64 protein-coding genes, 2 tRNA genes and 3 pseudogenes are annotated in these 53,492 nt (G+C 61.2%); 41 read left to right on the forward strand and 28 right to left on the reverse strand.

Features of this window, described 5'->3' with window-relative positions; genetic code table 11:
- Both HP546_RS00515 and HP546_RS00520 read left to right on the forward strand, forming a co-directional pair.
- Positions 1-813: DNA adenine methylase (locus HP546_RS00515; protein WP_172218615.1), on the forward strand; the 813-nt coding region annotated here is incomplete at its 5' end.
- 19 nt (positions 814-832) lie between these two features.
- A pseudogene (locus HP546_RS00520) lies at positions 833-1,455 on the forward strand (DNA cytosine methyltransferase).
- 166 nt (positions 1,456-1,621) lie between these two features.
- Here the strand turns inward: HP546_RS00520 and HP546_RS31660 are convergent.
- Positions 1,622-2,593: a putative phage abortive infection protein gene (locus tag HP546_RS31660; protein ID WP_158284461.1), complete on the reverse strand. Its 972-nt coding sequence runs from the start codon at positions 2,591-2,593 to the stop codon at positions 1,622-1,624.
- Between the two features lie 322 nt (positions 2,594-2,915).
- Here HP546_RS31660 and HP546_RS00530 point away from each other — a divergent pair, with 322 nt between their 5' ends.
- From HP546_RS00530 to HP546_RS00570, 9 genes are read left to right on the forward strand one after another with little or no spacing between them, the layout of a single operon-like run.
- Positions 2,916-3,710 (forward strand): hypothetical protein, encoded by a 795-nt coding sequence (locus tag HP546_RS00530; protein ID WP_172218617.1) that lies wholly within the window; start codon positions 2,916-2,918, stop codon positions 3,708-3,710.
- Complete coding sequence (locus HP546_RS00535) at positions 3,707-3,958, forward strand: hypothetical protein (RefSeq protein ID WP_024086938.1); 252 nt, start codon at positions 3,707-3,709, stop codon at positions 3,956-3,958. Before HP546_RS00530 ends, HP546_RS00535 begins: the two co-directional genes overlap by 4 nt.
- Positions 3,955-4,347, forward strand: coding sequence for a hypothetical protein (locus tag HP546_RS00540; RefSeq protein ID WP_110159911.1), 393 nt, complete (start codon positions 3,955-3,957; stop codon positions 4,345-4,347). Before HP546_RS00535 ends, HP546_RS00540 begins: the two co-directional genes overlap by 4 nt.
- The gene (locus HP546_RS00545) at positions 4,347-4,742 is read left to right on the forward strand and encodes a phage protein NinX family protein (protein ID WP_110159910.1); all 396 of its coding nucleotides are present in this window, start codon (positions 4,347-4,349) and stop codon (positions 4,740-4,742) included. Before HP546_RS00540 ends, HP546_RS00545 begins: the two co-directional genes overlap by 1 nt.
- Positions 4,739-4,924 carry a hypothetical protein gene (locus HP546_RS00550; RefSeq protein WP_110159909.1) on the forward strand — a complete coding sequence of 62 codons (186 nt, stop codon included), beginning with the start codon at positions 4,739-4,741 and terminating at the stop codon, positions 4,922-4,924. Before HP546_RS00545 ends, HP546_RS00550 begins: the two co-directional genes overlap by 4 nt.
- A 46-nt stretch (positions 4,925-4,970) precedes the next feature.
- On the forward strand, positions 4,971-5,312 hold the full coding sequence (locus tag HP546_RS00555) for a hypothetical protein (protein WP_110159908.1): 342 nt from the start codon (positions 4,971-4,973) through the stop codon (positions 5,310-5,312).
- A 52-nt stretch (positions 5,313-5,364) separates the two neighbouring features.
- Positions 5,365-5,679 (forward strand): hypothetical protein, encoded by a 315-nt coding sequence (locus HP546_RS00560; protein ID WP_110159907.1) that lies wholly within the window; start codon positions 5,365-5,367, stop codon positions 5,677-5,679.
- 39 nt (positions 5,680-5,718) lie between these two features.
- Complete coding sequence (locus HP546_RS00565; protein ID WP_003251051.1) at positions 5,719-5,964, forward strand: DUF4224 domain-containing protein; 246 nt, start codon at positions 5,719-5,721, stop codon at positions 5,962-5,964.
- A 1-nt stretch (position 5,965) separates the two neighbouring features.
- Positions 5,966-7,018, forward strand: coding sequence for a tyrosine-type recombinase/integrase (locus HP546_RS00570; protein WP_110159906.1), 1,053 nt, complete (start codon positions 5,966-5,968; stop codon positions 7,016-7,018).
- Positions 7,019-7,115: 97 nt separating this feature from the next.
- Here HP546_RS00570 and HP546_RS00575 read toward each other — a convergent pair.
- The 10 genes from HP546_RS00575 to HP546_RS00620 form a co-directional block, all read right to left on the reverse strand.
- A tRNA-Cys gene (locus tag HP546_RS00575) sits at positions 7,116-7,189 on the reverse strand.
- A 154-nt stretch (positions 7,190-7,343) separates the two neighbouring features.
- On the reverse strand, positions 7,344-8,369 hold the full coding sequence (gene sohB / locus HP546_RS00580; protein ID WP_172218619.1) for a protease SohB: 1,026 nt from the start codon (positions 8,367-8,369) through the stop codon (positions 7,344-7,346).
- A gap of 362 nt (positions 8,370-8,731) precedes the next feature.
- Positions 8,732-9,253, reverse strand: coding sequence for a hypothetical protein (locus tag HP546_RS00585; protein ID WP_172218621.1), 522 nt, complete (start codon positions 9,251-9,253; stop codon positions 8,732-8,734).
- Positions 9,254-9,467: 214 nt separating this feature from the next.
- Positions 9,468-10,466 (reverse strand): hypothetical protein, encoded by a 999-nt coding sequence (locus HP546_RS00590; RefSeq protein ID WP_172218623.1) that lies wholly within the window; start codon positions 10,464-10,466, stop codon positions 9,468-9,470.
- A 53-nt stretch (positions 10,467-10,519) separates the two neighbouring features.
- Entirely contained in the window at positions 10,520-10,915 is a 396-nt protein-coding gene (locus HP546_RS00595; protein ID WP_172218625.1) for a hypothetical protein, read from the reverse strand.
- A gap of 284 nt (positions 10,916-11,199) precedes the next feature.
- A complete protein-coding gene (locus tag HP546_RS00600) occupies positions 11,200-11,523 on the reverse strand; it encodes a hypothetical protein (protein ID WP_172218627.1) in 324 nt (107 codons plus the stop codon).
- Positions 11,524-11,658: 135 nt separating this feature from the next.
- The gene (locus HP546_RS00605; protein ID WP_172218629.1) at positions 11,659-12,294 is read right to left on the reverse strand and encodes a hypothetical protein; all 636 of its coding nucleotides are present in this window, start codon (positions 12,292-12,294) and stop codon (positions 11,659-11,661) included.
- A gap of 52 nt (positions 12,295-12,346) precedes the next feature.
- On the reverse strand, positions 12,347-12,775 hold the full coding sequence (locus HP546_RS00610; RefSeq protein WP_172218631.1) for a BRO family protein: 429 nt from the start codon (positions 12,773-12,775) through the stop codon (positions 12,347-12,349).
- 306 nt (positions 12,776-13,081) lie between these two features.
- The gene (locus HP546_RS00615) at positions 13,082-13,372 is read right to left on the reverse strand and encodes a hypothetical protein (RefSeq protein ID WP_172218633.1); all 291 of its coding nucleotides are present in this window, start codon (positions 13,370-13,372) and stop codon (positions 13,082-13,084) included.
- A gap of 54 nt (positions 13,373-13,426) precedes the next feature.
- Positions 13,427-14,692, reverse strand: coding sequence for a tyrosine-type recombinase/integrase (locus HP546_RS00620; RefSeq protein WP_172218635.1), 1,266 nt, complete (start codon positions 14,690-14,692; stop codon positions 13,427-13,429).
- Between the two features lie 434 nt (positions 14,693-15,126).
- Between HP546_RS00620 and HP546_RS00625 the strand changes: the two genes are divergently transcribed.
- The 4 genes from HP546_RS00625 (at position 15,127) to HP546_RS00640 (ending at position 18,278) form a co-directional block, all read left to right on the forward strand.
- Positions 15,127-15,837, forward strand: coding sequence for a histidine phosphatase family protein (locus HP546_RS00625; RefSeq protein WP_172218637.1), 711 nt, complete (start codon positions 15,127-15,129; stop codon positions 15,835-15,837).
- A 56-nt stretch (positions 15,838-15,893) separates the two neighbouring features.
- Positions 15,894-16,211, forward strand: a complete 318-nt coding sequence (locus HP546_RS00630; protein WP_172218639.1) for an SCP2 sterol-binding domain-containing protein — start codon at positions 15,894-15,896, stop codon at positions 16,209-16,211.
- 195 nt (positions 16,212-16,406) lie between these two features.
- Complete coding sequence (locus tag HP546_RS00635) at positions 16,407-17,474, forward strand: phosphotransferase family protein (protein WP_172218641.1); 1,068 nt, start codon at positions 16,407-16,409, stop codon at positions 17,472-17,474.
- Between the two features lie 36 nt (positions 17,475-17,510).
- On the forward strand, positions 17,511-18,278 hold the full coding sequence (locus HP546_RS00640) for an SDR family oxidoreductase (protein WP_172218643.1): 768 nt from the start codon (positions 17,511-17,513) through the stop codon (positions 18,276-18,278).
- Here the strand turns inward: HP546_RS00640 and HP546_RS00645 are convergent, their stop codons facing one another.
- A complete protein-coding gene (locus tag HP546_RS00645; RefSeq protein WP_172218645.1) occupies positions 18,279-19,100 on the reverse strand; it encodes a bifunctional 2-polyprenyl-6-hydroxyphenol methylase/3-demethylubiquinol 3-O-methyltransferase UbiG in 822 nt (273 codons plus the stop codon).
- Between the two features lie 112 nt (positions 19,101-19,212).
- On the reverse strand, positions 19,213-19,563 hold the full coding sequence (locus HP546_RS00650) for a hypothetical protein (RefSeq protein ID WP_172218647.1): 351 nt from the start codon (positions 19,561-19,563) through the stop codon (positions 19,213-19,215).
- A 117-nt stretch (positions 19,564-19,680) separates the two neighbouring features.
- Here HP546_RS00650 and HP546_RS00655 point away from each other — a divergent pair, with 117 nt between their 5' ends.
- Positions 19,681-19,971 (forward strand): RcnB family protein, encoded by a 291-nt coding sequence (locus HP546_RS00655; protein ID WP_172218649.1) that lies wholly within the window; start codon positions 19,681-19,683, stop codon positions 19,969-19,971.
- 1 nt (position 19,972) lies between these two features.
- Here the strand turns inward: HP546_RS00655 and HP546_RS00660 are convergent, their stop codons facing one another.
- Entirely contained in the window at positions 19,973-21,133 is a 1,161-nt protein-coding gene (locus tag HP546_RS00660; protein WP_172218651.1) for a GGDEF domain-containing protein, read from the reverse strand.
- Between the two features lie 224 nt (positions 21,134-21,357).
- On the opposite strand from HP546_RS00660, the gene HP546_RS00665 reads away from it, so the two are divergent.
- The 4 genes from HP546_RS00665 to HP546_RS00680 all read left to right on the forward strand — a co-directional run bounded on the left by HP546_RS00665 (position 21,358) and on the right by HP546_RS00680 (position 25,542).
- On the forward strand, positions 21,358-21,549 hold the full coding sequence (locus HP546_RS00665) for a hypothetical protein (protein ID WP_172218726.1): 192 nt from the start codon (positions 21,358-21,360) through the stop codon (positions 21,547-21,549).
- A gap of 76 nt (positions 21,550-21,625) precedes the next feature.
- Positions 21,626-22,018 (forward strand): glycine zipper domain-containing protein, encoded by a 393-nt coding sequence (locus HP546_RS00670; protein WP_172218653.1) that lies wholly within the window; start codon positions 21,626-21,628, stop codon positions 22,016-22,018.
- A gap of 131 nt (positions 22,019-22,149) precedes the next feature.
- On the forward strand, positions 22,150-23,982 hold the full coding sequence (locus HP546_RS00675; protein ID WP_172218654.1) for an SLC13 family permease: 1,833 nt from the start codon (positions 22,150-22,152) through the stop codon (positions 23,980-23,982).
- A 135-nt stretch (positions 23,983-24,117) separates the two neighbouring features.
- Positions 24,118-25,542 carry a GGDEF domain-containing protein gene (locus tag HP546_RS00680; RefSeq protein ID WP_172218656.1) on the forward strand — a complete coding sequence of 475 codons (1,425 nt, stop codon included), beginning with the start codon at positions 24,118-24,120 and terminating at the stop codon, positions 25,540-25,542.
- Positions 25,543-25,553: 11 nt separating this feature from the next.
- Here HP546_RS00680 and HP546_RS00685 read toward each other — a convergent pair whose 3' ends face one another.
- Positions 25,554-26,315 carry a TSUP family transporter gene (locus HP546_RS00685; RefSeq protein WP_172218658.1) on the reverse strand — a complete coding sequence of 254 codons (762 nt, stop codon included), beginning with the start codon at positions 26,313-26,315 and terminating at the stop codon, positions 25,554-25,556.
- Between the two features lie 98 nt (positions 26,316-26,413).
- On the opposite strand from HP546_RS00685, the gene HP546_RS00690 reads away from it, so the two are divergent.
- The gene (locus HP546_RS00690; RefSeq protein ID WP_172218660.1) at positions 26,414-27,319 is read left to right on the forward strand and encodes a LysR family transcriptional regulator; all 906 of its coding nucleotides are present in this window, start codon (positions 26,414-26,416) and stop codon (positions 27,317-27,319) included.
- A gap of 133 nt (positions 27,320-27,452) precedes the next feature.
- Here the strand turns inward: HP546_RS00690 and HP546_RS00695 are convergent, their stop codons facing one another.
- Complete coding sequence (locus HP546_RS00695; protein ID WP_172218662.1) at positions 27,453-27,647, reverse strand: hypothetical protein; 195 nt, start codon at positions 27,645-27,647, stop codon at positions 27,453-27,455.
- Positions 27,648-28,136: 489 nt separating this feature from the next.
- Positions 28,137-28,490: an SH3 domain-containing protein gene (locus tag HP546_RS00700; protein ID WP_172218664.1), complete on the reverse strand. Its 354-nt coding sequence runs from the start codon at positions 28,488-28,490 to the stop codon at positions 28,137-28,139.
- 50 nt (positions 28,491-28,540) lie between these two features.
- Between HP546_RS00700 and HP546_RS31225 the strand changes: the two are divergent.
- Positions 28,541-28,675, forward strand: a pseudogene (locus HP546_RS31225) (alpha/beta hydrolase); the annotation flags it as partial.
- A 292-nt stretch (positions 28,676-28,967) separates the two neighbouring features.
- Positions 28,968-29,153 carry a hypothetical protein gene (locus HP546_RS00705; RefSeq protein WP_172218666.1) on the forward strand — a complete coding sequence of 62 codons (186 nt, stop codon included), beginning with the start codon at positions 28,968-28,970 and terminating at the stop codon, positions 29,151-29,153.
- Positions 29,154-29,182: 29 nt separating this feature from the next.
- Here HP546_RS00705 and HP546_RS00710 read toward each other — a convergent pair whose 3' ends face one another.
- The gene (locus tag HP546_RS00710; RefSeq protein WP_172218668.1) at positions 29,183-30,343 is read right to left on the reverse strand and encodes an MFS transporter; all 1,161 of its coding nucleotides are present in this window, start codon (positions 30,341-30,343) and stop codon (positions 29,183-29,185) included.
- A gap of 283 nt (positions 30,344-30,626) precedes the next feature.
- Here HP546_RS00710 and HP546_RS31665 point away from each other — a divergent pair.
- Together HP546_RS31665 and HP546_RS00720 are read left to right on the forward strand one after the other, a co-directional pair.
- A pseudogene (locus tag HP546_RS31665) lies at positions 30,627-31,845 on the forward strand (amidohydrolase family protein).
- Between the two features lie 121 nt (positions 31,846-31,966).
- Positions 31,967-32,350 carry an NUDIX domain-containing protein gene (locus HP546_RS00720; RefSeq protein ID WP_172218670.1) on the forward strand — a complete coding sequence of 128 codons (384 nt, stop codon included), beginning with the start codon at positions 31,967-31,969 and terminating at the stop codon, positions 32,348-32,350.
- A gap of 53 nt (positions 32,351-32,403) precedes the next feature.
- Here the strand turns inward: HP546_RS00720 and HP546_RS00725 are convergent, their stop codons facing one another.
- Positions 32,404-33,282: a LysR substrate-binding domain-containing protein gene (locus HP546_RS00725; RefSeq protein WP_172218672.1), complete on the reverse strand. Its 879-nt coding sequence runs from the start codon at positions 33,280-33,282 to the stop codon at positions 32,404-32,406.
- Positions 33,283-33,615: 333 nt separating this feature from the next.
- Here HP546_RS00725 and HP546_RS00730 point away from each other — a divergent pair, with 333 nt between their 5' ends.
- The 3 genes from HP546_RS00730 to HP546_RS00740 all read left to right on the forward strand — a co-directional run bounded on the left by HP546_RS00730 (position 33,616) and on the right by HP546_RS00740 (position 35,794).
- A complete protein-coding gene (locus tag HP546_RS00730) occupies positions 33,616-34,311 on the forward strand; it encodes a 3-oxoacid CoA-transferase subunit A (protein WP_172218674.1) in 696 nt (231 codons plus the stop codon).
- Positions 34,312-34,319: 8 nt separating this feature from the next.
- Entirely contained in the window at positions 34,320-34,961 is a 642-nt protein-coding gene (locus HP546_RS00735; RefSeq protein ID WP_172218676.1) for a 3-oxoacid CoA-transferase subunit B, read from the forward strand.
- Positions 34,962-35,155: 194 nt separating this feature from the next.
- On the forward strand, positions 35,156-35,794 hold the full coding sequence (locus tag HP546_RS00740) for a ferric reductase-like transmembrane domain-containing protein (protein ID WP_172218678.1): 639 nt from the start codon (positions 35,156-35,158) through the stop codon (positions 35,792-35,794).
- A 13-nt stretch (positions 35,795-35,807) separates the two neighbouring features.
- Here HP546_RS00740 and HP546_RS00745 read toward each other — a convergent pair whose 3' ends face one another.
- Entirely contained in the window at positions 35,808-36,179 is a 372-nt protein-coding gene (locus HP546_RS00745; RefSeq protein ID WP_172218680.1) for a MerR family transcriptional regulator, read from the reverse strand.
- A 72-nt stretch (positions 36,180-36,251) separates the two neighbouring features.
- Here HP546_RS00745 and HP546_RS00750 point away from each other — a divergent pair, with 72 nt between their 5' ends.
- A complete protein-coding gene (locus HP546_RS00750) occupies positions 36,252-37,316 on the forward strand; it encodes an SDR family oxidoreductase (protein ID WP_172218682.1) in 1,065 nt (354 codons plus the stop codon).
- A gap of 146 nt (positions 37,317-37,462) precedes the next feature.
- On the opposite strand, the gene HP546_RS00755 is transcribed toward HP546_RS00750, so the two are convergent.
- Positions 37,463-37,927 carry a hypothetical protein gene (locus HP546_RS00755; protein ID WP_172218684.1) on the reverse strand — a complete coding sequence of 155 codons (465 nt, stop codon included), beginning with the start codon at positions 37,925-37,927 and terminating at the stop codon, positions 37,463-37,465.
- Between the two features lie 321 nt (positions 37,928-38,248).
- On the opposite strand from HP546_RS00755, the gene HP546_RS31240 reads away from it, so the two are divergent.
- The 4 genes from HP546_RS31240 (at position 38,249) to HP546_RS00775 (ending at position 39,449) form a co-directional block, all read left to right on the forward strand.
- Entirely contained in the window at positions 38,249-38,542 is a 294-nt protein-coding gene (locus HP546_RS31240) for a LysE family transporter (RefSeq protein ID WP_256678407.1), read from the forward strand.
- Positions 38,470-38,850, forward strand: a complete 381-nt coding sequence (locus HP546_RS00765) for a hypothetical protein (protein WP_172218613.1) — start codon at positions 38,470-38,472, stop codon at positions 38,848-38,850. The genes HP546_RS31240 and HP546_RS00765 overlap by 73 nt, the downstream gene beginning before the upstream one ends.
- Positions 38,851-38,853: 3 nt before the next feature.
- Entirely contained in the window at positions 38,854-39,096 is a 243-nt protein-coding gene (locus tag HP546_RS00770) for a hypothetical protein (protein ID WP_172218686.1), read from the forward strand.
- 83 nt (positions 39,097-39,179) lie between these two features.
- The gene (locus tag HP546_RS00775; protein WP_172218688.1) at positions 39,180-39,449 is read left to right on the forward strand and encodes a DUF3077 domain-containing protein; all 270 of its coding nucleotides are present in this window, start codon (positions 39,180-39,182) and stop codon (positions 39,447-39,449) included.
- A gap of 77 nt (positions 39,450-39,526) precedes the next feature.
- On the opposite strand, the gene HP546_RS00780 is transcribed toward HP546_RS00775, so the two are convergent.
- A tRNA-Ser gene (locus tag HP546_RS00780) sits at positions 39,527-39,614 on the reverse strand.
- Positions 39,615-39,748: 134 nt separating this feature from the next.
- Between HP546_RS00780 and HP546_RS00785 the strand changes: the two genes are divergently transcribed.
- From HP546_RS00785 to HP546_RS00820, 8 genes are all read left to right on the forward strand, one after another.
- A complete protein-coding gene (locus HP546_RS00785; RefSeq protein ID WP_172218690.1) occupies positions 39,749-40,420 on the forward strand; it encodes a Bax inhibitor-1/YccA family protein in 672 nt (223 codons plus the stop codon).
- A gap of 332 nt (positions 40,421-40,752) precedes the next feature.
- Positions 40,753-42,132 carry a nucleobase:cation symporter-2 family protein gene (locus tag HP546_RS00790; RefSeq protein ID WP_172218692.1) on the forward strand — a complete coding sequence of 460 codons (1,380 nt, stop codon included), beginning with the start codon at positions 40,753-40,755 and terminating at the stop codon, positions 42,130-42,132.
- 175 nt (positions 42,133-42,307) lie between these two features.
- Entirely contained in the window at positions 42,308-42,700 is a 393-nt protein-coding gene (tusD, locus tag HP546_RS00795) for a sulfurtransferase complex subunit TusD (RefSeq protein WP_172218694.1), read from the forward strand.
- Position 42,701: 1 nt separating this feature from the next.
- Positions 42,702-43,061: a sulfurtransferase complex subunit TusC gene (gene tusC, locus HP546_RS00800; RefSeq protein ID WP_172218696.1), complete on the forward strand. Its 360-nt coding sequence runs from the start codon at positions 42,702-42,704 to the stop codon at positions 43,059-43,061.
- Positions 43,061-43,357, forward strand: a complete 297-nt coding sequence (gene tusB / locus HP546_RS00805) for a sulfurtransferase complex subunit TusB (RefSeq protein ID WP_172218698.1) — start codon at positions 43,061-43,063, stop codon at positions 43,355-43,357. The genes tusC and tusB overlap by 1 nt, the downstream gene beginning before the upstream one ends.
- Positions 43,354-43,689 (forward strand): TusE/DsrC/DsvC family sulfur relay protein, encoded by a 336-nt coding sequence (locus HP546_RS00810; protein ID WP_172218700.1) that lies wholly within the window; start codon positions 43,354-43,356, stop codon positions 43,687-43,689. Before tusB ends, HP546_RS00810 begins: the two co-directional genes overlap by 4 nt.
- Complete coding sequence (locus HP546_RS00815) at positions 43,686-44,687, forward strand: glycosyl transferase family protein (RefSeq protein ID WP_172218702.1); 1,002 nt, start codon at positions 43,686-43,688, stop codon at positions 44,685-44,687. The genes HP546_RS00810 and HP546_RS00815 overlap by 4 nt, the downstream gene beginning before the upstream one ends.
- 94 nt (positions 44,688-44,781) lie before the next feature.
- Complete coding sequence (locus HP546_RS00820) at positions 44,782-45,741, forward strand: glutathione S-transferase family protein (RefSeq protein WP_172218704.1); 960 nt, start codon at positions 44,782-44,784, stop codon at positions 45,739-45,741.
- A gap of 34 nt (positions 45,742-45,775) precedes the next feature.
- Here HP546_RS00820 and cysG read toward each other — a convergent pair whose 3' ends face one another.
- From cysG to HP546_RS00850, 6 genes are all read right to left on the reverse strand, one after another.
- On the reverse strand, positions 45,776-47,167 hold the full coding sequence (cysG, locus tag HP546_RS00825; protein WP_172218706.1) for a siroheme synthase CysG: 1,392 nt from the start codon (positions 47,165-47,167) through the stop codon (positions 45,776-45,778).
- Positions 47,168-48,448 carry a serine--tRNA ligase gene (gene serS / locus HP546_RS00830; RefSeq protein WP_172218716.1) on the reverse strand — a complete coding sequence of 427 codons (1,281 nt, stop codon included), beginning with the start codon at positions 48,446-48,448 and terminating at the stop codon, positions 47,168-47,170.
- Positions 48,449-48,478: 30 nt separating this feature from the next.
- On the reverse strand, positions 48,479-48,853 hold the full coding sequence (crcB, locus tag HP546_RS00835) for a fluoride efflux transporter CrcB (protein ID WP_172218718.1): 375 nt from the start codon (positions 48,851-48,853) through the stop codon (positions 48,479-48,481).
- Complete coding sequence (locus HP546_RS00840; RefSeq protein WP_172218720.1) at positions 48,850-50,175, reverse strand: replication-associated recombination protein A; 1,326 nt, start codon at positions 50,173-50,175, stop codon at positions 48,850-48,852. Before HP546_RS00840 ends, crcB begins: the two co-directional genes overlap by 4 nt.
- A 12-nt stretch (positions 50,176-50,187) precedes the next feature.
- Positions 50,188-50,811 carry an outer membrane lipoprotein chaperone LolA gene (lolA, locus tag HP546_RS00845; RefSeq protein WP_172218722.1) on the reverse strand — a complete coding sequence of 208 codons (624 nt, stop codon included), beginning with the start codon at positions 50,809-50,811 and terminating at the stop codon, positions 50,188-50,190.
- 62 nt (positions 50,812-50,873) lie between these two features.
- Positions 50,874-53,423 carry a DNA translocase FtsK gene (locus HP546_RS00850; RefSeq protein WP_372242404.1) on the reverse strand — a complete coding sequence of 850 codons (2,550 nt, stop codon included), beginning with the start codon at positions 53,421-53,423 and terminating at the stop codon, positions 50,874-50,876.
- Positions 53,424-53,492: the final 69 nt, after the last annotated feature.

Genomic DNA, 53,492 nt, shown 5'->3' on the forward strand with positions numbered 1-53,492 from the left:
GGCTCCAAGTTCCGGCTTGCGTCGTGGGTCACCCAGTATTTCCCGCGGCATACGTGCTATGTCGAGCCCTTCGGCGGTGCCGCCGGCGTTCTGATGCAGAAGCCCCGCTCCTACGCCGAGGTCTACAACGACCTGGACGGCGATGTTGTGAACCTGTTCCGCGTGCTGCAGGACCCGCAGGCACGGGCAGCGCTATTCGAGGCGGTGGTGCTGACGCCATATGCCCGGCAGGAATTCGAAAGAGCCTGGGAGCCTGCTGGAGAACCTGTCGAACGTGCTCGACGGACCATCATCAGGGCGCAGATGGGCTTCGGCTCCGCCGGTGCCACCAAGGGCATAACCGGATTCCGAATCGACACAAAGCGTGAATACGGAACAGCCCAATCGCTCTGGCTCGAGTATCCAGAATCGATCGCCACGATCGGGCAGCGCCTAATCGGCGTCCTGATCGAGAACCGGCCCGCGATCGAGGTCATGCACGCGCACGACGCCAGGACAACCCTGCACTACGTGGACCCTCCGTATGTGCACGAGACCAGATACAAGAACGCCCAGAGCGGCCGCTACTACCGGCACGAAATGGACGACGGCCAACACGCCGAGCTGCTCCGATCGTTGCTCGAGCTAGAAGGAATGGTCGCGCTGTCCGGATACCCCAGCGAGCTTTACGACGACACCTTGACCGGCTGGACCAGGCACACCACCTCAGCCCGGATATCCGCGGGGCGGGGCACAGCCTGCCGCACCGAATGCCTCTGGCTAAACCCTGCATGCCAACGATCGAGCAGCCAATTCAGCCTGTTCGGAAGTTGACCAATACAACGAGACCTTCATGACCACAGCAATCGACCTGTTCGCCGGCCTCGGCGGATGGAGCACCGGCGCGCGCGCCGCAGGCGTCCAGGTGCTCTGGGCGGCAAACCACTGGCAAGAGGCCGTTGACTGGCACAAGGCGAATCACCCAGAAACTGAGCACAAATGCCAGGATCTCCACCAGGCGCGATGGGAGCAGGTGCCAGCGCATGCAAGGCACCCCTGATGCTGCAACTGCCACAAGAACGGCATGTGCCCGCCGCCCAGTTCCTCGATTTCAACGCCGGGCGCTGGTCGCAGATCGAGAAGCCCGGCCGGGCACCGGCCACCCTCAACCGGGTCAGCAACGGCCGCCAGCGCTTCGGCGACCGCTTCATCATGCCCTATTACGGCAAAGGATCAGGTACCACCGGCCGCGACATCAACCGGCCGATCGGCACCATCACCACCCTGGACCGCTGGGCCTTGGTCGACGGTGATCGCATGCGGATGCTCAGCGCCAGCGAGGCCCTGGCCGCCATGTCGTTCCCGGCTGACACTCTGCGGCCGGAGAAACATCGGCTGCCCATGCACATGGCAGGCAATGCGGTCCCGCCTTTAGCCGGGCAACGCGTCATTGAGGCCTTGATGAAAGCCGTCTGACCCTCCGGCGCTGCCCGCCAGATCTCTCCACTATAACGCCTCGACATGACCCCGACGTGGAACTGGCCTAAGCCAAGGAAATCATACTCCAACCCGTGGAATTAAAGCGTGCGGCACGGTCCATCAAACACATAACTAGTAACAATACCAAGCAACAGATCAGTTATCACAGCCGCAACATTCGACGGGTATTCTCATGGTTCTTTTCTTTGTCGTATTTAACAATAATATCCGTATCGATTTCCTCCGAGTCCATATAGGCAATATCTTCAAATAGCGAACAAAGATGATCATTACTGCCTAGGAAGGCTTTCTTACTCAACGGTTTAAGCATCGAGAACTTTTCAACGTAATACTTGAGCCCAAGACCCTGAGGCGTCAAACAATTTAAAAAAAGAACTTGCATCTCGAGAGATGATAACTGCCCCCTCAATATATTTGCATAAAAACGCTTCCTTTCATAGTTTATCCTGGCTGCTCTGCGCCTTGCCCTAGGAGTTATACGGCCATCACCTTCATTAGAAATCCCATGAAATTTTGTATCATCGATCATTTTGCAAATCTGGTACATATTTCTGAAATAGTGACCGAGCGCACGATCTTTAAACTCCATGCATGCATTAGCTGCAGCTCTTAGCTTTTTCTCATCGAGCACGACAGTGCCACATGCGTCTTTAAAATCACTACAAATCAAGCCAAATAGACCGCGCTTATCCTTATGACCTTCTACTAACCTATCAACATCTGCGAGAAGCCTCGCGTGAACTTCAAGCATTCGAAAAAAAACTGAATCGAAATTTTGGCGCTCAAACACCTGGGTCTGTTTTGCAAGCGTCTTGTTTGCAATCTTTGTCTCCTCTCGCGCCTCTCTGAGTTCTTTACTCTGCAACCTTATGGTATAGAGAACCGCCAATATGGCCAAAAAACTTAATATAGGATTTAGCACACCGCCAAAAAAGTCACCCAGCTGCCCCCAGTACTGAATGACTTGCTGCCCTTTAAACTCTACATATGGAATATCTTCCTCGCGTAAAAAACGCTTACACAGAAGCCACGCAACAGTTCCGATAGCCCCGCCCGCCCCACAAAGAATCAGTAAGGAAAAGGATGATCTCCACATCGACTGGAGCGCTCGCACGATCATACCCCTAAGCAAATAGGGAAGCATTGAAACGTACAAACTTAGTCTATTGAAAAATCTACTCACTCCGCCACACCCCTCAATATAAGCATACTGAACTTGCCCACCCCTTGAAACTTAGAAGTCACACTGAAAAAATCGATTCCTGCAATTTTCAAAATCATTACAAACAAGGACCTCTCATTGCACAGTGGCCACTACGTTCAATTCAAGGCACAGCCATCTTAGAAGAAAATCCGATTAGAGTACATCCGCACTATTAATGCTGTAGCCCTTCTCACTCTATTCACTGCCGCGATATGGCGGCCAAGGAATCGACATGCTCGAAAGGACACCGATCAAGACGGAGGCCGAGCTGTGCACGGCCTTCATCCAGTCGATGAACAAGCAGGCCGATTGGACCTGCTACCCCGAAGCTGCGGGCTTCGACATCTTGGCCGTGCACACCAGCGGTCGACAGATCGGCGTCGAGGCGAAGATGAGCCTGAACGCCAAGGTGGCCGACCAGATCCTGCCGAAGGACTACGAGAACTTTTACGGCAGGCCTGGGCCGGACCATCGCCTGGTCATCGTCGGCAAGGCCAGCGATGCCAGTCACGGAATCAGCCGCATGTTGGGCCTGCTCGGTGTTCCGGTTGTGCTCCCCCGCTGGATGTCTCGTGGTGGCGACAAGTCCGGATGGGAATTCGATGTGCGCTGCGTGGACAACCGGGACTGGATGTCGTTCTTCGTCAACGAGGAGTACCTGCACCTGTTCGACTGGAACCCGCCCGAGCGATGCCGAGTGCCGATGGTAGTTGGTGCGCACCAGGCCGGCGTCCCCTCCCCGGTCAGCCTCACACCCTGGAAGGAAGCGGCGCTGCGGGTGATCGCCTTGATGCGTGCGCAGGGCTACATCGCGGCAAAGCAGATCCAAGAACTCGGCATCAGCCCGACCGCCTGGACGCGACCGAAGGGTATCGACCCTGGCTGGCTCGATCGCGGGTCAGTGCGTGGCACCTGGATCGAGACCGAGAACATGCCGCCGTTCGACAAACAGCACCCCGAGGCCTACGCCATCGTCGTTGCTGAGCTGGCCGCTAAAGCCGACCCACAACTGGAGCTCACCGCATGACCCGCCTCGCCCTCTGCCTCCTGCTGCTGGCCACCGGCGCCAGCGCAACCGAGAACGTCATCGACGTGCAGCACGACAGCCAGCGCGGCGTCACCTGCTACCTGCTGAATGGGGTCGGCATCAGCTGCATCCCCGACAGCCAGCTGCAGGCCGGCAACGAGCGCCAGCTCTCCCCGCACGAAACCCAACCCGAACCTACACCCGCTCTGGCGCCTGGGCGCTGGATTGATGAGAGGTATCAGCTGTGAGCAAAGCTGCCCGGAAAGATGTGTTCGATGAGATGACCAAGGAAGACCTGGTCGAGTGGATCAGGTCTCAGCACTTTTTCATGAAGCCCAAGAAGAGCGATGTGCTGTATCTGCGCTGGAAGCGGCAATCGGCAGACGTTCTGGACGAAATGGAGAAGGAGAACCGCGCGCTTGACCATCTGGACTTCAGCGAGCGGGATCGACTGGCTCGGCAGTTCAACGCGTCAAAAGATCCAAGTGAGCGGCTTCGACTGGTCGAGAAGATCGAGCCTTATGACAAGGCCCTGAGAGACCATCTGAACCGCTCCGAGGCGATCAACCGCAAGCAAAAGCGAGTGGATGCACTTTACGACCAGATCGAGGTCGAGCGGAAAAAGGAGTGCCGATGATGAGCGACCTGATCGAAGTGAGGGTATCCAACCTGGTCGGCGCTCCGCTGGACTGGGCCGTGGCAAGGGCCGAGGGTTTCGAAGCAGATCCTGTGTGCCGAACGACGGTATGGCGCACCCGAACAGACCCCGTCAGCATCAGCATCCGCGGCGCAACCGAAGGTTTCGGCTATCGCCCCTCGTCTCACTGGGACCACGGAGGCCTGCTAATCGACAAGCACAAAGGCACCGCTCAACACATACCCGGCCTTCCCGAAGACACCTGCTATGCAGGCGGCCCCGCCGGCGCTGGGGTTTGGTGCTACGGCCCCACCGCTCTGGTCGCGTTCTGCCGGGGCCTGGTCCACTACAAGCTCGGCGATACCATTCAGGTGCCGAAGGAGCTGATGCCATGAGCGTTTCTGAAGAACAGTTCCAGCGCGCTTGCGAGTTCGCAGATCAGCTGATCACGGAGAAGTCCGAATGGCTGCGCAGGGCCTTGAAGGCTGAGCGTGACCGGATCGTTTACCGAGCCCTAGCCATCGCCGGATGGTTTGGGATGCTCGCGATGGCAATCACCTGGAGCATCCAGCCATGATCCTGCCCCTGATGTATATGGCCTACCTGATCTACAGGGGGCAGCGATGAGCACACCGCCACTCATCAGCAGCCAGCGATACTTGAACCGCGATGTTATCGCCAAGAAGATAGCCAAGTTCAAGGTGTTTGTGGTTCGAACAATCGATCTGGAGATGCGCGGAAAGCTCTATCGCATCATCCTTGATGGCCATCACAACTTGGCGGCAGCCCGACTCATCGGCGCCGAGCCAACCTGGAAAGGACCTCCGCCGAAGCTCGAGCGCGTCATGAAGGGCATGACGACCGAAAGATTCGCCGCCTTCATGATCAACAACCTCACCGACAGCGACTGGTACTTCCACGACACCGGTCAGGTAGTCGAAGAGCTACTCGCACCGCAGCTGTAACCCCTCCCCCTACCACTCAAGCCCGCCGACATGCGCGGGCATGGAGAGACTCATGATCAATTTCTTGACCCGCCTGTTCAAGCGCAAGAAGAAACCGGCACAACGCGGTGCGCTCCGGCCAACCGGGTATGCCCGCGGCCACAGCCCGGCATCCGGCCGGCAAGACCCGATGCTCGACCCGCTCAACCCCATGAGCCCGATCAGCCCTATGCATCCCACACATCTGGCGGACAGCTACGAGCCGGCTCGCTCGAGCAGTTCGTGTGCCAGTCGGGACTACGGCAGCTACGGCAGCGGCAGCAGCTACTCGTCGAGCGACAGCAGCAGTTCCAGCGATAGCGGCTCCAGCTCGAGCAGCTGCGACTGACCACCAACCTGCCGCCACCGGCGGCGTGGAGACCATCCCATGGAAACCGAGATCCTTTCGGACGAAGAGCTGGTGGCGATCACCGGCTACAAACCCCGGGCGTGGCAGCGCCGCTGGCTCACTGAAAAAGGTTGGCACTTCGTCGAGAGCCGCGGCGGCAGGCCACTTGTTGGCCGCCAATACGCCCGACAGAAGCTCAGCGGCGTAGTGATCGACACCGTACCGGTCGCTGCAGCCCCACCCCCGGCGCCAGCCTGGACCCCTGATTTCTCCCGAGTAAAGTGAAATGCGACCCAGAAGTACCGAGAACCGCGATCTGCCGCCGGGCATGTACCGGCGAAAGCGCACCAGGAAGAACGGAAAAGTGTGGGTTGGGTACTACTACCGCGACCAGGCCGGCAAGGAAATCCCTCTCGGTACCGACCTGGTGCAGGCCAAGCTGAAGTGGGCCGACTTCGAAGCCAAGGCCACCCCGGCCGAGCTGACGACGATGAAGGGGATCTTCGACGAGTACCTGCTGAAGATCATCCCGGGCAAGGCCGCCAGGACCCAGAAGGACAACATCTACGAGCTCAAGCAGCTGCGCGCCGTGTTCGACTCGGCGCCGATCGACGCCATCACGCCAGCGATGATTGCCCAGTACCGCGACTCGCGGTCGGCGAAGACCAGGGCGAACAGGGAAATCGCCCTGCTCTCCCACGTATTCAATACTGCCAGGGAATGGGGGCTCACCACCCGGGACAACCCGTGCCTGGGCGTGAGGAAGAACAAGGAGAGACCGCGCGACTTCTACGCCAACGAAACGGTGTGGCAGGCGGTGTACGAGGCAGCTCCACCGGAGCTTAAGGATGCGATGGACCTGGCGTACCTGACTGGCCAGCGGCCGTCGGACGTACTGTCGATGCGAAAGGACGAGATGGAGGGGATCTACCTGCTGGTCAGCCAAGGCAAAACCGGCAAGCGACTGAGGATCGTCTTGGAGGTGGACGGGGTGAAGAACAGCTTGGGCCAGTTGCTCGAGCGAATCATGCGCAGGACCAGCGAGCACCTGTCGCCGTTCTTCATCGTCAATGAGCACGGCAAACGCATGAGCTGGCCGATGTTGCGCAACCGATGGGCAGATGCCCGAGAGGATGCCAGGGTCAAGGCTGAGGTCGAGAAGAGGCCGGACCTGGCCAATCGAATCGCCCAGTTCCAGTTCCGCGACATCCGACCGAAGGCGGCGTCGGAGATCAACGACCTGAGCGAAGCCAGCGTGCTGCTGGGGCACTCGAAAGAGGGAATCACCGAGCGCGTTTACCGCCGCGTCGGCGCCATCGCCAAGCCCTCGAAAGGTTGAAGTTTCGGAACTCCATGCCTTTAGTTTCGGAACTCTTGGCTTTTTTGACGCGCAAAGAAAAACCCCGCAGACGTTAATCTGCGGGGCTTTCGAATGGTGGAGGCCGAGGTCGGAATCGAACCGGCGTAGACGGATTTGCAATCCGGAGCATAACCACTTTGCTACTCGGCCTCAAAGGTCGGATCTAGCTGCTTGCGCTTTGCTATCTCCTTGAAACGCTGAACTTTTTTCAAAGTTTGCTGCGTTTCGATGGGCGCCATTATGTCGTCATTCTTCTAACCTTGCAACCCCCTGAACGAAAAAAAATTTCAACGGGTTCAAGGTGTTAGCGCAGCCGGCCAAGTTTGCTCCACAAGCCCACCACGGTGTTCTCCACAGTGCCGCTGGCAGCCATGCCGATTCGCTCTTGCAGGCTCTTGCGTTCGGCGTAGTGCAGGTGGAACAGGTTGGCATTGCGCGCCCGGTCGCTGAGGTATTCGTCACTGGTCTGCAGTTCGTCCACCAGCTGCCGATTGAGCGCCGCGACACCGAGCCAGACTTCACCGGTCGCCACTTCGTCGATGTGCAGTTGCGGGCGATAGCGGGCGACGAAGTCCTTGAACAGCTGATGGGTGATGTCCAGGTCTTCCTGAAACTTCTCCCGGCCCTTCTCGGTGTTTTCACCGAACACGGTCAGGGTGCGCTTGTACTCGCCGGCAGTCAGCACCTCGAAGTCGATATCGTGCTTCTTCAACAGGCGGTTGATGTTGGGCAACTGTGCCACAACGCCGATCGAACCCAGCACGGCAAACGGTGCGCTGACGATTTTTTCGCCGATGCAGGCCATCATGTAGCCCCCGCTGGCGGCCACCTTGTCGATGCACACGGTCAACGGAATACCCGCCTGGCGGATCCGCGCCAGCTGCGATGCAGCCAGGCCGTAGCTGTGCACCAGGCCACCGCCGCTTTCAAGGCGTAGCACCACCTCGTCACGCGGGGTGGCGAGGGTCAGCAGTGCAGTGATTTCGTTGCGCAGGCTTTCGGTGGCCGAAGCTTTGATGTCGCCATCGAAGTCCAGGACGAATACCCGGCCCTTTTCTTCGGCCTTGGCCTTGCCCTTCTTCTGCTGTTTTTCCGCCTTGGCCTGCTGCTTGCGCAGGGCCTTGAGCTGGGTCTTGTCGAGGAGGCCGGACTCCAGGCGCTCGCGCAGGTCCTTGTAGAATTCGTTAAGGCGGGTGACCTGCAGTTGCCCACCCGGTTTGCGCCGCCCCTTGCCGCGCAGCCCGGCGATAGCCGACAGCACCACCAGGATGGCGATCACCAGGGTGGCGGTTTTGGCGAGAAAGCTTGCGTACTCGGCAAGAAACTCCACAGTAGCCCTCGAAGCTCGGAATTGAGGCCTCATCGTACCTAAGCTTGTGACAGTTTGGTACGGTCTTGTGACATTCCGAAGCAAATCGGTTAGCTGCGCTGAGCCAGACACGGCAAGGCCTGGAGGCCACCTATCGGCCATCATCACGGGGTCCTTATCGCGCCCACGGGCACCCACGCGAGGGCCCACGGGGGAACCTGCTCGGGATGTCATGTAATGGTGGGCATTCAGATTTTTCTGTCAGATTCTCAAAGGGCCTTACGATGGCCTATGCGACCACAACCAGAACCCCAGTTGAATGGCCGAACAGACCCAGTAGAGGGCCTGTAAGTGGTCCATGGGGTTCTCCTAATGGTTGATGGTTAGATGGTCTTGAGGCCCAGCTCAGCGGCTTTATGAGGCGTCAAGTTGCCCTTCGCAACGGCAGCCCGTAGACCTTTCTGGGTGTTCTTATGGGGAGCCTTGAGGGTCTTCCAATCGCATTTGTCGTTGAAGGTCATGCGCTTGAGGATGTCTGCACTATGGTCATTGCCCAGGGAGGCCATCTTGTCGGCCACCAGTAAGGCAACCTCGGGCAGCTCAAGGATCGCCTCGAAGGCGTCATAGACCAAATCTTGGAAGTCCTCGGATACCCAACCAGCGTACTCAATGGTTGCCCGCTTAGTCGCCCAAGAGCCCGTGCCGTGGGAGAGTTGCAATTTCTGCATGTCTGCCAGCCGCTTGGCCTGCTTGGTTCGCCATGCACCTGGAGCTTTACCCTTAGGAAGCTTCAGGGTTCGCCAGATATCAGTCAGGTCCCATTGGCCCCGGTCGTTAGCCTTGAAGGCCTGCCCTTCGATGATGATGACGTGGCCGGAATGCTTGTGTTTGATGTCGATGTTCATTGTCTGTTTTCCTTATGTTTGCTCTCTGAGTTCGCTCCCACGGGCAGCCGAAAGACCCCAGACAAGGGCTCTGCCAGTGGCACAGAGAGCAAACAGAAAGACTTTCGATTAGATGGGTGCCCAGCGACGGGCGATGATGTGGATAGGTGAGGCGGTGCCCCTGCCGTGCCCTACTGGGTCGGTCTTACGGGGCTCATCAGGGGAAACCCTAAGATCAGCTCAGGGTGATGCGGGTGATCATCGGAAAGTCGACCATCTCGGATTGGAGACCGTCAGTGGTCAACTTCACCTTGACCTTGCCGTTCGCCAAGATGTCTACGGTTGCAAAATACTCAACTTCCCAGCCTTGGACACCAGCCTTACGAGTTGCTTGTACCTCCCACACGTTGCCTTCACGGTTCTCGCGGTAGCTCAGCGAGGTGAAGTATTTAGGCAGCAGGAACAGACCGTAGTCAGTGCCGCTGTATGCCTGGACAGAGGCACCAATCAGCTCCTGAAGGTCGGCCTTGCCAGCACGCTGGGCAGCACGTTCGAGCACAGCCATTAGAGACACGGGCAGAAGTACCACGAAGTCAGGCAGGGATGTGCCTACGGCCTGATTGATGTGCATCGTCAAGATGTCAATGAGGTCCTCAGCGATCTCCACAGGCTTGCCGGTTGGCTTGGTCTCTGGGAATACCTCGGTGCTTGGAGCCGTCGAGAGGATCTCAGCGACCTTCCCAGCGGCGCTCAGCTCCATGTCACGCATCATCTTGTCAGCAGTCTGCATCATAGAGGCGTGGGTGAAGCCGCCAATCATAGTGTGGTCAAGGATCGTCACTCGATGGCTGATGGCCAGGGCCGTGTCAGTCGGTTCGGTGAAAATGATCGACCCTGCCAGCGCTTCGCCCTTCTCTACCGTTTCATTGTCCCAGTTCTTGCGAGGGTCGAAGGTGACGGTTCGATCAGCCAGGGTGATGACTTGTTGGCCGGTAGCCTCAGCGCCAGCGGGACGGAACTCGCATGGGGTTCTCTCTGCGGCTTCTTCTCGCCACTCATCGCTATTCAGATAGCCGTCAGTGACCTTCACAAGGGCGCTCACATAAGCATCGGGATCGGTTGCCCCAAGGGACTCCTTACGGACATCCGACACGTTGTAATGAAGGGTCGCGCCGTCAGCGTGAATGCGGGTGTGGGAGTGGGTAGGTGCTTCGTATTGGTTAGGCTGTTTCATTTGTATGGATCTCCTGAAGTTGGTTGGAAGTGGTGGAGTGTCGAGGCTTGTTATCAGCCAGCATTGCGGCGAGAGGCAGCGCGGATAAGCGCACCATGCTCACGGATGGCAGCGGCTCGGTCTTCCCGCTCACGCTTCGCTTGGGCCAACTCACGCGGCGACCATTCACGGCACCGCTCGGCGTGGGCGTCAGCCTCAGCCTGCAAGTGCGCCGTCTCTTGGGCCTTCTGGTACTGGTCTTGGCGGTACTCACGGGCGACATCGGGAATCGCCTTAAGCGACAAGCCGGCCTCATCGAATGCCTGGACGATCTCGAATTGACGCCCCCTAACGGTCCCGCATTGGGCGACCAGCATTGGCAACATGATGTTCTCGACGTACTCACGGTTCAGGCTCTGGCCCGACACGGTGACTTCGTTCTTCAGGACTTTGGTAATGGTGATTTTCATAGTGATGAATCTCCTGGGGTGACCCATTCGCTCAGCCTTGGCGCCATAGACGCGCACGACAAGACGGCAAGGAGAGAGCCGCGTGGGCATCTTCCAAGGCTGACGAATAGGTTCTTGATTTGGGTTGGATGTTGATGACGCTGGTCTCTCGGGACATGGCAAGCCAGAGAGGGCATCGAAGGGACAACCGTGGCGACGGTCGGGAGTAGCATGGGAAACTTTTACAGTTGGTTCAGGTGTCTGTCCCAATAGTGAGGGTTTTTAACGTCACCTTGACGGCGCCCTTAAAGCCTGATCGTAATGTTGTCTTTACCAGCCATTGGGATGTTCAGAGGCGTCTTAGCGAGTGCCTGAAGGCTGACCCCAAGCGAGACCAGTTCGGCAAGCCGGGAGGCCGTCTTGAGGGAACCTCTAAAAGAAGCTTCTCGTATCACCGCCTCAATATCGAAGGTGACAGTTCCGTTCTCATAGCTTCTATAGGTAGCGTGTCGCTCGTTGAGTAGATTCTTAACGATGATCAATTGAGGACGTGAAGCGGTGGAGAAGACACGCGACAAGTTAATCAAGTCGTCTTCAGTAAGCGTATCGGTTGCTTGATAGGTAACCATCTGAGTCCTCCTTAAAGATGTCTCAAAGATGAATGAAAGTGAGGGGTGATTATTATCACTACCCCTCTCCCTCTGGGTCTGGTCGATGCTGTGACCTGAAGGTGGTCGTTGGGATGTTCTTTATACTATCCGGCGTTAAGTCGCCAAGCCCCGGAATAGAGCCTCTGCACCCACCTCAGCCACAATCTCAGCCTTGATGCCTGGGTGTCTCTCCACGTACGAAGCGATCCCATGGGCGGCATGTCGGGCAGCCTTTGCGATTCGCTGGGCAGTCCTCAAGGCATACTCATTGTTCTTGCAGGCGTCCGCTGTGATCTCGGAAAGGAACAGCGCACCGATGACCGCTCGGGCCTTGACATTAATCTTCCCTTTGGTAACGCCAGCACTGGTGTTGATGGACCCAGTAACGATGTCATCCACCCAGGGCAACGGCTCAGGCACGGCCAGCAGGTGCATGTAGGCAGAGACAGGATTGACGAAGGTGCTCTTAGGTCGTCCACGGCCTCGCTTGGGTTCATCGCTTGGGTTCTCCGGGGGTTGCCCTTGGGTCTCGCTGGCAAGGCCATTGGCGGCTTTCTGCTGGTCCTCAGAGAGGGACTCATCGGCACGACGCTCAGCGGCCCATGCTTGGTACTGGGCTTCGAGGGTTGCCGGTCGGACCATATCCTTATGGCTGATGACTTCGCCCGTGATCGGGTCAATGTGAAGGATGGTGCCGGTTTCGTGATCGACGTGGCGGTGCAGTGGTCCGGGCTGAGTAAGTAAGGTCATGTGGGGTCCTCAAAGTTGTCTGTGGCAACAGTGAGGGGTTTTACGTCACCAGCTATACAGCCCAGTAAAGGCGGGCCTTGAGTTCATCCATAACGCCCATTGCGATTGGGTTGGTGGAGGCCTCAGCGTTGTATGAGCCGGTCTTGCGGATCGTTGGGAGGACCTCTTCGGTGACCCAGCGGCGGAATGGCTCGGACTGAGGCGCCTTTCCACGTAGGAACATCTCATAGACAAACGACTCATTAATGAGAACCGTGGTTGTCCTCAGTGAGTGCCCATTGGCCTCTTTAGGCAGGTTGGGCAGGCTTCTGGATAAATCCTCCAGAAGACCCGAGAGGTAGATATGCCCTTGCATCACGCGCTTAGTGTTCCTAATTGACGCGCTTGGGTCCTTGAGTCCAGCGGCGCGAGCAACCTGAGAGCCAACAAACAGAAGCTCATGCTCAGGGTGACCCACGAGGACATCCAGCTCGATGCCCATGAAATTGCGTTAACTAAAGTTGTGCCGCACCTTGAAGGTTATCGTGCGGGGCGTCTCTTTCGGCGGGGCGTCTCTAAGCACGGAGCATTCACCAATGCAATACTTTATCTTCGCGACATCTTTCCACTCACGATACCGGCCATCATTGATTTTGAAAGTTCCTAATTTATAGGGCTTTCCGTCCTCACTAAAAAGCACTCTCCCCGGGAGCTTCAACTGATAGCTAACTACCTGAACTTTGACCCGCTTTCCTCCTTCAAGGAGAAGCTCAAGTATGCGACTTTCGGTGGTATCCATTGAGAACCTTCAATTATTAAGGCGAGTGAGCTTACGGAACAATCCCCATGATATCGCCTCCGATACCCCCACCGCACCGAGTATGTAAAACGGAACATGCGAGAAGAAATCGGTGAACATCCGGCAAGAAGGCATACGAACATCGTTACAGCCCGTGCCTTCAACAAGGGCGCCAAGCGAACAAACAACGAGAATCGCTATGGTGGCATTTGTAAGGCGCAGCATGGGCATCGGAGACGCTGACATAATCACTTCCTTGATGATGCGGAACGAGAACGATAGCAAAACGCCACGCTGCATTGATAGTGCCGCCATGCCGCTGGACACTCTAAAGAGTATGAGCCCAGAGCAGCGCTATCGAACCAACTTCAGGGCTTCCACCATGAGCCCCCTTGAGGCAGCCGCATTGCCGCCATAGAGATCGAACGCAAGCGATCCAGAGCTATGCCCCAGGATGGCCTGAGCGATGCCTACGGACACGCCAGCGGCCTTCAGGTCGGACGAAAGCGAGTGCCTCAGCGAGTGGAAAGACAGCCCCTCCCCTGTCTTGGTCCCGAGTACATCACGGATCATCTGATTGATGAGCTGATCGAAGCCGCTTTTGGACTGAGTGAACAGCCGTCCTTGGGCCTGCGAGAGCTTCTCAAGGTGATCCTCAGGGATGCCCAGCAAGGGAACGACGCGACGACTGAAAGAGTTCTTCAGGGTCTTGCCTTCCTTGTCATTGATGTCCACGACCCACTGACCATCGACCTTGTAGACGTCGCTGCCGGTGAGCTGATGAATCTCCCCAATGCGTGCCCCACTGGCGACCCCAAGGGCTATGGCTGAAGCCTTCCAATCATTCTCCAGGGTGACCACAGCCCAATCCTGAAGGGTCTTAAGGTGGTCCTGAGTAAACGCCTCACGGGCGCTCTCAGCACCTTTGGATATGGCCAGCTTCTTGGAATAGTCCCTCTCAATAAGGCCCGTGACCACAGCCCATCCAATGACAGAGGAAGCGTGGGTCATGATCTTGTTCACCGAGGATGGCTTACGCCCGTCAGCAAGGAGAGCGTCACGAAGACCCACGAAGGTGGCCCTTGAGTGCTTCGCCATATCGGCATCCTTGAGGTGCCCGACGATGGTCTTGGTGCAGCTCTCCCAGTTCTTCAGGGTGTTGGCCGACAGATCACCGCCCCGCTCTGCCTTGAAGGCACCGTAAAGGGCCTGGAAGGTAGCCTTGGTGTCATCAGTAATACAGATAGGGACGGACACAGGCTCATGCCTATCGATAGGCCAAGACTGATAGTCTTTACCTATATACCCCTTCAGGTCTCCCTCAAGCAGCCCGACCAGTTCACGGAGATCCCCTGAGTGGCGCCCCTCAGCAGCCTTCAGAACCCGCTGAGCCATCAAGATGGCCTTCGCCTGGGCCAACCCCATTGGCATCGTATGAGCGATCTCAGCGAGGTTCTCAGAGACCTCCGACAAGACCAGTCCATAGGCGTCCCCTTGAGGATTGCCTAACGCTTCCTCTGCGATGTCCCGAAGGTTGTCCCGTAGTTCCTCCCACGATGCCTCAGGGTTGTCGAGGTGGAACGCCTTGAGGGTCTGTAGGAGGTGCTTGGCAGTAGTCATGGCAGCGGGTCGATTGGTGGTCTTGAGCGAGATCGTACAGGAGTTGTGGCAGCCCTTGAGGCGGACCCGAAGGTGATACCTACCCGAGGCTCTACGGTAGACGTAGGGCACTGCGATTTGTGACACGTTGGGACGATTTGTGACGCTGGTTTCAACGGTGTGGATGGTCATTTTGGGTGGAAGCCCCGTGTTGCTTGGCTTTACCCGAGATCAAGGACAGTTGGCAAGAAACTCCACGTTGACTCCTTGAATGCATGCGCCACTACGGCGCGTAACTGTTGCAAGCATACCGTTGCGCCTGAGGTGCTGCCAGCCGGTGTAAACGCTGGCAACATCTTTCAAACAACCTTTTCAAACGCTTGTATGTTTTTTCGTTGACAGCCCGTGTGCTGCATCCTAACCTCGCAGCAACCTCCAACAGGCCGGAACCTTTCGTGGGCAACCTCTACCTGATCCGACATGGCCAAGCCTCCTTTGGTGCCGATGACTACGACGTCCTCTCGCCTGTGGGCGTGTGCCAGAGCCAGGCCCTGGGTGAGCACCTCGCACAGCTGGGGGTTCGGCTGGACCGCTGCGTGGCAGGCGACCTGCGTCGCCAGCAGGATACCGCACGCCTGGCCCTGGAGGCATTGCACGGCAGTGGCTGCCCGGTGCCGGCTGTTGTGACCGACGCGGCGTTCAATGAGTTCGATGCCGACGGCGTGATCCGGGCCTTGTTGCCCGGGCTGCTGGTAGATGAGCCCGATGCCCTGCACGTGCTGCGCAACGCTGCCCAGCACCGCAGCGAATTCCAACGCCTGTTCGCATTGATGGTGCAGCGCTGGCACGATGGTGAGCATGCCGCCGATGGCCTGGAGACGTGGCAGGCGTTCACCACCCGCGTGCAAGGTGGCCTGCACCGTGTACTCGACGCTGCCGGCAGCGGTGACAATATCGCCATCTTCACCTCGGGTGGCACCATTGCCGCCCTGCTCCACCTGGTAACCGGTATTACCCCCAGCCAGGCGTTCGCGCTGAACTGGCAGATCATCAACACGTCGCTCAGCCAGCTCAAGTTCCGCGGCCGCGACGTGGCACTGGCTTCCTTCAACAGCCAGGCCCATGTGCAGTTGTTGAAGGCGCCGGAGCTTGTCACCTACCGATAAGCCCGGCTAGTTGTGTCCCTGCGGGGACGTGTAAATCACTCTATAAGGAATGCGCCATGACCTCCGTAGCTGATGCCGTGAAAAAGATGCAAGAGAAGTTCAACCCATCCGCTGCCGCCGGCCTGGACCTGGTGTTCGGCTTCGACATCACCGACGAAGGCAAGAAATATGCACTGATCGTCAAGGACGGCACCTGCGACCTGCAGGAAGGCGAGAACCCGGATGCCAACTGCACCCTGGTAATGGACAGCGAAACCCTGAAGGGTATCGTCAGCGGCGAAACCGACGGCATGCAGGCCTTCATGGGCGGCAAGCTGCGCGTCGAAGGCGACATGATGCTGTCGATGAAGCTCAGCGAGCTGTTCCCGTCCTGAGGGCAGGGAATACCGGATGATCGAAAACCGAAGCCTGACCGGCTTCGGTTTTTTTTTGCCCGATGGTGCGGGTCTATCAAGGCAGCTGATCGGGCAGCAACACCCTCGCCTATTTGGCGCCTGGCACGCTTGTTCCAACCTTGGCAGCGCATTAGATTAGCCAATAGTCCTTGCGATCGAGAATAAGGAAACCGCATGACGCTCACCGACCAGTCCACCCAGGTACGCCCCGGCGAAGAACTCGATGCGGCCGTCATCGACCCTTACCTCAAGGCCAGCATCCCCGGTCTGGAGGGCCAGCCGAGGATCAGCCAGTTCCCCGGTGGCGCTTCCAACCTCACCTATCTGGTCAGCTACCCGGGCCGCGACTTCGTGCTGCGTCGCCCGCCGTTCGGCCAGAAGGCCAAGTCGGCCCACGACATGGGTCGCGAGTTTCGCATCCTCAACCAGCTGAACAGCGGCTTCCCGTACTGCCCAAAGGCCTACGTACATTGCACCGACAGCAGCCTGATCGGCGGTGAGTTCTATGTGATGGAGCGGGTCAAGGGCATTATCCTGCGTTCGGACATTCCGGCAGAACTCAACCTCGACGCCAACCGCACCGAAGCCCTGTGCAAAAGCTTTATCGACCGTCTGGTCGAGCTGCACCAGGTGGACTACGACGCCTGCGGCCTGGCCGACCTGGGCAAGCCTGAAGGCTACGTGCAGCGCCAGGTCGAGGGCTGGACCAGCCGCTACCAGAAGGCCCTGACGCCAGACGCCCCGAACTGGGAAAAGGTGACCGCCTGGCTGCACGACAAAATGCCCGCTGACCACCCGCGGCCCGCCATCGTGCACAACGACTACCGTTTCGACAACGTGATCCTCGACGCCGACAACCCGATGCGCATCATTGGTGTGCTGGACTGGGAAATGGCTACCCTGGGCGACCCGCTGATGGACCTTGGCAACAGCCTGGCCTACTGGATCGAGGCCGGCGACCCGGCACCGGTACAACTGATGCGCCGCCAGCCAAGCAACGCCCCCGGCATGCTCACCCGCCGCCAGTTCGTCGATTACTACGCCGAACGCGCCGGCATCCAGCTGGACAACTTCGATTACTACTATTGCTATGGCCTGTTCCGCCTGGCCGGCATCGTCCAGCAGATCTACTACCGCTACTACCACGGCCAGACCCAGGACAATCGCTTCGCCCAGTTCATCCACATGAACCGCTTGCTGGAGCAGATGAGCCTGCAGGTGATTGCCAAATCCAGCCTCTGAGCAGCGCCCACGACGACGGATAACAAGGAAAACAGCATGCCCAAGACCCACCTGTTCGACCTCGACGGCAAGATCGCCTTCGTTTCCGGCGCCAGCCGCGGCATCGGCGAGGCCATCGCCCACCTGCTGGCGCAGCAAGGTGCCCACGTGATCGTCTCCAGCCGCAAGCTGGACGGTTGCCAGCAGGTGGCCGACGCCATCATCGCGGCCGGTGGCAAGGCCACGGCAGTGGCCTGCCACATCGGTGAAATGGAGCAGATCCAGCAGGTGTTCGCCAGTATCCGCGAACAGTTCGGGCGCCTGGACATCCTGGTCAACAACGCCGCCACCAACCCGCAGTTCTGCAATGTGCTGGACACCGACCTGGGCGCGTTCCAGAAAACCGTGGACGTGAACATCCGCGGCTACTTCTTCATGTCGGTGGAGGCCGGCAAGCTGATGCGCGAACAGGGCGGTGGCAGCATCATCAACGTGGCGTCGATCAATGGCGTGTCACCAGGCCTGTTCCAGGGCATCTATTCGGTTACCAAGGCCGCAGTGATCAACATGACCAAGGTGTTTGCCAAGGAATGCGCCGCGTTCGGCATCCGCTGCAACGCCCTGCTGCCGGGGCTGACGGATACCAAGTTCGCCTCGGCACTGGTGAAGAACGACGCCATCCTCAATGCCGCGCTGCAGCAGATCCCGCTCAAGCGCGTGGCCGACCCCAAGGAAATGGCCGGCGCGGTGTTGTACCTGGCCAGCGATGCGTCCAGCTATACCACCGGCACGGCGCTCAATGTCGACGGCGGCTACCTGTCCTGATCAGGCCTTGACCGCGATCAGGGTGTAACTCAGGGGCAGGCGTGCCGGCTGGTCGCGCAGGCGCCATTCGCCATCGTCGCCCTTGACCATCTGCCCCGGCAGCGCCTCCCAGGGGATGCTCTGGTGCTCGGCCAGTGCCGTCAGCTGCAGCCCGTTGGCCAGCAAAGCCGTGATCACCTCACCGAGGCCGTGGTTCCATTCGTGCGTCTCGGTATGGGCCAGGCGTTGATCGGTTTCAACGTAGGTCTGGTCGGTGTGCCACACCGTCGGTTGCTCCTGCTCGAAATAGGCGTATTCGAGCTGCAGGCGGTCCTGGTGGTCTTCGTTGACTGCCATCAGCATCGGGTGGCCATCGCGCAGGAACAGCCGCCCGCCCCGCTTCAGCAGTGCTGCAACCGTGCGCGCCCACGGCTCGATACGGGGCAGCCAGCAAAGCGCGCCGATGCCGGTATAGACCAGGTCGAAAGTGCCTGCCGGCAGTACCTGGTCGGCGGCGTAGACGTCGGACTCTACATACTCGATGGGTGCCGCGCAGCGCTTGGCAAGTGCCCGCGCCTCGGCCAGCGACGCGGCCGAATAGTCCAGACCGCAGACTTTGGCGCCAAGGCGCGCCAGCGAGAGCGTGTCGGTGCCGATGTGGCACTGCAGGTGGACGGCATTGAGCCCGTCGATATCGCCCAGCAATGGCAGGTCGAAGCGCACGGTTTCGGAAAGGTGGCCCGGGGCCTCGACCAGTCGCTCGACTTCGTAGTCCCTGGAGGCAGCGTGCAGCGGGGCGCGTTCGTCCCAGCTGGCGCGGTTGAGTTGCAGTGAGTGTTCCATGCTGTCGTCCTTGAGGGGGAGAAGCTCATGCTAGCCTCTGCCTGCTCGCCGACGACACCACTGCCGTGCTAAAAATTGTAAGGCTGGCGCGGCGCGTTGCAGCTGCCAATTGCTACAAGCAGGTCGCCGCCGCCGCGCGACGCTGCAGCGCCACACCATCGTTTTTCTGCGCGTAGTAATCGACCCCCGTACCACCCGCCTGCGGGTAGACGTCGACGAACGCCTCGGCCCCGCGGGTATACACGGTCAAGCCACCCTGCTTGCGCGGCTCCAGGTAACCACTGGCATCGTCGCCGAACACCTTCTCTTCCTGCCAGCTGAACTGGATGCACTGGGCAACCAGCTGTGGCGCCTTGTGCGAGTCGAGGTGCGCAGTCGGCTTGCCGCCGCGTGCCGTTTCCATGGTCGAAGAAGCACAACCGACCAACATCAGCGCTGCGGCCATCGGCAGAATCGCACGCATGTTACATCCTCAGGGTTTTGAAAAAGAACGCGACTCTAGCACCAGCTGGCATCGCGAGTGAATTGTCGCGCACCTGCCGCTGTCGCAATAAAGGCATGACGTCAAAAGGAGACCGCCATGAAACTGCACTATCTGCTATTTGCCGCGCTGCCCTGCCTGCCTCTGGCTGCAACCGCCGCGCCTGCGCCCGAAGAAAGCATCACCGCGCCGGAAACCCACAACCGTGAGCTCAAGGTCGGCGACAAGGCGCCTGATCAGTACAAACGCGACGACGCGGCAATCAAGGACTGGAAAGCGAAGGGCCTGCCCGCCCCCGAGAAAGAAAGCCACTGGGTGCGCATGGGCGACCACTACGTGCTGGTGCAGACCACCAATGGTGTAGTGCTGGCGATCCAGTCGGGGTCCTGATTCAACCCGCCTCGACCAGCGCCGCCATGTGCACCGTGTTGCGCCCGGCGGCCTTGGCCTGGTACAGCGCCGCATCGGCCTGGGCCAGCAGGCTGGCAGTATTGTCCTCGGCGCCCGGCACCCCGCACCACAAGCCGACGCTGAAGCGCATCTCGATCTGGTCACCGGCAAAACAGGCGGGGCTGCGCGCAATGGCCTCGCGCAGCCCTTGCAGCGCCACCATCGCCCCATTGCGGTCGGTGCCTGGCAACAGCAGCAGGAATTCCTCCCCGCCGTAACGACCAAGGTTGTCGCCGTGGCGCAAACGCTGCTGCAGCTGGCGCACGCAATGGCACAGCACCTCATCGCCAGCCAGATGCCCATAGAGGTCGTTGATGCGTTTGAAATGGTCGATGTCGATCATCGCCACGGCCAGGCTGCTCTGTTGTTCGCGCGCCCGGTCCAGCTCCACGGCAAAGCGCTGCAGAATGGCCCGGCGATTATAGCTGCCGGTCAGCACATCACGCAGCGCAAGGTGCTGCAGGCGTGACTCGCTGCGCTCCTTGGCCATCAGCACCAGGCCGATCGAATACATCATCACCGTGGCGGTGCCAATTGCCACCGAAAAGCTCTGCTTGAGGTTGCTGGTGTCATAGCGCATTTCCACCGCCGTGCCATTGGCCACCGCGACTACGCGCATGCCCAGGCCGACCAGGCTGATCAGCGCACCAATCTCCAGCAGCAGGTGGGCCCTGCCCGGCCGTTCGGCGTGGCGCCAGGCCCAGTAGAGAATCAGCGAGCATTGCAGCATCAACACCAGCGTCGCCAGCAGCATACGCGGCTCCAGGGTATCGAGCAGCAGCATCAGCCCTACCAGCATGCAGGCCGGGATGACGAAGACAGTGCGCCAGGGCACCCGCTGCTCACGCACCCGGAACAGGCTGGCCGTGTAGAACGCCAGCGCCAGCGACAACAAACTGTTACCCAGGCCATAGCTGAGCCACAGCGGGGCCTGCGCATAGACGGTGTAGCAGACATACGCCAGGGCGTGCGCCAACAGCCCGCACCCGGTCAGCATCAGGTTGTCCCGGCGGTTACTGCGCCCGACCAGCAACAGGCAGAAGGCAAGGATGGTTGCGACCAGGGCAACGGCGGCGAACAGCGTGGGGGTGTGGGCGATCATCGTGATTCACCGTGTGGCAGGTTGCCGTCTTGGCTGCGGCTTGCCCTGAAGTCTAGGGCGCCATCAGCCGTTCGGCCATGACCGAACGGGACAGAACAGCAACCCGCAGGCTCGCCACCCATCGCCTCCAGCACATTTTTTTGCCCGCCCGGGAAACCAAATGGATCATTCCCAGTCTGAAGAAGTGCCCCGTAAACCTTTGCGGATCAAGGACCTATATCGTGATATCGCGTATTGCAAGCCTTTCGCTGGTTGCCGTTGTGCTGTTGACCGCCGGCTGCCATAGCCATCGTTATCATAACGACGACGATGGCTGGCGTGACCGCGACCGCGGCCATCGTCACCACCATCGGCATGACCGCAACGATGACGATGATGACAATCGTCAATACCGCGGTGACCGTTACTACCGCTGAAGCGTCTTTGCAACCCTGACTTGCCGCCCCCTGTTTCGCGGCACCTTAACCTGATGATTCCTTTGAGGTTCGTATCATGCGTCTGACTCTGCCTTCCATTGCCCTCGGCCTGTTGCTGTGCCAGGGCGCTTTCGCCGGTGACGGTACCGCCGCCATTGGCGGTGGCCTGGGTGGTGTGCTGGGTAACGTTGTCGGCCAACAGCTTGGCGGCAAGACCGGCGCAGCCATCGGCGCTGGCGTCGGCGGCGCAGCCGGCAGCGCGGTAGGTGCACGCAAGGGCAACCGCACCGAAGCCGCCATCGGCGGTGGCCTGGGCTCGGCCGGCGGTTCGCTGCTGGGCGGCGCGGTAGGCGGCAAGACCGGTTCGACCGTAGGTGCCGGCCTGGGCGGCGCAGCCGGTGGCGCCCTGGGCAACCACATGGGCGACAACAACGGCAGCAGCAAGAAGCACCGCCGTCACCGCCACTGATCGACATCGAGGACTGAAAGGGCCGCACAGCGGCCCTTTTTGTTGCAGCACATCAACACCCCCTTCAGCACAAGCTGGCACACTGGCTGCTACTGTCTATCGTGCCCTGTGTGAAGGAACGCCCCCTCCCCATGAACCAAGAGCTGCTCTGGGTCCTTGGCCTGCTGGCCATCGTGGTCATCCTGTTCGTCATCAACCGCCCGCGCATGGACGTGGTCGCACTACTGGTGATTCTCGCCCTGCCGCTGCTCGGCATCCTCACCGTGGAACAGGCCCTGGCTGGCTTCAGCGACCCCAACGTGGTGTTGATCGCCGCCCTGTTCGTGATCGGCGAAGGCCTGGTGCGCACCGGCATCGCCTACCGCATCGGCGAGTGGATGAGCGAGCGCGCCGGCAATAGCGAGGCACGCCTGCTGGTGCTGCTGATGGTGGCCGTGGCCGGACTGGGGTCGATCATGAGCTCCACCGGCGTAGTGGCCATTTTCATTCCGGTGGTGCTGAGCATCGCCGCGCGCCTGCAGATCTCGCCCAGCCGCCTGATGATGCCACTGGCGTTCGCCGGCCTGATCAGCGGCATGCTCAGCCTGGTAGCCACGCCGCCCAACGTGGTGGTGCACAGCGAGCTGGTGCGCACTGGCGAACAGGGCTTCAGCTTTTTCAGCTTTACCCCGTTCGGCCTGGTGGTACTGGTGCTGGGGATCGGCTACATGCTGCTGACCCGGCACTGGCTCAATGGCGAGGTGCGCAAGGACGGCCGCGTGGAAAGCCGCCGCACCTTGCTGGACCTGGTGCTGGACTACAAGCTCAAAGGCCGTGAACGGCGCCTGCGTATCCGCCCCCACTCGCCGCTGATCGGCCACACGCTGGGCGAGCTGGAGTTGCGTACCCGGCACGGCGCCAACGTGATCGGCATTGAACGCCAGCACAAGTTCACCACGCGGGTGATCAGCGCCGATTCCAATACCGTGCTGCACCAGGGTGACGTGCTGCTGCTGGACCTGTTTGCCAACCGTGATGACCTGCGCACCTTGTGCCAGACCATGCAGTTGGAGCCGCTGCACTTCAAGGCGGCCTACTTCATCGACCAGTCCCAGGAACTGGGCATGGCCGAAGTGTCGCTGCCCCCCGGCTCGCAACTGATCGGCAAGAGCATTCTCGAACTGGCCTTCCGCACCCGCTACGACCTCAACGTGGTCGGCCTGCGCCGCGAACAGGCGGCCATCGAAGCGCAACTGGTGGAAGAAAAACTGCGCCTGGGCGACACCCTGCTGGTGGTCGGCCCATGGAAGGCCGTGCGCCTGCTGCAAAGCCAACCCAAGGACTTCCTGGTACTGAGCCTGCCGGCAGAAATCGACCAGGTGGCGCCCGCCCGAACCCGCGCACCGCAAGCATTGCTGAGCCTGGCAGTGATGGTCGGGCTGATGGTGAGCGGTGTCGTACCCAACGTGATCGCGGCGCTGATCGGCTGCCTGCTGATGGGCGCCGGCCGCTGCATCGACATGAACAGTGCCTACCGCGCCATCCATTGGCAAAGCCTGGTGCTGATCGTGGGGATGCTGCCCTTTGCCAAAGCCCTGCAGCAAACCGGCGGCATCGACCTGGCCGTAGGCGGGCTGGTCAGTGTATTGGGAGGTGCCGGGCCTGGCGCCATCCTGGCCTGCCTGTTCGCGGTCACGGCGATAATCGGCTTGTTCATTTCCAACACGGCCACTGCAGTCCTGATGGCGCCGGTTGCCGTCAGCACCGCAGCGCAGTTGGGCATGTCGCCCTACCCGTTCGCCATGACCGTGGCGCTGGCAGCATCGGCGGCGTTCATGACCCCGGTATCATCGCCAGTCAACACGCTGGTGCTGGGCCCCGGCCAATACCGCTTTGCCGACTTCGTCAAGATCGGGGTGCCATTCACGTTGCTGGTAATGGTGGTGACAGTGGTGATGGTGCCGTGGTTCTTCGGCTTGAACTGAAATGGCAAAGAGTGAAGGCAATTTGGCATTATTCCAACCAATCGCGGCAGATTGACATCAACTCCCCTGACGAAACACACTGCCGGGTAATTGCCCCAGGTGCTTCGAAGGCGTTTTCCTGGATTTCGTTTCCGCTTGTCGGTCGAGCCCATGGTTTTTCCAGCCCAATCGCGCTTGTTGCCCTACATTACCCTGCTGTGCCTGACGTTTGCCCTCACCCTTGGCGGCATCCTGGCACGCCCGATCGAATCGCTGTCGTTGTTCTGGCCGGTGAATGCCGTATTGGCCGGCGTGCTCTTGCGCTACCCCCGTCTGGCCACGCTGATCGGCTTCAGCCTGGTCTGGCTGGCCATGATCGGCGCTGACGTGCTGTGCGGCAGCGCCTGGTTGCCGGCCTTGTGGTTCAACCTGTGCAACCTGGCCGTGGTGACTACCCTCTGGCAGCTACTGTCGCGCGTGCCGCGCCTGCACCGGCGCATGCGCACCCCACGCGGCGTGCTCAGCGTGTTCGCCGCCTGTGCCGCCGCCGCGCTGGTAGCGGCCAGCATGGCAGCGGTAATGGCCGCGCCGTGGTTCGAGCAATCCTTGCGTGCCACGTGGCTGGCCTGGTTCAGCGAGCAGTTTTCCACCGGCGTAATGGTGCTGCCGGTGCTGCTCACCGCGCCCTCGTTGCGCGCCCTGGGACGCGGCGGCGCCCAAGCCATCCGCCTGGCACCGCTGGTGGTGCTGCTGGCCTCGCTGGCGTTCAGCATCGCCTTCGGCGGCCCCGGCGCGATTGCGTTCCCGATCGCCGCTCTGCTGTGGTGCGCCTGGACCTACTCGCCGTTCATGGTCGCGCTACTGGCGCTCATCGCTGGCAGCACGCTGATCGTGGCCGTGGCGCAAAATCTCATGCACTTCATTGTGCCGCAAAGTGGGCCCGGGGTGACCACGCTGATGTCAGCGCGCCTGGGCATCGCCATGCTGGTGCTCGGGCCGCTGGTGGTGGCCTGTGTCAGCCAGGCCAATCGCAGCCTGATGGCCCGCCTGGCGCATCAGGCCAGCGTCGACCACCTGACCGGCGTGCTTACCCGCAGCGCCTTCACCCGCCGCGCCAACGCGCTGCTGGACAGCCGCCAGCAGCACGCCCAGGCACTGCCGCTGACCCTGATGATGCTGGATATCGACCACTTCAAGTCGATCAACGATGCCCACGGCCACGCGGTCGGTGACCAGGTGCTGCGCCAGTTTGCCGGCACCCTGCAAGACCAGCTGCACAACAGCGAGTTGTTCGCGCGGCTGGGGGGCGAGGAGTTCGTCATCATCCTCCCTGGCCTTGCCCCTGAACGGGCCAAGTTCACCGCCGAACGCCTGCGCCGCGCCGTGCAGGACCTGCATGTGATACAGGCCGACCAGCGCCTGCAGATCACCGTCAGTATCGGCCTGGCCGGCTGTGACGCCGACCTGCCGGCGCCCAGCCTGGACGAGCTGCTGGCACGTGCCGACCAGGCGCTTTATCGGGCCAAGGCCCATGGCCGCAATCGCATCGAACAAGCCGAGGCGCAACGCCAGGTGATCTGACCCAGGGTTGCCTAGCCAACCAGCAAGTCCCACGACAGTTTGGCGATCAGCACGCACAACAGCACCAGGAACAGCCCGCGCACAAAGCCGGCACCCTTGCGCACAGCCAGCCAGGTACCGGTAAGCGCGCCAAGAATGTTGCACGCAGCCATAGGCAAGGCAATCGCATACAGCACGTTGCCTGTGGGCACGAAGAACACCAGCGCCGCCAGGTTGGTGGCAATGTTGACCACCTTGGCCGAGGCCGAGGCATGCAGGAAGTCCAAGGCAAAGAAGCGGATGAACAGGAAGATCAGGAAGCTGCCGGTACCCGGGCCGAACAGGCCATCGTAAAAGCCGATCGCGCCGCCGATAAGCACCGCCAGGCACTGTTCCTTGCGGCCGATTTTCGCCGGTTTGTGCAGTGTGCCGAAATCTTTCTTGCAGAAGGTGTAGATGGCCATCAGCACGATCAGCACCAGCACCGCGGGCCGCATGACGCTGGGCGGCACCAGCGAAACCGTGGCGGCACCGGCGAACGACATGACAAAGGCGCTGAGCGCTGCCGGTACGATCAGCCCCCAGTCCAGCGTCACCTTGCGGATGAACGAGCGCGCGGCGAAGGCTGTGCCACATATCGAAGCCAGCTTGTTGCTGCCAAGCAATGCCGCCGGTTGCGCAGTGGGCAGCACGTTGAACAGCGCCGGAATCTGGATCAGCCCGCCACCGCCCACGGCGGCGTCGATCAGCCCGGCGGCGAAGGCAAACACGCAAAGCACAGCAATATCGATCATGACGCGGTTCCAGGCAGTTAAGACGCCTGCAAGGCTAATCAAAGTGGCGCACTTGTGGTGAAATGCCATATTGCGAAAACTGCAACAAGGAGCAGGCAATGGCATTGGACATGCTGAGAGAAATCCAGGCGTTCGTCAGCGTGGCGCACAAGCGCAGCTTCGTCGCCGCAGCCCGTGCGCTCGGGCGCTCACCCAGCGCGGTAACCCGTGCTTTGCAGACCCTGGAAGACAACGCCGGGAGCAAACTGCTCAACCGCAACGCCAATGCGGTGACCCTGACAGAAGCAGGTGAGCGCCTATTACCCCACGCCGAACGGTTGCTGGATGTGCAACGCGATGCCGCCGACGAACTGGCTGCGCTCAGCGGCAGCGCGCAAGGCTGGATTCGCTTTGCCGTGCCGCAGTTGCTGGGTGAACACGTGCTGCCTGGGGTGCTCGCCGAGTTTACCCGTCGCCATCCGCAGGTGACCCTGGACGTACAGTACAGCGATGAAGCCCTCGACCCGCTGCAGGGCAAATTCGATTTCGTGGTGCGCGGCGCCTTCCCGCAATCGAGCGAGCTGATCGGCTACCCCCTGTGGGCCTACCAGCGCTATCTGTATGCCAGCCCGAATTACTTGGCTCTGGCCGGCACGCCCCGGAAACCTGAAGACCTCGAAGGGCATGCGCTGATCCTGCACACCGCCCCGCGCATCCTCAAAGCCTGGCATTTTTGCCACGAGGGCCAGATCACCAGCCTGCGCCCAAGGCCCAGGCTGCGTCTGGGCTCGGGCGATGCGGTGTACCACAGCACCCTGGCCGGCGCCGGCATCGCCCGTCTGGCCGCCTGGGTGGGCGAAGCGCAGGTCAAGGCCGGGCACCTGGTGCGGGTGTGCCCGCACTATCGGCTGACATCCAGCAGCGGCCAGGATCCGCTGATGCATGCTGTGTACCCCGCCGGCGAGCTGCCCGCGCGGGTGCGCGACTTGCTTTCTGCGCTGCGCAGCGCCGGCCCCGGTCAGTGAAACCGCCTTGTCGAAAACGACTGTTCAAAATCTGCTCAATTTAACAGAGCCCACCGTGGGTCTGGCTTGCAGCACTTTATCCACAGACCTACCCACGTTTTTTGTGGACAGATTTCCCAGCGCAAAGAACGACTTATCGCACAAGCAGCAATGCCGAATTGGCCAGTTTCACCAGCTCGATCCACTCCAGTGTACTGATTACGCCGGCGCGCTCCAGCACCTCGGCACTGCGCAGTGCCTGCTCATAATCTTGTTCATCAAGGGAGCCTTCGGCGAGAAAACGGCTACGCCACTCCAGCATGGCTGAAGTGGCTATGTTGCATTCCATCAGTGTGTCGGCTCCAAGGCAAAAAGACCGGCGCGAGTGCGCGGCGGCGGCAGACTACACGAGGCTTTTGGGCTTGAGAATGACTTGCCGCTACCACTTGTCCAACAGTGGAAGGCGGGAGAATACTGGCCATTTGGTCAGGTGTTGGGCCCGTCGGTTGAAGTAGACGGGCCGCGTTGGGAAACTGCAGTTTAAGTCAGTTTGGCGGGATGGTGCCAAGAATACCAATCAGAATGGTCAGCAGCAGAAAACCACCCAGGAACAGCGTCAGCTTGCCCATCGGAACCTCTACAGTGTGATGCGGGGATGGACATATTGTCGGACCTGGGCTGATACGGTTACAGATTCAGGTTTATGGAAAAAAAGCGGATCAGATGAACTGCGCAGGCTAACCCGCCAGTAGTCTGGGCATCCACCGTTACAGCCGCCAGCGCATTCGCCTGACAGCCCGCACGGTCAAGGCATGGCCTTGCTGCAGCTTTTTGCCAGTCAAGTCAGCTGCTGAAGTTTTTCCGCCGGCAGCCAGCCTAGCTCGCCATTGCCGTGGCGTCGGCACCACAGCCAGCCGTTGAGCGGGCGCACGCACTGCACCAACTGCCCAGGGTCGGCGTCCAGTTCATGCGCGCAGTAATGCTCCAGCGCCCTGCCCTGGCCAACGCTGAGCCGCTCGATCACCTGGGCGGGCACCCAGCCCGATTCCTGGCCGGTGCAGCTGCACAGGTACCAGTCCTGCCAGCCTGGCTCGCCTTCATAGCGCGGGCCGATCTCCAGCAACGTCCCCTTGGCGAAGCGGATGGGCCGCGGATATTCGCTGCGGTGGGGTTCAATGACAACGTAATGCATGGGGCCGCTCCCTGGCCGGAAAACCATCAATCCTAGCAGAGGCCGGAACGCCCGCAGAAGCGTATGCGCAGCGCTTTACGGGCAAATACGAGTACCGGCTGATCAGCGGTGGCATCGGCCACAACCTGCCGCAGGAAGCGCCGCAGGCGTTTGCCCAGGCGGTGGTGGATGCAGATCACCTGTAGGCTGCCGGCGGCATTTGCTACAGAACGTTTCAAAAGCGCAGCAGGCGCAACGTTGAGCCACGATGAGCGCCTGCTGTGCCGAAACCGATTGAGCCCGGCTAAAAACGGGGCGTGGAGCGCGATCAAGCGGATATGAATTGAAACGTAGCTTGTAGGATCTTTTACCGTGCGCTGTAGGGGGAATCGAGCCAACGGGATTTGCCTGTATGAAACATCAGTTTCTCCGGCAATTTCGAGCTGCTACGGTCCATTTTTCCTACAACGGCACGGAGGCCTACAGCATGAGAAAAGCATGGACACATACAATGCCTCGGCCCTGAAGCTGCAGAAAACCTTGCTCAGCCTGCGCCTTGAGCGTGATCGCCTGAAAACGGAGGGCAAGGACCAGGAAGCCAATGCCCTTGCGGGGCCGATCGCGAAGCTGGAAGCTGCCCTGCGGGACTTGCCGGACGACCTGAAGCCGGGGACGCTGCAGTGACCACCGGAGCAGATAGACCCTGATCCGCCTCAACTGGCGTCGAGGGGGCTACGGCGCAGGCCCTTGGGCCCCGCGCCAAAGCAAGTCACCGCAAAGGCAATCAGCAACGCCCCCGTCCCCAGCAGAAAGATCAGTTGCTGGTTGGAGCCCTCCACCAGCATGGCAATCAGCGCCGGGGTCACCGCCGCAGCGCCCATCAGGGTGATACTGACCAAAGGCGTGAGCTTGCCAGTCGGATCATTGGTCGTGATCAGTGCCATGTAATACGACAACGACAGCACCCAGCCAAAATTGATCAGCAGCAGCGCGACAAACAGCTGCATTGGCGTGCGGGTATGGCCGGTCAGCATGGCGATCGAGATAAACACCGCCACCAGCCCCACGGCGATCATCAACTGCCGATTGACCCGTGCACCCAGCAAGCTCGGCAACCCCGCACCCGGCAAGCCACCGATCGCCGAAAGACCAAACGCCCAGCCGATATCGACGCCGGCAATGCCCTGGTCCCGCGCCAGCTGATCAATGAAGCCCCACACGCAGTAGATGGCCACCTGCATGAACAACATGCCCAGCAGCGCAGTGCGCCCCGTGCGCGCCGAACCACCCTGGGCGGGCGAACCTTCGCCACTGGCCAGCGCCACTGCCGGGCGACGCGGCAGCACCAGGCTGGCCCCGCAGATCAGCAGGTACCACAGGCCAAATGCGCACAAGGCGGTCACCGTACCGCTCTGCGCGGCAAGCAGCGGCAGCGCTGCGGAGAACAGCGAGTACTCCGGGGTCTGCAGCAACAGCATCAACCCGAACGAACGGTCCTGATTGGGCAGGCGGCCCAGCGTCGACACCGCATAGGCATATACCAGCCCGGCACAGGTGCCAGCCCCCATGCGCACGGCCAGCAGCATCGTGTTGCTGGTGGTGAAGGCAGTGGCAATGCTCAACGCCACGCACAGCGCGCCAACCAGCAGGCACAGGCTGCGACCGCCATGGCGCTTCATCAGCAGCGGGCACAGCAAGGTGCCCAGCGTCATGCCGATCATCTCGACCGACACCACCCAACCCTGCTGGTCGAGCGACAGGCTCAGTTGCTCGGTGACCAGCCCCATGAAGATAGGTTGTACGCCACAGACAATGAACGACGTACAGGCAATGAAAATCAGCGCGGCACGCAGCAGCTTGGAATCTTGGGTCATAGGGGGACTCCGACACAGCATTTGTTTTTATTGTTTGTGAAGACCAGCCCTGAAAGGCGCCGTAGCAGTCGCCTGGGCTGATCCTGGGAGCAATGCTGGGCCGAGTTCGAAAGGTTTGAAAGTTAATTATCGGCATCGGGTTCAGTGGGTTTTTTAATGCAGGCAAACGGCACACACCTGCATCCAGAAACGCACTGCATGCAATCCTGATAATTAATTTGTGACATGACCGCATCCTCCCTACCGTGGGACATCACCCAAGCCTCAGTGAAAAGGCCCGATCATGAACGACCGTGAGTTCATCAACGCCATCGATGCCGATGGCCTGCCCCTGCACATCGCTGTTACCAACGGCCGCATCACCCACATCGGTCCGCTGCGTGCCAGCAGCCCAGCCCGCGAAACCATCGACCTGGAAGGCCTGCTGGTGCTGCCCGGCTTCGTCGACGGCCATATTCACCTGGACAAGAGCTTTGTCGGCGACCGCTGGCGACCGCACCAACCTGTCGCCAGCCTGCGCGAGCGCCTGGCCGTGGAAAAACGCGAACTGGCCAGCGCCCCGCCGATCGTCGAGCGCGCCGACGCGCTGATCCGCCAGGCCGCCTCGTTCGGCACCCTGGCCATGCGCTGCCATGTGGACGTGGATGCCAGCACCGGCCTGAGCAACCTGCGGGCCATGCTTGAAGCCCGCGACAAGTGGAAAGAGCTGATCGACATCGAACTGGTGGCCTTCCCCCCAGGCCGGCGTGGTGACCTGCCCCGGCACCGCCGAAGTGATGGAAGCCGCCGTGCGCGAAGGCGTGCAGGTGGTCGGCGGCATCGACCCGACCACCCTGGACGGTGACGCCGAAGCCCAGCTGGATATCGTGTTCGGCATCGCCGACCGGCATGGCGTGAAAGTGGACATCCACCTGCACGAGCCCGGCGATATCTGCATCGCCCAACTTGAACGCATTGCCGCACGCACCCAGGCACTGGGCATGCAAGGCCTGGTTGCGGTCAGCCACGCCTATGGCCTGGGCGATGTAGCGGATTCAGTGGTCGACCGCACCGCCGAACTACTGGCCGGCGCGGGCATCTCGATCATGACCAACGCCCCTGGCGACCACGCCTTCCCGCCTGTGCTGCGTTTGCGTGCTGGCGGCGTGCGCGTATTCACCGGCAACGACAACATCCAGGATGCCTGGTGGCCTTACGGCAACGGCGACATGCTGCAGCGTGCGATGCTGGTCAGCTATCGCTCGGGCTTTAACACCGACGAAGAACTGCGGGTTGCGCTGCACATGGCGACCGAGGCCAGTGCCGCGGTGATGGGCAAGCAGGATTACGGCTTGAAGGTCGGCAACGAAGCCAGCTTTGTCCTGTTCAAGGCTCCGAATGCCGCGGCGGCGGTGGCGGCAGCCCTTCATGAGCGAGTGATCGTGCGGCACGGCGCATTCTGGGGCGGGCCCGCGCAGTTGCAGTTGCAGGCTGCGCAGTTTGCAGCAGAGCTGCGGCGCTAGCGCAAACAATCGGCCAACGCGGGCGGGTCCGGGTGCGACCTTGTACCGCGAAGGCCATTCACCGCCTCACCTGAACTTTGGCGTCCCGGCAGGGCCTTCCGTTGATACAGGAGGAGCCACCATGAACCCATCGAAAGAGCTGCACGCCACTATCATCTGCCTGCAGGCCGACAAGATTCTGCTGGTGCGCCAGGAGGCTTCAGTGTGGTCTCTGCCTGGCGGCAAGATCGACCCCGGCGAAACACAGCTCGAAGCGGCACACCGTGAGCTGTTTGAAGAAACCTGCTTGCACCTCACTGATGCCCAGTTTCTCGGACATAGCGTGCTCCAGTACGAAGAACACTGGGTCTATCGCATGACCGTCCCGGCGCCGATGCAGCCCCAGCCCTCGCATGAAATCGTCGAGTGTCGCTGGTTTTCGGCCGACGAGTTTCATCAAGTCACGATCAAGCCAACCCACATGGAGCTGCTGCGACGAGAAGGCTTTGTCTCCGCCGGAAAGTAATACGGCGAACCTCGGTGCCGGAGGCATTGCCCAAGCCCCCTATCGGCCGTGGCTCACTCGGCCTCGGCGCGCAAGATACCGATCAGAATCTCGGCAAGCTCGATAACCATCGGGTCTGCCGTGGGCCGATGAAAAATCGCCGCCTCAAACACTGTGATCGGCTTGAACCCCTCCTGCGCCCCCAGCACCTGATGCCTGGGCGTGACAACGCGGGACGGCAGCAGGCTCACCCCCAACCCATTGGCGACCGCTTCCTGAATCCCCGCCAGGCTGGAACTGGTAAACGCGATACGCCAACTGCGCCCCATGGCCTCAACCGCCCCGATCATGTCATCGCGGTACAGGCCACGCGCCGGAAAGGTCACCAGCGGGATCGGGTCCTGGGCAAAACACGGGTACTGCGCACTGTCGATCCACTCGATGCGCTCTGGCTGGCAGGCATTGGCCTCCCGGCTATGCCGACGCTGCTTGATCAGCACCAGGTCGAGCTCGCCACGGTCATAGCTGCTCATCAGGTCGCGGCTCAGACCACCGGTAATTTCCAGTTTCACTGTCGGATTGCGCCGGTTGAATGCCGCCAGCGCCTGCATGGTCTTGCCAGCTACAAAATCGTCCGGCAGGCCAATGCGCGCGGTCACGGTCACCCCGCCCGACATCGCTTCGGTCAGCTGGCTGCTGACCGCCAGCAGGTGGCGTGCGAAGCCCAGCAAGGTTTCTCCGGCATCGGTGGGGTGCACCTCGCGGTTGCTGCGGTCGAGCAACTGGTGGCCGACCATTTCCTCCAGCCGCCGCACCTTCTGGCTGACCGTTGACTGGGTGGAATGCAGGCGGGCAGCGGCGGTGGTAAAGCTGCCGCAGTCGGCCACCATGACCACGGTGCGGAGCATGTCCAGGTCGTAGATGGCGCGGTTGGGTTTGCTGGAGTCTGGCATTGGGGGGTTCAGCTTCTGGCAACTGGCTGGACACATGATGCCTGAACCCGAAGTGCATGACGCATTGCCTTGACGCCAGGAGACTTTGTAGGTGTGCACGGGCTTTAAATAGCCTGCGGCTGAATTGCGACAAATAGCGACCAAAACTGCCCGCATATCGCACAACAGTTCGATAATCGCACAAATTCCGCCAAACCCTCTCTACTGTTGCCCTATCTTGCGGCACGCTATAGCGAAAGTCAGCAACCAATTCCAGCTGCTGACTGGCCCCATCGCTTCACCGCGCGCCGGCCAGCCCTACAACCCAACTCCAGGAACAACCAGGAGCTCGCCTTGATCAATAAAACGTTTGAGTCCATCGCCAGCGCGGTGGAAGGGATCACCGACGGTTCGACCATCATGGTCGGTGGCTTTGGCACTGCCGGCATGCCGTCCGAACTGATCGACGGCCTGATCGCAACCGGTGCCCGCGACCTGACCATCATCAGCAACAACGCCGGCAACGGCGAGATCGGCCTGGCCGCCTTGCTCATGGCAGGCAGCGTGCGCAAGGTGATCTGCTCGTTCCCGCGCCAGTCCGATTCCTACGTGTTCGACGAACTGTACCGGGCCGGCAAGATCGAGCTGGAAGTGGTGCCGCAAGGCAACCTGGCCGAGCGTATCCGCGCAGCGGGCTCGGGCATTGGTGCGTTCTTCTCGCCGACCGGCTACGGCACCCTGCTGGCCGAAGGCAAGGAAACCCGTGAGATCGACGGCCGCCAGTACGTGCTGGAAATGCCGCTGCACGCCGACTTTGCGCTGATCAAGGCGCACAAGGGCGACCGTTGGGGCAACCTGACCTACCGCAAGGCCGCCCGCAACTTCGGCCCGATCATGGCCATGGCCGCCAAGACCGCCATCGCCCAGGTTGACCAGGTCGTCGAACTCGGCGAACTGGACCCGGAGCACATCATCACCCCGGGTATCTTCGTCCAGCGCGTGGTCGCCGTGTCCGGCGCTGCCGCTTCTTCGATTGCCAAAGCTGTCTGAGGCCTGCCATGACCATCACCAAAAAACTGTCCCGCACCGAGATGGCCCAACGCGTGGCCGCAGACATCCAGGAAGGCGCCTACGTAAACCTGGGCATCGGCGCACCGACCCTGGTGGCCAACTACCTGGGCGACAAGGAAGTGTTCCTGCACAGCGAGAACGGCCTGCTGGGCATGGGCCCGAGCCCGGCGCCGGGCGAGGAAGACGATGACCTGATCAACGCCGGCAAGCAGCACGTGACCCTGCTGACCGGCGGTGCCTACTTCCACCACGCCGACTCGTTCTCGATGATGCGTGGCGGCCACCTGGACATCGCTGTGCTGGGCGCCTTCCAGGTGTCGGTCAAGGGCGACCTGGCCAACTGGCACACCGGCGCCGAAGGTTCGATCCCTGCCGTAGGCGGCGCGATGGACCTGGCTACCGGCGCCCGCCAGGTGTTCGTGATGATGGACCACCTGACCAAGACCGGCGAAAGCAAGCTGGTGCCCGAGTGCACCTACCCGCTGACCGGCATCGCTTGCGTCAGCCGTATCTACACCGACCTGGCCGTGCTTGAAGTAACGCCTGAAGGGCTGAAAGTGGTCGAGATTTGTGCTGACATCGACTTTGATGAACTGCAGAAGCTCAGCGGTGTGCCGTTGATCAAGTGATCCAGGCCGCCGGCCTGCAAGATTGTCGAGGCTCGGGGTGGCGATAAGGTTCACAGCCGATATCGCCCCCAATCACCTACAAAGTGATACACAGCGCGCTTTTCTGGACATATCAGGGATAAACGCCGTTGACACCATGGCACCGCGAAACGCTGCGACATCCCGCACGCAGCGTTCATACCTCGGAGCCCGCCATGAACCGCCACACCGAAACTGCCAGCCTCCAGGGTTGGCGACTGTTCTCACTGCTGTCCCTTTTGGTGCTGATCGTCACTTCGCTGGCGCTGTGGTCCCAGCCTCAATGGGTAGAAGCCCTGCGCAGCGCGATTCGGACCACCGCACGTACATCCTTCGCCCTGTTCCTGCTGACCTTCCTTGCCTCCTCCCTTGCAGCCCTGGTACCGACTGCCTTCACGCGCAGCCTGCTGCGCAACCGGCGTTTTCTTGGGCTGGCTTTTGCCTTTTCCCACGCTGTGCATGCGGTACTGATCCTGTTGTATGTGAAGTTCTTCCCCGAAACATTCTGGCATGGCCGTACGGCCACAGCGAATATTCCTGGGTCGATCGGCTATCTGTTCATCATCCTGATGACCATTACCTCCTTCCCCGCCGCAGTGAAACTGCTGGGCGCTCGCGCGTGGAAAGGGCTGCATGGCACCGGCACTTGGGTGATTGCTGGCGTATTCATGCTGTCGTTCTACAAACGCCTGCCCATGGGCTCCTGGTATCCGCTAGGCTTCGCACTGATCTTCAGCGCCATGCTTTTCAAACTCACCGCCAAGCTGGCCGTACGCCTGCGTCGCAACACCACAGCGCCAAGCGCTACTCGCTGATCATTACCGTCGGTTAGGGAATAGTGTGTCCGTGGGCAATGGCACTGGCTTCAAGTTTTGCACGCTCCGCGTCCAGAAAAACATACGTAGCTTGCAAGCCAGTGATCCGCGCCTGAATGTCGGCCATTTTGCTGGCGACCAGCGCCGCGCCTTGGGCGCAGTTGATCGTATTGCCCCGCTTGGCCGCGAGTATCTCCCCAATCTCGGCGAGTGAAAAACCCACGCCCTGGGCACTTTGAATGAAGGCCAGATCAATCACGGTCTGCTCGCTGTAGCGACGGTAGTTATTGGCCTGTCGCCTGGCCGCGATAAGCCCGAGCTGTTCGTAATAGCGCAATGCATGGCGGCCAACGCCACTGCGCCGCTCCAACTCTCCAATGTTCACAACAAAGATTCCTTGACTGTAGAGCGGGCTCTACACCTTAGCCTGCGCCCATTATCCAGACAAGGAATCAGCATGAGCGTGGAATGCTTCGTTACCGGCGGCAGTGGGTTTGTGGGTCAACATTTAGTGGCCCGCCTGACTGCAACAGGGCACAAGACCTGGGTGCTTATGCGCAGCCCCGAAAACATCGAGCGCCTTAAAGAGCAGGTAGGCCGATTGGGCGGTAATCCTGCGCATATCCATGCGGTTGAGGGCGATATAAGCAAGGAAGGGCTGGGACTCAGCAAGGACGACAGGCAGTACGTGGCTTCGGCGTCGGTAATCTTCCACCTCGCCGCGCAGTTCTGCTGGGGGCTGACAATGGAGCGCGCCCGCACAGTGAATGTGCAAGGGGCACTGAACATAGCGAGGCTGGCAGCGAACCAGCGTATCCGACTGGTGATGGTGGGTGGCTTCATGCTGCAGAACCTTAGCCACCTTGCCAGTATCGGGGTTGATCACCAGCACCCTGAAAACACCCACTGGCCCGCAGTCTACGGCCGTGTTGGCGGCTACGAAGGCAGCAAGCTCGAGTCCCATTTTGAAGTCATTCGTTACATGCACGAAGCCGGCACGGATTACACCATCGTTCACCCCGCGACGGTATGTGGACACAGCGAGAGTGGGCACATCGTGGAAGGGCAACCTATGGCCGAACTGATCCGAAACCTGGCGCAAGGCCGGTTCAAGGCCATACCCGGTTCCGCCAGCCATTGGTTGCCGTTAGTCAGTGTCGATTATCTGGTGACGCTGATAACCCGCGTGGCGTTCGACCCCGCTATGGCCAACCGGCAGGTTCTGGCGCTTTATAAGCACACACCGAACTTACAGGGGATGCTTACGCAGATGGCACAAACGCTGGAGGTGAAGCCGCCCCGCCACCATGTATCAATAAGGTTGCTGAGGTGGCTATTGAAGATTCCCGGACTGGCAACCCGATTCTCGATCAGCGCAGAGTCATTGAACTTCATCCAGACGCAGCGCTTCGACATGAGTGGTACCGAGTGCCTGGAGCGGAAGTATCAGCTTACGCATCCCGACATGGCGCGCACTTTGGAAAAGACGGTGCGCTACGTCAAAGGCTCTTTGATCACATGACGCAGAACGCTCAGGCCATCTTCGTCAGGTAGCATTGCGAATGTTCGGCTAAGCCGACGTCGCAGCATTTGTCTTGCTCTGTTTGATCGTTATGGTGTTTTCTTCAAGGCCAGGTTCACTCCCCGGCTGAGGGCTCCGGGCGGACATCAGCGGGTGCTGGCCTGGCTCAGCTTGCTGTACAAGTCTGCAGGGAATGGGTTGCCGTTGGCATCGAACTGGTTCTTGCGGAACTGGTAGACCTCACCTTCGGAGAGGAAACCATCGAGGTTGGCATCGATAGCGTCGAACTCGGCATTGGCCTTGGGGGCTACCGCCAGCAATTCGGCCCGGGAAACGCGGCCATCATGGTCGGCGTCGGTGCGTGCAAAGGACGCGTCGCCGCATTTGCCTTCACCGCACTTGCCTTCAGCTTGGGTGGCTTTCGCCTGGGCGCCGTTGGCACCACACTTGCCCTCACCACACTTGCCCTCCCCGGCTTTTTCCGCCGAGGCCAGCTGGTAGCCTTGTGGCAGCGCCTCCACGGCAAAAGCGGCAGAGGTCATGTTGATACCACCAACCAGGGCGATGGTGAGTAGGCCGAGACGGTTTTTGCTGGGGAACATACGGGGCATGGTGACTCTCCTGGTGTGAATACGATTGGGGCCTGTTCGTTCAGGCAGGCTCATTTGGCCGGAGGCATGTATCTGGGACGTATCGGTGGGGCGACGCGTTTGTAAGCGAAGCATGGAAAATGTGCGGCAAGATACACAGGGATACAGTTGATGCGATGTGGGTGATAGGTGCCCCGCAGCAGAACCAGCCCGCAGCGGTTGCCTGTTGGCCCGGCATCAGGCTAAGTTGCCCATCTGGCCGAGCCCTCACATGACCGCAGGAGGCCTTGCTGAATGGACCTGACCACGCTCTTTCTCTACATCATTGCCGTAAGCGCGGTGATGATCACCCCTGGGCCATCCATGCTCTTGGCGCTCAGCAACGGCGCCGCCAGGGGGATGCGCGTAGCTTCGTTTGGAATGGCCGGCGCGGCACTGTCTGACCTTATCCTTATAGGGGCCGTCGGTTGTGGCCTGGGCGCGCTGGGGGGGAACGCCTGCCTGAGGTCAATGCGGTCGGGGTGGGAGCTGGCTTGCCGGCGATGGGCTGCACAGCAGCCCTCATGGCCCGCGCCAACCTGCGAATACTCAAAACTTTTCCCTACCATCCCTGGACTGATCCTCAGTCAGATTTGATGTCCATTTGCCTCAAAAGTCAGAATTTTTCGCTTTCTTGTAGGGCATTTCCCAAAGATACTGTTGCCGCCTATTTTCCGTTGCGGGTGCCCAACAGGGCCTCTAGTGTGGGCCTGTCGCTGCATATCGGTGACACGGCTTTGACGGGCCGCGATGGTTTTGAGTTATGGCACACCTTATGGTGGCTGTACGTGCGGGCACGCTTGCGTGCGCCGGAGCTTCTCAATTCCGCCGGTCCGTCAACCCACGTACAGCTGCCACCCTTCTGCTTGACGGCTGACGAGGTGACGGCACCCAACAGGAATTGAACAATGTTGAAAATGGTCCCCGATCCACCCCACACCCTCCACTTCCTCGAAGACACCATCATCCAAGCCGCGGAACATGCCGTCTGCGCGCTAGCCATTTCGCAACAAGCGATGCTGATGCAGCCCAAGTCACCTGCAGCGGTGCTGATGATGGCGACCACACATGAGCTTGAGTCCCTGCGGTTGCTGCTTGAATCCGCCTTGGTTCAGGCACAGACGCCGAACGAGTCGCGAACGCCGCACTAAGCGGAACGCTGTGTGTTGCCTGGGCTGGCCCTATTGCCAGCGAAGGTGCTCGCCCAGGTTTAGATGATCAGGGAGATGGACCCGTGACTACTGACGAATCGAACGAGAAAACGACTGTAGGCAGGACTACGTTCTACCAGGGTGATAACCAGACCCACCCGCTGTTTCGCATCGAACCCGGCATTCCATGCCAGAACGCCCGCGAGCAGGCTTCGGAGTTGATGGGGTATGTGCGGGAGTTGACGATTTTGGGTTTGATGGATGAGAAGCCGATGATGATCTGGGCTGCTCACTACCTGAGTGCGCTGGCCAAGGCACTGATGGATGATGCCGAGTTGGGCATGATGCGCTGACTGGGTTGATCAGCAGCGATATTACAAATCCCAGAAACACAAAAGCCCCGAAGAATCGGGGCTTTTGCTGAAAAATATGGCGGAAGCGTAGAGATTCGAACTCTAGGATAGTTGCCCATCGACGGTTTTCAAGACCGTTGCCTTAAACCACTCGGCCACGCTTCCAGCTCGTTTTGCGGTCGCCATAATACCGTAATGAAACACGCTGTCAAACTCTCTGTGTCGCGGGTTGCAGGAGCTCTGATAGACTCCTAGCATCTGAACGTTCGAAACCACAGGTTTTACCAAGGAGTGTCGCCATGCGCGAACAGGATTATGCCGTACACCACGGCCAGCAGGTCGAGCAGCAGGAGATCAGCAAGGTCCTGCGCAACACGTACAGCCTGCTGGCGCTTACCCTCGCCTTCAGCGGTGTCATGGCCTTCGTGGCCCAGCAGATGCGCGTCGGCTACCCGAACGTGTTCGTGGTGCTGATCGGCTTCTACGGGCTGTTCTTCCTTACCAACAAGCTGCGTGATTCGGCATGGGGCCTGGTGTCCACCTTTGCCCTCACCGGCTTCATGGGCTTCATCCTCGGCCCGATCCTTAACCGCTACCTTGGCATGGCCGGTGGCGCTGAAGTGGTCAGCTCGGCGTTTGCCATGACTGCGCTGGTGTTCGGTGGCCTGTCGGCCTACGTGCTGATCAGCCGCAAGGACATGAGCTTCCTCAGTGGCTTCATCACTGCAGGCTTCTTTGTTCTGCTGGGTGCGGTAGTAGCCAGCTTCTTCTTCCAGATCAGCGGCCTGCAACTGGCGATCAGCGCCGGCTTCGTGCTGTTCTCGTCGGTCTGCATCCTGTTCCAGACCAGCGCGATCATTCATGGTGGCGAGCGTAACTACATCATGGCAACCATCAGCCTGTATGTATCGATCTACAACCTGTTTGTCAGCCTGCTGCAGCTGTTTGGCATCATGGGTCGTGATGACTGATTGACGTTGTTTGAGAAAGCCCGCTTCGGCGGGCTTTTTTGTGGGTTTCAGAAAGAGGATTGGGTGAGGGACCTAGCTGGTTGGCGAACACCGGCGGGGCCGGTGGCATGAACTGCGTGTGGATTCTTCGCGGGTGAACCCGCTCCCACAGAGGTCGGCGGCGCAGGCTCTGACTCTATTCCCCCTGACAAACCAGCATCAAATAACTGACCAAAAAGTCAGATAATCAGGCAAATAGTCGCCGATCATGCCGCTATCGTGCTTTTCTCTACCGCAATCCCTCATCACCCCGTAGAATGCGCTCCTTTTTTCATCCGGGGCAGCTTCCAGCAATGAGCTCACATGAACACAGCCCAGGCGCAGCGGCGCCTGCCAACGAACTGGTGCTTGGTCTGGAGGACAAGCCACGGCTGTTGATCGGCCTGCTTGCTGCCCTGCAGCACCTGCTGGCGATCATCGTGCCTATCGTCACGCCTGGCTTGCTGATCTGCCAGGCGCTGGGCGTTTCGGCGCGGGATACCAACCTGATCGTCTCCATGTCGCTGGTGATCTCGGGTATTGCCACCTTTGTTCAGTGCAAGCGCTTCGGGCCCTTCGGCGCCGGTTTGCTAATCGTGCAGGGCACCAGCTTCAACTTCGTCGGCCCGCTGATTGCTGGCGGTGCGCTGATGGTCAAGCAAGGCACGCCTGTAGAAGGCGTAATGGCGGCCATCTTTGGCGTGGTGATTGCCGGTTCGTTTGTGGAAATGGGCGTGTCGCGCATCCTGCCTTTCGTCAAACGTCTGATTACCCCGCTGGTGACCGGTATCGTGGTGTTGATGATCGGCCTGACCTTGATCAAGGTCGGCCTGATCAGCATGGGCGGTGGCTTCGGCGCCATGGCCAATGGCACCTTCGCCAATGGCGAGAACCTGCTGCTGTCGGGTGTGGTGCTTGCAATTATCGTCATCCTCAACCGTATCCCGGTGGTGTGGATGCGCAGCTGCGCCATCGTCATCGCCCTCGCCGTCGGTTACGCGCTGGCCGGCTACATGGGCCGCCTGGACTTCACAGGCATGCACCAGGCCGCGCTGTTCCAGGTGCCCACCCCGCTGCACTTCGGCCTGGGCTTTTCGTGGGCGCTGTTCATTCCGATGCTGGTGATCTACCTGGTGACTTCGCTGGAAGCCATTGGTGACGTGACCGCCACCAGCAAGGTGTCGCGCCAGCCAGTCGAAGGGCCGGTATGGATGCAACGCATCAAGGGTGGGGTGCTGGTCAACGGCGCCAACTCGCTGCTGGCGGGGTTGTTCAACACCTTCCCGAGCTCGGTCTTTGCGCAGAACAACGGCGTGATTCAACTGACCGGCATCGCCAGCCGCCATATCGGCATTTGGATTGCCGTGATGCTGGTGGTACTGGGGCTTTTCCCTAGCGTTGCCGGGGTGATCCAGGCAGTGCCGGAGCCGGTGCTGGGGGGTGCGGCGATGGTGATGTTCGGTGCAGTTGCGGCTTCGGGCATCAATATTCTGGCCAGCACCCGGCTGGACCGCCGTGCGCTGCTGATCATTGCGGTGTCGCTGGCGCTGGGCCTGGGTGTGGCGCAGGTGCCGGAGTTTCTGGCGCATATGCCGTCGGCGATTCGCAATGTGCTGGAATCGGGTGTGGCCACCGGAGGTATCTGTGCCCTGGTGCTGAACTGGTTCCTGCCGGAGAGCAAGGAACAGGCTTGAGCCTGGTGCTTGTCGGTTAGGCCATGGGGCTGCTGTGCAGCCCTTTCGCGACCCGAGGCCGCTCCTGCAGGGGGCGTGCAGGACATATGGACAGGTTGAAAGCCCGCGCCGCTTGCACAAGCGGGCGCGGGCTTTTTTGCTTTATCATGGCAGCATTCCTTTGCATGAGTTATCCATGAAATTCGCTATCGCGGTGTTCTCCCCGGCCCATGCGCCCTCCTCGCGGCGCGCTTTGCGCTATGCCGAGGCGGTGCTGGCCGGCGGGCATGAGATTGCCCGGCTGTTTTTCTATCAGGACGGGGTACACAGTGCCTCGGCCAACGTGGTCGCGCCCCAGGACGAAGTGGACGTGGCAGCCCAGTGGCGTGGCTTTATCGAGACCCATCAGCTGGACGCCGTGGTGTGCATCGCCGCCGCCCTGCGCCGTGGCGTGCTCGACGAGGCCGAGGCCAACCGCTACCAGCGCCCGGCCGTGAACCTGCCCAAGCCTTGGGAACTGTCCGGGCTTGGCCAGTTGCATGAGGCCGCTCAGCTTGCCGATCGGCTTGTCTGCTTTGGAGGTGACTGATATGGCCAAATCCTTGCTGATCATCAGCCGCCAGGCGCCGTGGAATGGCCCATCGGCGCGCGAGGCACTGGACATCGCCCTGGCCGGCGGCGCGTTCGACCTGCCGCTGGGCATGCTGTTCCTCGACGATGGCGTGTTCCAGCTTGCGACGGACCAGCGCCCCACCGCCGTACAACAGAAGAACCTGGCCGCCAACCTGCAGGCGCTGCCGATGTTCGGGGTCGAGGACCTCTACGCCTGCAGCCACAGCCTCGCCCGCCGTGGCCTGGCAACCGACACCCTGGCACTGCCGGTGCAGGTACTCGATGACGCAGCGCTGGCCGCGCTGATTGCCCGCTTCGACCAGGTGGTAACGCTCTGATGACAACCCTGCATGTAATTGCCCACTCCCCGTTCGGCGACGAGCGCCTGGCCAGCTGCCTGCGGCTGCTCGGTGGCGATGACGCCGTGCTGCTGTGCGGCGACGCCGTTTATGCCCTGCGCAACGGCAGCGAACCGTACCGCCAGCTGCAAGCTGCCGGCCTGGCCCAACGCCTGTTCGCCCTGGATGAGGATATCCAGGCCCGTGCGGTCGGCAATGACCTGGCCAAGGCCGTGGACTACGCCGGGTTCGTCGAACTGTCGCTGCACTACGACAAGGTCAACAGCTGGTTATGAGCACACTCGACGTAGGCGATCAGGCGATCGCCCTGGACAAGGACGGCTTTCTGGTCGACCTGGAAGACTGGTCCCCCGCCGCCGCCGAAGCGCTGGCCGCGCGGGAGCACATTGCACTGACTGCGGACCACTGGGAAATCCTCGAGCTGCTGCGTCAGTTCTACCAGGAATACCAGCTGTCCCCGGCCACTCGCCCGCTGATCAAGTACACGGCCCTGAAGCTGGGCCCGGAAAAGGGCAACAGCCCGCACCTGAACCGCCTGTTCAACGGCACTCCCGCCAAACTCGCCGCCAAGCTGGCGGGCCTGCCCAAGCCGACCAACTGCATATGAACGAACCACGCCCGCTTACCCTGGAAACCCCGGCCGAACACCCGTTCGCCGAATTTGTGCGCATTCTTGGCAAAGGCAAGCGCGGCGCGCGCGGCCTGACCCGCGAGGAGGCCCGCAGCGCCATGACCTTGCTGCTGGAAGGCAAAGTCGAGGATGCCCAGCTCGGTGCCTTCCTGATGCTGCTGCGGCACAAAGAGGAGAGCGCCGAGGAACTGGCCGGTTTTACCGAAGCGCTGCGTACACACCTGCAGGCCCCGGCCATCGCCGCGGACCTGGACTGGCCAACCTACGCCGGCAAGAAGCGCCACCTGCCCTGGTACCTGCTGGCGGCCAAATGCCTGGCCAGCAACGGCGTGCGCATCCTGATGCACGGCGGCGGTGCCCACACCACCGGGCGCATGTACACCGAGCAGTTGCTTGGCCTGCTGCAAATCCCGCTGTGTCGCGACTGGGCTGCCGTCGACAACGCCCTCGACCAGCACCAGCTGGCGTTCTTCCCGCTGCAAGACTGGGCGCCACAGTTGCAGCGCATGATCGACCTGCGCAACACCCTCGGCCTGCGCTCGCCCATCCACTCGCTGGCCCGGGTGCTCAACCCGCTGGGCGCACGCTGCGGCCTGCAGAGCATCTTCCACCCGGGTTACCAGGCAGTGCACCGTGAGGCCAGCCGCCTACTGGGCGACCATGCCGTGGTGATCAAGGGTGATGGCGGCGAGATCGAGGTGAACCCGGATGTCATCAGCCACCTTTACGGCACCACCGCGGGCGAAGCATGGGACGAAGAGTGGCCGGCGTTGAGCGAGCGCCGCCACGTGAAACCGCCGAGTCTGCAACCCGAGCATCTGCTCGCGTTCTGGCGCGGTGAGGTCGAAGACAGCTACGCCGACAAGGCCGTGATCGCTACCATGGCCCTTGCCTTGCGCGGGCTGGGGCAGGATCGGGAACAGGCGTTCGAGACCGCACGCAGCTACTGGAGCGGCCGAAACCGATCGATTTAACCGATCATAACCCCCGAGTCTTTGCGCTATTTGTTCGAACGATTTGGCCTAGACTGGGCTCCAACGACAAACAACTTTGTTCCAGGAGCTCAGTATGGGCCTTTTGATCGACGGTCGCTGGCATGACCAGTGGTATGAAAACGGCAAGGACGGCACGTTCAAACGCGAAAACGCCCAGTGCCGCAATTCGCTCCCCGCTCCCGAGGCGGGCCGTTATCACCTGTATGTGTCGCTGGCCTGCCCATGGGCTCACCGCACCCTGATCTTCCGCGCACTCAAGGGCCTGGAGCCGTTGATCGACGTGTCCGTGGTCAGCTGGCTGATGCAGGACCATGGCTGGACCTTCGACCAGCAGCAAGGCTCGACGGGCGACCACCTTGACGCCCTGCAGTACATGCACCAGCGCTACACCCAGGATGACCCGCACTACACTGGCCGTGTGACCGTGCCCGTGCTGTGGGACAAGAAAGAGAAGCGAATCGTCAACAACGAGTCGGCCGAGATCATCCGCATCTTCAACAGCGCCTTCAACGAGCTGACCGGCAACACCCTGGACCTGTACCCCGAGCCGCTGCGCCCGACCATCGAGGCGCTGAACGAGCGAATCTACCCTGCGGTGAACAACGGCGTGTACCGCGCAGGCTTCGCCACCACGCAGGAGGCCTACGAGGCAGCGTTTGACCAGGTATTCAACGAACTGGATTACCTGGAAGACTTGCTGGGCCGCAATCGATACCTGGCGGGCGAGTACCTGACCGAGGCCGATGTGCGACTGTTTACCACGCTGGTGCGCTTCGATGCCGTGTACCACGGGCATTTCAAGTGCAACCTGCGACGCCTGAGCGATTACCACAACCTTTCAAACTGGCTGCGCGAGCTTTACCAGTGGCCGGGCGTGGCGGGCACGGTGAACATGGAGCATATCCAGAAGCACTATTACATGAGCCACAAGACCATCAACCCGAACGGGATCGTGCCCAAGGGGCCGCTGCAAGACTTCAACGCACCGCATGATCGGGCGCGGTTGGTGGGCAAGGGAATCTCGCAGGGTTGAGATCGTCGGGGGCTGCTTTGCAGCCCCAACAATATCAGCTGTTCTGCGAACCTTCGAACCAGGCCAGCTTTTCACGCAGTTGCACCACCTCCCCCACAATCACCAGGGTCGGCGCATGCACTTCATGCCGGGCCACCAACTCCGGCAAATCTGCCAAGGTACCAGTGAACACCCGCTGATTACGTGTAGTCCCCTGCTGCACCAACGCCGCCGGAGTACTGGCCGCACGCCCATGCCGAATCAACTCGGCACAAATCGTCGGCAAACCCACCAGCCCCATGTAGAACACCAAGGTCTGTGCCGGCGCCACCAGGTCATCCCAAGGCAAATTACTGGTGCCATCTTTCAGGTGCCCAGTGACGAAACGTACCGACTGGGCATAGTCGCGATGGGTCAGCGGAATGCCGCCATAGGCGGAACAGCCGCTAGCCGCAGTAATCCCCGGCACCACCTGGAACGGGATACCCTGCTCGGCCAGCTCTTCGATCTCCTCGCCACCGCGGCCAAAGATGAACGGATCGCCACCCTTCAGGCGCAGCACACGCTTGCCCTGCTGGGCCAGGTCGACCAGCAGGCGGTTGATCTGGTCCTGCGGCACGGCGTGGTCGGCGCGGCGCTTGCCTACGTAGATCCGCTCGGCATCGCGACGGCACATCTCGATGATCGCGGGCGCAACCAAACGGTCGTACAGCACCACATCGGCCTGCTGCATGAGGCGCAAGGCACGGAAGGTCAACAAGTCCGGATCGCCCGGCCCCGCGCCCACCAGATACACCTCGCCACCCTGCTGCACCGGCGCGCCATCGACCATTGCCTGCAACAGGCGTTCGGCCTCGGCGCCCTGCCCGGCCAGCTGGCGCTCGGCAATCGGCCCCTGGAACACGGTTTCCCAGAAGCCCCGGCGCTGGTTGACGTCCGGGTACAAGGATTTGACCTTGTGGCGGAAGCGCGCTGCCAACCCGGCCAGCTCACCGTAGGCAGAGGGAACCCACGCCTCCAGTTTGGCGCGAATCAAGCGCGCCAGCACCGGGGCGTCGCCGCCACTGGAAACCGCAATCACCAACGGTGAACGGTCGACGATGGCGGGGAAAATAACCGTGCACAGGGCCGGTGCATCCACCACGTTGACCGGCAGGCTGAGAGCCTGGGCATCGGCCGACACCTGGGCGTTCAGCCCAGGGTCGTCGGTCGCCGCGATAACCAGCCGGCAACCGACCAGGTCGGCGGCCTGATAGCCACGCACCAGCACCTCACCGCCACCTTCCCTGGCCAATGCGGCCAACTGGCCGTCGACGTCCGGCGCCACCACGCGCAGCACGCTGCCGGCATCAGCCAGCAGCCGCGCCTTGCGCAAGGCGATTTCACCGCCGCCGACGACCAGCACACGGCCGCCCTGCAGCTTGTGGAACAGCGGCAGGTAATTCATTTAGCGGATGACCTCGACGCCGCCCATGTATGGCTTCAGCACTTCCGGTACCAGAATCGAACCGTCGGCCTGCTGGTAGTTTTCCAGCACGGCGACCAGGGTACGGCCTACGGCCAGGCCGGAGCCGTTGAGGGTGTGCACCAGCTCTGGCTTGCCGGTTTCCGGGTTGCGCCAACGCGCCTGCATGCGGCGCGCCTGGAAGTCGCCGCAGTTGGAGCACGAGCTGATTTCGCGGTATTTGTCCTGGCTCGGTACCCACACTTCCAGGTCGTAGGTTTTCACCGCGCCAAAGCCCATGTCGCCGGTGCACAGGGCCAGCACCCGGTACGGCAGCTCCAGCAGCTGCAGCACGCGCTCGGCATTGGCGGTCAGGCCTTCCAGCGCTTCCATCGACTTGGACGGCTCTACCACCTGCACCATCTCCACCTTGTCGAACTGGTGCTGGCGGATCATGCCGCGGGTGTCACGGCCCGACGCACCGGCTTCGCTGCGGAAGCACGGGGTGTGCGCGACGAGCTTCAGCGGCAGCTGCTTGGCGTCGAGGATTTCACCGGCCACCAGGTTGGTCAGCGACACTTCGGCGGTCGGGATCAGGTAGAAGTCAGCCTCACCTTCGCGGGTGATCTTGAACAGGTCTTCCTCGAACTTCGGCAGCTGACCGGTACCCTGCAGGGCCGGGGCCTGGACCAGGTACGGGGTGTAATGCTCCTCGTAGCCGTGCTCGCCGGTGTGCAGGTTGATCATGAACTGCGCCAGGGCGCGGTGCAGGCGGGCGATCGGGCCACGCAGCACGGCAAAGCGCGCGCCGGACAGCTTGGCGGCGGCTTCGAAGTCCAGGCCACCGCTGATTTCGCCGAGGGCGACGTGGTCCTTGATTTCGAAATCGAAGGCCTTCGGCGTGCCCCACTTGCGCACTTCGACGTTGTCATCTTCGCTGGCACCAACCGGTACGCTGGCGTCCGGCAGGTTGGGGATGGTCAGCAGGATGCCGTCCAGCTCCGCCTGAATCTCGTCCAGCTCGGTCTTGCCGGCGGCCAGCTCGTTGGCCATGCGCTCGACATCAGCCATCAGCGGCGCGATGTCCTCGCCCTTGGCCTTGGCCTGGCCGATGGATTTGGAGCGGGCGTTACGCTCGGCCTGCAGTTGCTCGGTGCGGGTCTGCACCGCCTTGCGGCGTTCTTCCAGTGATTCGATGCGCGCGACATCCAGGCTGAAGCCACGGGAGGCCAGGCGGTCCGCCACTTCCTGAAGTTGGCCGCGTAACAGTTTGGAATCGAGCATATCGTTCTCTCGTTATAGGTAGGTGTTGGTTCAGAATCGGGTCAGGGACAGGCCGGCCCATGTCGCGAGCAGGCCGCCCACCACGCTGATACCGGTATAGCCCAAAGCCAGGGGCACTTGCCCACTTTCGAGCAGGCGCACGGTATCGAGCGAGAAGGAGGAAAAGGTTGTAAGGCCACCCAGAAAGCCCACGATCAGCCCGGCACGCAGCTCGACCGGCACCATAGGCTTGTGCAGGAACAGGCCATAGAGCAGGCCGATCAGCAGGCAGCCGACCAGGTTGACCGCCAGCGTACCGAGATAGAAGTGCCGTGGCCAGTGAGTAGCTACCCAGTTGGTAGTGGCGAAACGCAGCAATGTACCGGCAATACCGCCCGCACTCACGGCCGCAACTAGTGCAATCACGGTTTTCTCCGCTGGCGGGGGCTGTTGCGGTCAAGCTCGGCCAGGTGGCGCAACTTCTCGCCAATCTTCAGCTCCAGGCCACGGGGCACCGGCTGATAGTACTGGCGCGGCTCGAGTTGATCGGGGAAGTAGTCTTCACCGGCCGCATAGGCATCAGGCTCGTCATGGGCATAGCGATATTCGTCGCCATAGCCCAGTTGCTTCATCAGCTTGGTGGGTGCGTTGCGCAGGTGCAGCGGCACTTCCAGCGACCCATGCTCCGCAGCTTCACGCAGGGCGGTCTTGAAGCCCACGTACACCGCGTTGCTCTTCGGTGCACAGGCAATGTAGGTGATGGCCTGGGCCACCGCCAGCTCGCCTTCGGGGCTGCCCAGGCGCTCTTGCACGTCCCAGGCTGCCAGGCACAGGCTGAGCGCGCGCGGGTCGGCGTTGCCGATGTCCTCGCTGGCCATGCGCACCACGCGGCGGGCGATGTACAGCGGGTCGCAGCCGCCGTCGAGCATGCGCGCAAACCAATACAAGGCGCCGTCGGGGTTGGAGCCGCGCACCGACTTGTGCAGCGCTGATATCTGGTCGTAGAACGCCTCGCCGCCCTTGTCGAAGCGCCGACGGCTGTCGCCCAGCAGGCTCTGCAGCATCTCGACATCTATCTCGCTGCCGTCTTCGGCCAGGTCCGAGGCGTTCTCGAGGAAGTTGAGCATGCGCCGGCCATCGCCATCGGCAGCGGCCATCAGCATCTTGAAGGCTTCGTCACCCACCCGCAGGTTGTGCTTGCCCAGGCCGCGCTCCTCGGTCAGCGCGCGGTTGACCAGCTTGCGCAGCGCGGCCTCGTCCAGGCTCTTGAGCACGTACACCCGCGCCCGCGACAACAAGGCGTTGTTCAGCTCGAACGAGGGGTTTTCGGTGGTGGCGCCGATGAACAGCAGCGTGCCGTCTTCCACATACGGCAGGAAGGCGTCCTGTTGCGACTTGTTGAAGCGGTGCACTTCATCGACGAACAGAATAGTGCGGCGGCCGTATTGGCCGGCCTGCTGCTTGGCCACCTCGACCGCCTGGCGGATCTCTTTGACCCCGGCCAGCACCGCCGACACGGTTTCAAAATGAGCATCGCAAAACTGCGCCAGCAGCCGCGCAAGGGTGGTCTTGCCCACCCCTGGCGGCCCCCAGAAGATCATCGAGTGCAGCGCACCCTGCTCCAGCGCCTCGCGCAGCGGTTTGCCGCGCGCCAGCAGGTGCTCCTGGCCGACGTACTCGTCCAGGTTGGACGGGCGCAGGCGGGCGGCCAGGGGCTGGGCGACGGGTTCGCTTCGAAACAGGTCCATGGCGAGCTCTGCTTACTCCTTGATCACATCCGCGCCTTTGGGAACGACGAAGGTGAACTGGTTGGCGGGCACCGGCTGGTTGGCCTTCACCCCGTTGAACAGGATATTGGTGCGCTGGCCGACGCTGTCGACCAGTTGCATGTCGTTGATCAACCCTTTGCGGAACGACACCCGCAGCGAGTCGAACAAGGTGTCCTTGGTCTTGGGCTTGAGGGTGAAGTCCATCACTTCGCCCTGCTCCTTGGAGGTGATGTCGAAGCTCTGGCTGATTTTCGACACATCACCGGACAGCAGCAGTGCCGGGGTCTGGTTCAGGCGCTGGTCGAGCTTCTTGATGGTGGCCTGTTCCAGGTCCGGGTCCCACAGGGTGACGTTCTTGCCGTCCGACACCACTACCTGCTCCTGCGGCGCATTGGTGTGCCAGTAGAACAGCCCCGGGCGCTTGACCGTCATCTTGCCCGAGGTTTCCTGCAGGCTGGTGCCATCGGCACCCAGGGTCAATTGAGAGAAGTTGGCCTCGATGGTTTGAGACTTTTCCAGCAACTGGGTCAGGCGTTGTACGTCTTGCTCACCGGCATAAGCAGTAACCGAGCCCAGGGTCAGGGCAGAAACCAACAGCATGCGAATCGCGCGCATGGGAATCCTCATCGAGCATTGAAAAGGCCTGGCGCCACCGTTGGCGCCCGGCAAGGTGTACATCAGTCGCGCGGGCCGCCCGGGGCAATCACTTCCCGCGAACCGTTGCTGTTCATGGGGGTAACCACGCCGGCCATTTCCATGGCTTCGATCATGCGGGCGGCGCGGTTGTAGCCGATCTTCAGCTTGCGCTGCACGGCCGAAATGGAGGCGCGGCGGCTTTCCAGCACGAACTGCACGGCCTCATCATACAGGGCGTCGCTTTCCGAATCATCGCTGTCGCCGCCACCGCCGCCTTCAAAGCCGCTGCCGGCCTCTTCGACGCCGTTGAGGATATCGTCGTTGTAGTCCGGGGCGCCGCGCTGCTTCCACGCTTCCACCACGCGGTGCACCTCATCGTCGGACACGAACGCACCGTGCACACGGATCGGCAGGCTGGTGCCCGGCGGCATGTACAGCATGTCACCGTGGCCCAGCAACTGCTCGGCGCCACCCTGGTCGATGATGGTGCGCGAGTCGATCTTGCTCGACACCTGGAACGCCATGCGGGTCGGGATGTTGGCCTTGATCAGGCCGGTGATCACGTCCACCGAGGGGCGCTGGGTCGCCAGGATCAGGTGGATACCCGCCGCCCGCGCCTTCTGCGCGATACGGGCGATCAGCTCTTCGACCTTCTTGCCGACGATCATCATCATGTCGGCGAATTCGTCCACCACCACCACGATGGTCGGCAGGGTCTTCAGCGCCGGCGGCTCGTCGTCCATGCTTTCGCGGCGGTACAGCGGGTCATGGATGATTTCACCGGCCTCCTGGGCATCCTTGACCTTGCGGTTGAAGCCGGCCAGGTTACGCACGCCCATGGCCGCCATCAGCTTGTAGCGCCGCTCCATCTCGGCCACGCTCCAGCGCAGCGCGTTGGCGGCGTCCTTCATGTCGGTGACCACCGGGCAGAGCAGGTGCGGGATGCCTTCGTAGATCGACAGTTCGAGCATCTTCGGGTCGATCATGATCAGCCGCGCGTCTTCCGGGCTGGACTTGAACAGGATCGACAGGATCATCGCGTTGACACCCACCGACTTACCGGAACCGGTGGTACCGGCCACCAGCAGGTGAGGCATCTTGGCCAGGTCGGTGATGACCGGCTTGCCGCCGATATCGTGGCCAAGGGCCAGGGTGACCGGCGATTTCTGCTCGTCGTACTGCGGCGTGGCCAGCACTTCGGAGAAGCGCACCATTTGCCGGTTTTCGTTGGGGATCTCGATACCCACGGTGGTCTTGCCGGGGATGACCTCGACCACGCGCACGCTGGTCACTGCAATTGAGCGCGCCAGGTCCTTGGCCAGGTTGGAGATGCGGCTGACCTTGACGCCCGCGGCCGGCTGGATTTCGTAGCGGGTAATCACCGGGCCGGGGTGGATGGAGTCCACCGCCACTTCCACGCCGAACTCCTTGAGCTTGATTTCCAGCAGTTGCCCGACACTCGCCAGCGATTCCGGCGAATACTCGATCTTCTTCTGCTCGGCCGGATCAAGGATGGAGATCGGCGGCAAGGTGCCCTCCACCGCGCTGTCGACGAACAGCGGCGCCTGCTTCTCCTTCATCACCCGCTTGCTCGGCTCCGGCGCCCTGGCCTGGGCAGGTGCCGGGGGCACGATGGTCGGTGCCGCAGGTTGCTCGCGCTGCACCATCGGCTCGCGGGCAAGGGTGGGCTCGCGCGGCACCACAGGCTCGCGTGCAAGGGTCGGCTCACGTGGTGCAGCAGGCTGGGCGGGGGCCTCTTCACGCTTGAAGATCCGCTCGCGCAATGGCGGTTTGGCCGGCTCGCGCTTCTCGGCGGCCGCTGCCGGCGCCTTGAACACCGGTTCATCCTCGCGCAATTGCGCTTCGAGGCGCTTGCGCTCGTTGCGTGCTTCCCACCAGCGGTTGGCCGCACCCTGTACCAGCTCGAACAGGTCGAGGGTGATCTTGCCGGTCATGTCCATCACCTTGAACCACGACAGGTCGGTGAACACGGTCAGGCCGAACAGGAACAAGGCGATGAACATCAGCGTGCTGCCCTGCACGTTCAGCAGGCTGCGCGCCAGTTCGCCCAGGCTCTCGCCCAACGCGCCACCGGCGGAAAACGGCAGGCTTGCCGGCGGATGGAAATGAATATGCGCCAGGGCAGCGCCCGACAGCACCAGGAACACCAGGCCGATCAGCCGCCAGGAGAACAGCCAGCCGCTCCAGTCCCAGGGCTGGTGGCGCTGGCGGAAAATCTGCCAGGTCTTGATCCCCAGCAGCAACGGGAAGATATAGGCGAAGTAGCCCAGCACCATGAACAGGATGTCGGCGAAGTAGGCGCCGGCACGCCCGGCGGCGTTCTGCACCTGGTCGATGTTGCTGGTGTGGCTGAAGCCCGGGTCGGATGTGTCGTAGGTCAGCAGCGCCATCCACAGGTACAGGCACAGGGCGCCGACAGCGATCAACGCACCTTCCTTGAGGCGATAATGCAGCTGCTGCCGCCACAGGGGCACAGGCAAGGGAGCTGGGGTTGCGGTGGATTTCTTCAAAACGCGTCTATTCCTGCGCGTGCTGCGCGTCCAATAGTGATCGGCCGGCGGTGCGGCCAATGAACCACTACTTTTAACATTACTGCCCGCCAGCCGCCATGGCGGCACGCCGTATGGGAGGTTGGCCGG

Origin of the sequence: Pseudomonas sp. CM25 (assembly GCF_013179705.1) — a bacterium.
Lineage (GTDB): Bacteria > Pseudomonadota > Gammaproteobacteria > Pseudomonadales > Pseudomonadaceae > Aquipseudomonas.

Bases quoted from the DNA above. Each gene is read 5' to 3' on its own strand.
- HP546_RS00735 (WP_172218676.1), top strand. From the start codon at position 34,320: ATGACCATCACCAAAAAACTGTCCCGCACCGAGATGGCCCAACGCGTG.
- HP546_RS00630 (WP_172218639.1), top strand. From the start codon at position 15,894: ATGACCTCCGTAGCTGATGCCGTGAAAAAGATGCAAGAGAAGTTCAAC.
- HP546_RS00560 (WP_110159907.1), top strand. From the start codon at position 5,365: ATGATCAATTTCTTGACCCGCCTGTTCAAGCGCAAGAAGAAACCGGCA.
- HP546_RS00570 (WP_110159906.1), top strand. From the start codon at position 5,966: ATGCGACCCAGAAGTACCGAGAACCGCGATCTGCCGCCGGGCATGTAC.
- HP546_RS00535 (WP_024086938.1), top strand. From the start codon at position 3,707: ATGACCCGCCTCGCCCTCTGCCTCCTGCTGCTGGCCACCGGCGCCAGC.
- HP546_RS00595 (WP_172218625.1), bottom strand. From the start codon at position 10,915: ATGAAAATCACCATTACCAAAGTCCTGAAGAACGAAGTCACCGTGTCG.
- HP546_RS00810 (WP_172218700.1), top strand. From the start codon at position 43,354: ATGAGCACACTCGACGTAGGCGATCAGGCGATCGCCCTGGACAAGGAC.
- HP546_RS00790 (WP_172218692.1), top strand. From the start codon at position 40,753: ATGAGCTCACATGAACACAGCCCAGGCGCAGCGGCGCCTGCCAACGAA.
- serS (WP_172218716.1), bottom strand. From the start codon at position 48,448: ATGCTCGATTCCAAACTGTTACGCGGCCAACTTCAGGAAGTGGCGGAC.
- HP546_RS00770 (WP_172218686.1), top strand. From the start codon at position 38,854: ATGTTGAAAATGGTCCCCGATCCACCCCACACCCTCCACTTCCTCGAA.
- cysG (WP_172218706.1), bottom strand. From the start codon at position 47,167: ATGAATTACCTGCCGCTGTTCCACAAGCTGCAGGGCGGCCGTGTGCTG.
- HP546_RS00565 (WP_003251051.1), top strand. From the start codon at position 5,719: ATGGAAACCGAGATCCTTTCGGACGAAGAGCTGGTGGCGATCACCGGC.
- HP546_RS00750 (WP_172218682.1), top strand. From the start codon at position 36,252: ATGAGCGTGGAATGCTTCGTTACCGGCGGCAGTGGGTTTGTGGGTCAA.
- HP546_RS00685 (WP_172218658.1), bottom strand. From the start codon at position 26,315: ATGATCGATATTGCTGTGCTTTGCGTGTTTGCCTTCGCCGCCGGGCTG.
- HP546_RS00585 (WP_172218621.1), bottom strand. From the start codon at position 9,253: ATGAACATCGACATCAAACACAAGCATTCCGGCCACGTCATCATCATC.
- HP546_RS00740 (WP_172218678.1), top strand. From the start codon at position 35,156: ATGAACCGCCACACCGAAACTGCCAGCCTCCAGGGTTGGCGACTGTTC.
- HP546_RS00725 (WP_172218672.1), bottom strand. From the start codon at position 33,282: ATGCCAGACTCCAGCAAACCCAACCGCGCCATCTACGACCTGGACATG.
- lolA (WP_172218722.1), bottom strand. From the start codon at position 50,811: ATGCGCGCGATTCGCATGCTGTTGGTTTCTGCCCTGACCCTGGGCTCG.
- HP546_RS00530 (WP_172218617.1), top strand. From the start codon at position 2,916: ATGCTCGAAAGGACACCGATCAAGACGGAGGCCGAGCTGTGCACGGCC.
- HP546_RS00615 (WP_172218633.1), bottom strand. From the start codon at position 13,372: ATGCAGCGTGGCGTTTTGCTATCGTTCTCGTTCCGCATCATCAAGGAA.
- HP546_RS00820 (WP_172218704.1), top strand. From the start codon at position 44,782: ATGGGCCTTTTGATCGACGGTCGCTGGCATGACCAGTGGTATGAAAAC.
- HP546_RS00670 (WP_172218653.1), top strand. From the start codon at position 21,626: ATGCGTCTGACTCTGCCTTCCATTGCCCTCGGCCTGTTGCTGTGCCAG.
- HP546_RS00620 (WP_172218635.1), bottom strand. From the start codon at position 14,692: ATGACTACTGCCAAGCACCTCCTACAGACCCTCAAGGCGTTCCACCTC.
- HP546_RS00695 (WP_172218662.1), bottom strand. From the start codon at position 27,647: ATGGAATGCAACATAGCCACTTCAGCCATGCTGGAGTGGCGTAGCCGT.
- HP546_RS00765 (WP_172218613.1), top strand. From the start codon at position 38,470: ATGGCCCGCGCCAACCTGCGAATACTCAAAACTTTTCCCTACCATCCC.
- HP546_RS00700 (WP_172218664.1), bottom strand. From the start codon at position 28,490: ATGCATTACGTTGTCATTGAACCCCACCGCAGCGAATATCCGCGGCCC.
- tusB (WP_172218698.1), top strand. From the start codon at position 43,061: ATGACAACCCTGCATGTAATTGCCCACTCCCCGTTCGGCGACGAGCGC.
- HP546_RS00840 (WP_172218720.1), bottom strand. From the start codon at position 50,175: ATGGACCTGTTTCGAAGCGAACCCGTCGCCCAGCCCCTGGCCGCCCGC.
- HP546_RS00705 (WP_172218666.1), top strand. From the start codon at position 28,968: ATGGACACATACAATGCCTCGGCCCTGAAGCTGCAGAAAACCTTGCTC.
- HP546_RS00610 (WP_172218631.1), bottom strand. From the start codon at position 12,775: ATGGGCATCGAGCTGGATGTCCTCGTGGGTCACCCTGAGCATGAGCTT.
- HP546_RS00555 (WP_110159908.1), top strand. From the start codon at position 4,971: ATGAGCACACCGCCACTCATCAGCAGCCAGCGATACTTGAACCGCGAT.
- HP546_RS00660 (WP_172218651.1), bottom strand. From the start codon at position 21,133: ATGATCGCCCACACCCCCACGCTGTTCGCCGCCGTTGCCCTGGTCGCA.
- HP546_RS00635 (WP_172218641.1), top strand. From the start codon at position 16,407: ATGACGCTCACCGACCAGTCCACCCAGGTACGCCCCGGCGAAGAACTC.
- HP546_RS00605 (WP_172218629.1), bottom strand. From the start codon at position 12,294: ATGACCTTACTTACTCAGCCCGGACCACTGCACCGCCACGTCGATCAC.
- HP546_RS00755 (WP_172218684.1), bottom strand. From the start codon at position 37,927: ATGCCCCGTATGTTCCCCAGCAAAAACCGTCTCGGCCTACTCACCATC.
- HP546_RS00720 (WP_172218670.1), top strand. From the start codon at position 31,967: ATGAACCCATCGAAAGAGCTGCACGCCACTATCATCTGCCTGCAGGCC.
- HP546_RS00655 (WP_172218649.1), top strand. From the start codon at position 19,681: ATGAAACTGCACTATCTGCTATTTGCCGCGCTGCCCTGCCTGCCTCTG.
- HP546_RS00650 (WP_172218647.1), bottom strand. From the start codon at position 19,563: ATGCGTGCGATTCTGCCGATGGCCGCAGCGCTGATGTTGGTCGGTTGT.
- HP546_RS00815 (WP_172218702.1), top strand. From the start codon at position 43,686: ATGAACGAACCACGCCCGCTTACCCTGGAAACCCCGGCCGAACACCCG.
- HP546_RS00590 (WP_172218623.1), bottom strand. From the start codon at position 10,466: ATGAAACAGCCTAACCAATACGAAGCACCTACCCACTCCCACACCCGC.
- HP546_RS00785 (WP_172218690.1), top strand. From the start codon at position 39,749: ATGCGCGAACAGGATTATGCCGTACACCACGGCCAGCAGGTCGAGCAG.
- tusC (WP_172218696.1), top strand. From the start codon at position 42,702: ATGGCCAAATCCTTGCTGATCATCAGCCGCCAGGCGCCGTGGAATGGC.
- HP546_RS00640 (WP_172218643.1), top strand. From the start codon at position 17,511: ATGCCCAAGACCCACCTGTTCGACCTCGACGGCAAGATCGCCTTCGTT.
- HP546_RS00710 (WP_172218668.1), bottom strand. From the start codon at position 30,343: ATGACCCAAGATTCCAAGCTGCTGCGTGCCGCGCTGATTTTCATTGCC.
- tusD (WP_172218694.1), top strand. From the start codon at position 42,308: ATGAAATTCGCTATCGCGGTGTTCTCCCCGGCCCATGCGCCCTCCTCG.
- HP546_RS00600 (WP_172218627.1), bottom strand. From the start codon at position 11,523: ATGGTTACCTATCAAGCAACCGATACGCTTACTGAAGACGACTTGATT.
- HP546_RS00545 (WP_110159910.1), top strand. From the start codon at position 4,347: ATGAGCGACCTGATCGAAGTGAGGGTATCCAACCTGGTCGGCGCTCCG.
- HP546_RS00675 (WP_172218654.1), top strand. From the start codon at position 22,150: ATGAACCAAGAGCTGCTCTGGGTCCTTGGCCTGCTGGCCATCGTGGTC.
- HP546_RS00645 (WP_172218645.1), bottom strand. From the start codon at position 19,100: ATGGAACACTCACTGCAACTCAACCGCGCCAGCTGGGACGAACGCGCC.
- HP546_RS31240 (WP_256678407.1), top strand. From the start codon at position 38,249: ATGATCACCCCTGGGCCATCCATGCTCTTGGCGCTCAGCAACGGCGCC.
- HP546_RS00690 (WP_172218660.1), top strand. From the start codon at position 26,414: ATGGCATTGGACATGCTGAGAGAAATCCAGGCGTTCGTCAGCGTGGCG.
- HP546_RS00550 (WP_110159909.1), top strand. From the start codon at position 4,739: ATGAGCGTTTCTGAAGAACAGTTCCAGCGCGCTTGCGAGTTCGCAGAT.